Here is a 57,671-nt window from a genome sequence, read left to right on the forward strand (position 1 = left end):
CGCAATTACAAGTGGATCTGGATTCCCTGCGTCTTTGTATTGCTCGGGGTGATGCAGCCGCTGACCAGTCATCTGATGCCACAGATTATAGATGCAGCGGGCGGACTGCCGGAAGGAGCGGTCATCGAGATTCCGCCGCCGGTACCGTCTGTGGTCCTACTGGAAACCTTGAACAACTTTGGACTGATCGGGGTACTCGTGATCGTCCTATCCTCGATGTCGATTGTGTCCGGGGAACGGAACAGCGGCGTGGCGGGGATGGTGCTGGTGAGGCCGGTCCGCTTCCTGTCCTATATTACTGCCAAGTGGGCTGGTGCCATGACCTTGGTAACCTGTTCATTGCTGCTAGGCAGTTTGAGTGCCTGGTATTATACCGAACTGCTTATTGGAGACCTGTCGCTGCTGGATACGTTGTATGGCAGTCTTCTCTACCTGCTTTGGTTTGCGGTCATTTTGGCGCTGGTCGTCTTTTTCAGTGCAACGCTGAAGGGTGCCGGCCCCGCGGCCTTTTTGAGCCTGGCGCTTGTTCTTGCCTTGTCGCTGCTGACAGGCATGCTGCCGGCATGGATGACGTGGAGCCCCGCGCGACTGACCGCGCATGCAGCATCACTTCTGACCGAAGGACAGCTGCTTGACCTGTTCTGGCTGAACATTTTAGTGGGCGTGACGATGATAGTCGTCCTGCTAGTCTCCGCTGCAGCCCTGTTTCGAAACCGGCCATTGGTGGATTAGGCGAGGGGGCCGCAAGGGTAGACACAAGAAAATCTTGTCATGGCTCCAGAACCATGCTATATTTAATGAACGATGTTCATTAAAAGGAGGCGCTATGACACAACCGACCAATGGAGACGACAAAACCGGACGGAAATTCGGCCGTCGGCGCAAGGGTGAGGAGAAGGAGCAGCTCAAGGAACTCATTCTGAAGACGGCGAGTGAGCTGTTTATTGAGCAGGGGTACAGCGCCTTCTCCATGCGCAAGCTGGCGGCGATGCTCGGCTATTCTCCAGCAACGCTATATCTGTATTATAAAGACAAAGATCATCTGCTGTTCAGTGTCGTCGATGATGGGTTTACCCGATTCCGGCAGGAACTGGCGCAAGCGTCCAGCAGCACCTCCGACCCGTGGGAGCGTCTGGATCGAATCGGTGAGGCTTACGTGCAATTCGGGCTCACGTATTCGACGTATTACCAGCTAATGTTCATGTGGAGGGTTGACTACTTGTTCGAGGCCAAGCAAGGGGAAGAGGTACCGCGTCTGGCCGCCTTTCAAGTGTTGTTCGATTCGGTGAAGTACGCGCAAGACCATCAAGCCGTCAAGCCGGGAGATCCTTATGTCTATAGCGATATGCTGTGGGCGTCCTTGCATGGCGTCGTTGCGCTGGCGATTCAGATTCCGATGTTTACCCCCGAGCGGACAGCCAAGCTTGTGAACCACACCAAAGACATGCTCTATATGGCCTTACGGTCATAATTTTTTTAGCCATTTTAATGAACGGTGTTAATTAAAAAGAGGAGGTAAGTTGCGATGAGTTTATGGTTATTCATTCATGTGCTGGGTGTTGTGTTCTTGTTGGGAAATGCGTTTACGGTGACCTTTTGGAAGGTGCGGTCGGATTACAGTGAGGATCTGTCCTTGAAGCTGCAGACAGCCAAGAACATTATGGTGCTGGATTACATTTTCACCCTTCCCTCAATCGTCATGATTCTAGCGTCAGGTCATGTACTTGCCCATAACGCGGGCTACTCCGTATTCTCGTGGAGCTGGCTGGGGATTTCGTACGGATTGTTCATCCTGTCGGGGGTCATCTGGATCGTGGCGCTGCTGCCGCTGCAGATGGCTATGATCAAGCACGGCAAGCAGTCCTGTGAGCAACAGACGCTGACACCGGAATTCGAGCGCGTCTCCCACCGCTGGAATATCTATGGCGTGCTGGCAACCGTAACCCCAATCGCGGCGATGATCCTGATGGTGTGGAAGCCGGAGCTATAGGCGTAGTAGAAACAACTCCATTCAAAAAATTCAATAATTTGGAACTCTCCCTAGTTCCTCTACGTTATTTTAAGTAGGCTTTGAAAAGGTGCCGGAGAGGCACGGAATCGAATCTGGTCAACGCTTTCTGAAAGAAAGCGACTTCGGGAGCATATGCTGCGAAGCGTTCGCCTAAAAGCTTTTCGCAGAAAAGCTAACTCCGGAAGCATACGCTGTCCCCGGATTTCAACCGCTAAAGCGGTTAAAAAATCAAGAAATCTGGGGACAACAGCGATTGGAAGATCGATCCGTGACCATAGGTCCTTTTATTAAAGCCTAAAGAGGCTGATGGGGGCGAGCAGGATTAGGCGTACCCAACGGATAGGGGGATCGAATGAAAACGAACAGATTCACGTTGATTATTCTATGTGTCATATTCGGAGTCTTGCTGCAAGCGTGCACCACAGAAGAGCCCCTTCCAGTAGAAGACGATGCCATAGAGATGCCGACCGCTGAAGACATCCAGTCGATCGCGGTCTTTGACCGTGACCATACACTCGTCATCGAGCATCAGGAGCCGGAGGTGATTCGTTCCCTGCTTCAGGGCATGCAGGAGGCACAGCCGGCAGTAATTGATGACCCGGAACCATCTGGAGAACTGTATGAGCTTGTTTTGTCGGGTGAGGGTATTTCCTTTACACTCACCCTAAATGACTTTAGTCATACTAATGCCCCAGATGTGACAGCCAAGGTGTATGGCACACTGCCCGGAGAAGATCAGCCATGGGTAGGGTCTCTACCCTCAGCCTGGGTGCAATTCCTGCTGTATCCATCTATCGCGGATGATGAACCGGTGCTTCGGGTTACGGTTGATGAGGACAGTGACAATGTTATCCTGACCGCGAATCGAGATATGGACCGGGACATTGTGGCGGATGTCTTTGTCACTGCGCTACGTGCCGGAACAGAGGCAGGGGAGACGCCACCTGCAGTGATGACATGGACGGATGATCGGCGGGCTGTCGTTTCATTTCCTGAACTCACGGAAGGCCAGACGATTCGATTCATGATGGACAATGTCACCGCAGCAGAGGGTGAGACCCTGCGGGTCATTGCAAAACCAGATGGTTACATCACCATCCATGGAGGACGGGCATGGAGCGGGCTCCAGCTCGTGGACGGGACAAACGGCAATGTAATACAGGAGCACGGATTCGATGCAGCTGCAGTGATTCAGCCCGCCGGGTCCCGGGGCACGGAGCCGCAGTACCTGATCTACAATGCCGATAATACGACGTATTTGTATACGCCCGGCACAGGTCAGGTAGTAGATATCACTGTCCAGGAATGGCTGGCGGACGAGGTCGGATACAGCACGGATGACGGCGTACGTGTGCAGTTTGCCCACACAGCAGATGAGAAGGTACTGTACGCAGCACGGGGCCTGGAAACCGTGTATAGCCTTAGTGAGACAGGGAAAGAACACCAGCAACTCTACCATTCGGATCGCGCCATATATGGGATGGCTGCTTCCCCGGATGGCAAGCATGTAGCACTGCTTGTAGATGCGGAGGGGAATTTGGGTCCGTCTGCCGACCTCATTATTCTCAATGCCGAGGGGCAGGTCGTATCGACCTTTGCTAACGCAGCCTACATGAATCATAGTGAAGGCTGGCACTGGATTTATCCAGTGAAGTGGCAAGATGACGAGACGATAATCGTTCCACTCATGGATAGCTCGCAGGAGGACTTCAGAGAGGGAAGGGCCTTCTATCACCTTAAGGACGGACGTCAGTCGGCTGAGCCGAGCTATACTTCCTTGCCAGAAGATGCTGTGACCCTGCTGGCCAATCAGCTTGGGGGCTGGAGTGATTTGTCCTATTCTCGCTCGATTCCCAAGCCGGGGGAGGAAGACCGCTATTATGCCGTCGACGCTTGGGAGTTCGGAACCTATCTGGTAGATCGGGTAGAGGGGACGGCGAATCGGATCGGCTCTGGTCCGTTGATCGGATGGACGCCGCAAGGCGATATTCTGGTATGGCATTCGACGGAGGGCAAGCGAGTTTCCTACCTTAGTGTAAACTAGGAGAATACGGATGGCTTAAACCAACAGCAGAGGAGAATCCGAATGAAGACGCTGGAATCCTTATTTGACCATTATGCCAATGAACATAATTTTGCAGGAGCCGTCCTTATCCAAGGCAGGCAGCAGACGATCTTCGAGCAGGCCTATGGCTATGCGCATCGGGGGTTTAAGGTGCCGAATACAGTGGCGACGAGGTTCGATACGGCATCGGTGACGAAGCTGTTCACAGCAGTGGCGGTCCTGCAGCTCGTCGATCAAGGCAAGCTGCGGCTGGAGGAGCGGATTACGGATATCATCGACTTGTCCGGAACTGCCATTCCAACGGATGTCACGCTTGCTCATCTGCTGACGCACACATCGGGTATCGCCGATGACGCAGACGAGGAGCTGGGCGAGAGTTATGAAGCGCTGTTCGTTGACAAGCCCAATTATTCCATACGAGATTGCGCGGATTTCTTGCCTCAATTTGCGTACAAGGCGCCGAGGTTCAAGGCGGGGTCTAATGTTAGCTACAATAATTGTGCCTTTATCCTGCTTGGTCTTGCCATCGAAAAAGTAACCGGGGTGAGCTACCGCGACTATGTCGTGCAGCATATTTTCCGGGCCTGCGGGATGGAGCACACCGCCTTTATCTCCAAGGATGACGGGGATGCACCAGTGGCCGAAGGGTACGATGGCGTTCAGGACGAGGGCGGCACGATCAGATGGAAGAAGAATATTTACGCGTATCCCCCCATTGGTACATCCGATGGAGGAGCTTTTACAACTGTGGGTGACTTGGATCGATTCATACGAGCATTGGCGGATGGCCAATTGCTGTCTAGCGAGATGACCGCAGCAATAATGAAGCCGCAGACGGCAATCGTCCAGGAGTATGGATGGGGAACCGTCCTCAACGGATATGGATTTCACTTTGCTTATGATCGAGCAGGCAAGCTGATCCGAATGCATAAAGAAGGCTCCAACGCGGGCGTGGCCGTCATGTTTGCTTACTATCCTGAGCCTGCAACAACCTGTACTATTATAGCTAATCAATCCTGCGATGTATGGGAACTGCACGAACAGGCCGAGCAGCTCATCCGTACAGACACAGCAACCTTGGAGAGTGAATCATGAACATCGAACACGCGGCAGCAACGGATTACACCTATCTGAAAGACCGCGACAAGCATCTGCTTACGCATCTCATTTTACCTAAAATCGAACAAAACGAAATATATATCCTCCGCAATGCAGAAGGCACGAACATCGGATGGATGCGATACAGTTACTTCTGGGACAATACCCCGTTCATGAATATGCTCTGGATCGAGGAAGCCTACCGGAATCGCGGTTTTGGCCAGGAAGTGGTGCGGTTCTGGGAGGACGAAATGAAGCGGCAAGGCCGAATCTTGGTGATGACCTCTACGATGGCCAATGAAGGAGCACAGCATTTTTATAGAAAGTTAGGCTATAAGGATGCAGGATGCTTGCTGTTAGAAAACGAGCCGTTGGAAATCTTGATGACGAAGGCCATCTAGCACGAGGAAAAACAACCGGCTATAGTCAAGAGCACGGGCAAACCGGGGTCTCTCCCATACATTATGGGAAAGGGGGACTCGGACGTATGAGGTATCCAAGCACATCGGTGAAAAGCAAATGGGTCAAAACCAAATGGCTGCTCAAAAAGCAACAGACACGAAAATATGTCCCGAATACGGTCCTTTTTAACCGGAGCAATCTAACCCGTATGCTGGGTAAGCATGCCACGGTATTTTTCAAGCCTACCGGGGGGTCAGGTGGCTTCAATATCCATCGGATCAAAAGGCTGGCGGACGGCTATCAACTGCAGCACAATGCGAAGAAAACCCGTTACCCCTCTGTAGAGGCACTCTATGCTCAGTTGAAGAAACGTAGTAAGGGACGCTCGTATTTGTTACAAAAAGGTATTCAGCTGGCGACGGCAGGCGGGAGGCCGTTTGACATCCGGGTCATGGTGCAAAAGCCTAACAGCGGCGGCTGGAAGAGCACGGCGATCTTCACGAAAATTGGCAAGGCCGGCAAAGTCGCAACCAACTACAATCAAGGCGGCAAGATCGGCTATCTCCGGCATACGCTGGCTCAAGCGCACTTCAGCCCGGGTAGGATTACGAGCAAAGAGCAAGAGCTGAAGAAGATGGGCCGAACGGTCGGTCACGTGTTTGACGGCCATAGCAACGGATTTCGGGAGCTGGGTCTGGACGTTGCGCTGGATGGCAAAGGGAGATCGTGGATCCTTGAGGTGAACACAAGGCCCCAATTCTATCCGTTGAAGCAACTGAAGGATAAGCGCATGTACCGGACCATTATCGCTTATGCCAAGCAGTACGGCAGAAAAAAATAGGATGCCAAAAACACCGCCACAGAGGCTCATGCCTGGGCGGTGTTTTTGTGTGAGGAAGTTAAGGAAATGCTCCGCCCGCGAGTAAATGGTTGCTGGCGGGCACAGCGGCAGGAACGAGGTGTGGCCTTGCGCTAGGCTTCGGCAACCAGCGGTGATGCGTCCTTGCCGCACAGCAGTGCCAGTCGGTGCAATGCGCGGGTACACGCAACGTAGAGCAGCTTGGCGTCCTCGGGTGTGTCGGTGTATCGTTTGCTGTCGACGCCGCATACGACAACGGCATCGAATTCGAGGCCTTTTGCCAGGTGCGCCGGGAGAATGGTAATCCCGCCCGCGTACTTGCGCTGGCCTTCACTGATCAGATGCAGCGATAATTCTGCATCCAGCGCCTGTAGCCGCTCGTACAATCCCTCACAGTCCTGCGGCGTTCGGCCGATCAATGCGATACTCTCCATACCGGCCTCCTGAGACTTGCGGATGTAGTCGAGCAGCCAGTCGGCTTCCTTGCCCTCCTCCGGCACTTCCAGACGCACCGGTTCACCGCTACGGAAGACGGGCTCGGCTTCTCGCAGTCCGGTCCCCGTACGGGCAATGAACCGGTTGGCGAACGCAATAATCTCCATCGTTGACCGATAGCTGAGCCGGAGCTCGTGATACGATTGCCGTTCCTGCGGGAAGACATCCTTCAACTCATCCCAGTGCTGCAAGCCGCGATAGGCATGGATGCCCTGGGCCAAGTCGCCGAGAATCGTAAAAGAAGACTCAGCCATGCAGTCGTTCAGCAGCGAGATCTGGAACGGGGAGACGTCCTGTGCCTCATCGATGACGATATGGTCAAACCGTGGACCTCTCCATCCATACAGACTGATATGCAGCAGCGCCAGCGGCGGCAGATCTTCAGGTGCTGCGGATTTCTTCTTCAGCCGTTTTAGCGTGGCCTGGCGTATCTGCTCCGGCATGGCAGCCGTTTGCGAGGCTTCCGCCTGCTCCATCATCCATCGGTAGACGGTCAGGGCATCTGCATTAGGCAGCTTCTTGGCGTAAGCTCGGTGCCGGGCGCGGGCGGTTGTAGCCAGAGCCTTACGCCGTTTGGGGTCGGCAACTTCGTTCAGCGCCATCTCCAGCCAGCGGTTCATACGCGCCAGCAGCCGTTCGCGACGCTGCGCCAGCGGGTCGTAGCGGTATTCTACATTGAACCAGTTGGCGATTTCCCGGTACCGCAGAATCTTACCGTCCCAGGCCTCCCAATCCCCCTCCGGCAGGAACCCTGCCTCATAGGCCTGTAGTTGCTCCTGCAGCCACGCTTTGAAGGCTAGGGAGCCCTTGAACCGGCCAGGCGCCGAATCGTCGGTTGGCGGGCGCTTCCCCGCCAGCGCGAACCATTCGGCGGTCTCGCTCTGGCTACCAGCTGGGTCGACCAGCTTGACGTCTCCGCCCAGCAGCTCCAGCGCCCAATCGGCAAAGGTCGTCTGACGCACGTCTCCAACCCCCAGCTCCGGAAGAACGCCCGAGATGTAGTCGAGGAACATAGCGTTGGGCGCAAAAACAACCATTCGCTCGGCACGGATTTGACTCTGATAACGATAGAGCAGGAAGGCGAGCCGGTGTAGCGCGACTGTTGTTTTCCCTGAACCGGCAGCTCCCTGAATAATCATCGCCAGATTTCGCTCGGCACGAATGATCTGGTCCTGCTCGGACTGAATTGTGGAGACTATGTCGCGCAGCTTGTTGTCCTTGCGCTCTCCCAGCCGGTAGAGCAGGAACTCATCGCTCAGCCCCAGATTGTCGCCGCCCCGCTCATAGCTGTCGACGACGCGCTGCAGCTGCTGGGCGCGAATGGATAGGTTGCGTTTGCGGTGAACCTCGCCGTGGATCTCTCCTTCCGGGGCCTCGTAGGAAACCGGCTGTTCCCCGCCGCTGAAGGCATAGAACAAGCTCGCCACGGGGGCGCGCCAGTCGATGATATACGGCTGCTCACTACCTTCGTGCTCCATACCCCGCTTGCCGATGTAGAGCTTGGCAGGCTCGGCGCTGCCGTCCTCCCGGAAGTCCAGTCTGCCGAAGTAGGGCTCCTGCTGCAGACGCTCCAGCCGGTCCCGCAGCTCCAGCCGCCGCGCATCCAGGATTTGCTCCAGGAAGTCATCTCCGTAATAGCGGCCGTCGATTCCGTTTAGCTGACGATCAATCTCCTCTTGTGTTTCCTCTAGCCTGCCTGCTTCTTCCCGGTAGGCGGGACTGTTCTCCATGCGATTTACCTCCTTAGGCATAGGATAGCCTATGCGCGTGATATCGTACTTTCATAAGACCAGATCTATATTTTGGCACAAATGGCGAAAAAACTGTAGACTTATAATTTCAATTTTGTTATGATGTTGAGTATAGAATTACCTACGGCGACGGGAACTTATGTTCCCGTCTTTTTTATCGTTTATCGGCTGTAACGCACCTTTGTTCCTCTATTTGCTCGGCAACCCGCTGATCGTCTGCAGTAACGCACCTTTGTTCCTCTATTTGCTCGGCAACCCGCCGATCGTCTGCAGTAACGCACCTTTGTTCCTCTATTTACTCGGCAACCCGCCGATCGTCTCCTGTAACGCACCTTTGTTCCTCTATTTGCTGGGCAACCCGCCGATCATCTGCAGTAACGCACCTTTTTTCCTCTATTTGCTCGGCAACCCGCCGATCGTCTGCAGTAACGCACCTTTGTTCCTCTATTTGCTCGGCAACCCGCCGATCGTCTGCAGTAACGCACCTTTTTTCCTCTATTTGCTCGGCAACCCGCTGATCGTCTGCAGTAACGCACCTTTTTTCCTCTATTTGCTCGGCAACCCGCCGATCATCTGCAGTAACGCACCTTTGTTCCTCTATTCGCTCGGCAACCCGCCGATCGTCTGCAGTAACGCACCTTTGTTCCTCTATTTGCTCGGCCACCCGCTGATCGTCTGCCAATATCGGTCCGCTACATTCACGAGGTGAGTGTGTGAGCAGAATGGCCCAACAATCAGGCGCTGGGCAGTCAGTGGCAGTAGCGTTATAATGCGGTGAGGAGTCAACTCACCAAGACATGCAGGGAGAGGAGCATCAACATTGAAGAATTATCTCGTATTTGGGGCCAGCAAGGGACTGGGTGATGCGTTTGTCCGCGGCGTGCCGGAGCCTGGAGATAAGGTGTGGGTGGTTTCCCGCAGCCAGCCGGAAAGTCTGAGCCTGCAGGATGGGGTGGAGCAAGTATGGATCCAGGCCGATCTCGCAAACCTTGCCGCTGCGGGGCAAATCGCAGATAGGTTGGGTGAAGCGCCTCTGGACGTCGTCATCTACAACGTGGGCATTTGGGAAAAGGAAGGGTTCGAGGAGCATTACACGTTCGATAAGGACGAGCCTGAGGATATTAGCCGTCTGATTCACGTGAACATCACCTCGGCGATTGTTGGCTTACAGGCATTGTTACCGCATCTGCGCCGCTCAGCTGCCGGCAAGATCATACTCATTGGCTCAACTGCGGGTCTGCCGAACGCCAACAGCACCCAGGTCGGCTTTGTGGCCTCCAAGTTCGCCATCCGAGGCATTACAGAGGCCCTGCGGGAGCATGTCCGACAGGACGGTATCGCGGTGACCTGCATTAACCCCGGGGAGCTGGCGGCCGAGATTCCATATGCAGAGGGAAGCGAGCGGGCGCTAACCGAGTACAACGGTACACGCATTCCGTTGCAGGATATGGTCGCCATCGTTAAATGCCTAGTCAGTCTCTCCCCGGCGGCTTGTGTCAAGGAGATCAACGTACCGGCAATCACGGATACCAACACCTAATAAACCCACCATTCGCTAATGTTTCACATCAGCCGACAATGTTCCACATGGAACAATTTTGTGCTGTCGAACCTTGAAGACAAGGCTCAGGCTCATCGATCATAGGATTTAGAGCTCCATCAAGACGATGGAGCTCTTTTTTGTGTTTGAGCCAGTAGTAAGCCCTTCAACTCGCCCCCTTTATCCTGTTCTTTTATAAAAACTTTAAATCCGCCCCAAGATTTTTTTTATTTTTCTTTTGTACGATGTGAGCATGGAGGAGAGGAGGAGATACGTGAAATTGGCAAGCTACCAGCATTGGCTGCGCAAGGACTGGGCAGTAGCATGCCTATTCCTGGCTCCCAGCATCATCGGGTTTACTCTTTTTTATTTGCTGCCGTTCCTAATGAGCCTGCTGTATTCCTTGATGGATGGGACGGTGAATGGTCAATTTGTAGGCATGTACAATTACCAAGAGCTGCTGGCAAGCGACTCCTTTAAAAAAGCAACGATGAATACATTTACGTTCAGCCTTGTCAGCGTACCCCTTATTCTATCTCTATCACTTGGCGTTGCGCTATTGCTGAACCAGCCCCTCTTCTTAAGACAATGGCTTCGGACAGCCTATGTGATGCCGCTGGTTGTGCCTGTCGCGTCTACGGTTCTCATGTGGCAGATTCTATTCGATTGGAATGGAACCATGAACGGGCTGCGGGAGCTGCTCGGCTATGAACGAATCGACTGGATGAAATCAGAGGCCGCCCGGTATGTAGTCGTTCTAGTCTATGTATGGAAGAATCTTGGCTATAACGTTCTGCTATTCTTGGCGGGTCTCCAGCAGATTCCAAAAGATTATTACGAAACGGCACAGATTGAAGGGGCAGGTGGGTGGACCCAATTTCGCATTACGCTGATCTATCTGACACCAATGATGTTTTTCGTAACGCTGATGTCCCTGATTCATTCCTTCAAAGTGTTTCGTGAAACCTACTTGATTGCAGGTGATTACCCGCATGACAGTATTTATTTTCTCCAGCATTACATGAACAACAGGTTTGTGTCGTTAGATATCCCTAAACTGACTGCGGCGGCGAGTCTGATGGCTGGTGGCATGCTTATGCTTGTATTTGTTCTATTCACTATTGAACGCAAGCACCGTCAGTACATGGAGCAGTGAGGTGGAATCGCTTGTCTCTGTTGATTTCAATGAAAAAATACCTGCTCACGCTGCTCATGGCTGGGCTGGGTCTTGTCATACTGTTTCCCTTAATCGTTACCGTTGTTAACTCGTTAACAAGCAGGCAAGAAATCGCTCTGAATTATGCTTCAGTGGGTTCTGGTTCGAGCGGGGCAGCATTCACGGAATTTGTTAACCTCAAATTGATTCCTGATCAGGTTTCATATGAACAATACATAACGCTGCTTGTGGAGAGTCCGCGCTTCCTATTGATGTTTTGGAATTCGGTATTCATGGTGGTCCCGATTATTATCGGACAAACGGTCGTTGCCTCCCTGGCCTCGTATGCACTCTCCAAACTTCAATTCCGCGGCCGTGAACCGATCTTTCTTGTTTACCTGTTGACCATGCTGATGCCCTTTCAAGTGACCCTAGTCCCCAACTATCTCATTGCCGATAAGATGGGCCTTTTAAATCATGTTTCAGCTATTATTTGGCCCGGCGTGTTTGCGGCATTTGGCGTATTTTTACTTCGTCAATTCATGATGCAGATCCCCTACGCCTATATTGAGGCCGGGAAGCTGGATGGGGCCGGACATCTGCTGATTTTCTTGAAGATTATCGTCCCGATGATTAAGCCTGGTTTTTCGGCGCTTGTCATTCTACTTTTTGTTGATTATTGGAACATGATTGAACAGCCCCTTATATTTCTGGATGATCCCTTCATGCAGCCGTTATCTATTTATTTGTCCCGCATCAACGAGGGGGAACTAGGCATTGCCTTCGCGGCTTCTGTGCTCTATATGGCGCCGATGGTGCTGCTCTTTCTATATGCGGAGTCCTATCTTGTGCAGGGAGTCCAGTTATCCGGTATCAAGGGGTAGTTTCGAATTGCAATGTAGAGGTTCAGGAGGGTCGGCAATGAAATCGCAGGAGGAAGAAACAAACCTCGGACGCCAACGTTTCGTTCGAATCCTTTTTATTGTTTTTATCCTTACACTCATTCTCTTCACGTTATTCAGCAATACGCTGCAATCTCTAACCTTGCCCAAGGTCAGGACAGACCGTATAGCCGAAGGAGCATTGACCCATAAGCTGGAGGCTCAGGCGATGTTAGAGCCACTGGTCGAAGTGGAATTAATGAATCCCTCTGAGTGGGAAGTGCAGGAAGTCTTGGTAGAAGAGGGACAGCGGGTGAGTAAGGGGCAACCGCTGGTGTCGTACAACGATGACGCGGCCCAGCGAGAAATCCAAGACCAAATGAAGGAGACCAGTGAATTTGATCTTCGCGTGCGCAGTTTGCAGCGAGAACACGAGACGGGCGAACTTAACTTGAAGAGTATGCAAGAGCAGTTTATTCAGGCTAACCATGAAGGGGAGGATGAACAAATACGCAGGGTGGCACGGGAAATGGAAACCCAAAAACTAAGGTTAAGAGAGATCCAGGAACAAATGGAAACGAGTATACAGGAGGAGGGACAGCGTAAAGAGAGGATCCAACGGGATATCCAGACCCATACGTTAGATTTGGACATGCAGGAACGTAAAATTGAAGCGCTGAATGAAAAAATTGCTCATTCATCCGAAATCAAAGCCCCTTTTGACGGTCATATCACCCGCGTGTACGTGCAGGGAAATACATATGCCTCAGGACAACCGGATCTTGTCATTGCTGATTATAGCGAAGGATTCAAGATGGAAGTACCGGTAGATGCCGCCTTGGCCAGTAGTCTGGAACTGGCTCAGGGACAACAATTGCAAGTGGAGATCATAGACAAGGTTCAACAAGTTCGTTCTGTGGAAGGTGAGATTACTCACATCTCGAAGGCCGCGATACTATCGGGCGAGTCGGATTCAGGACCAATGGCTGTTCAACAGAAGCATTTAACCATAAAGGTCAAGGTTGATGAACTGGAAGGAGGTGAACAAGGGACGATTAAACTGGAAAAGCGTTCACGACATCAGGGGCTTGTTCTTCCAAACCAAGCGATTCATCAAGCAAGCGAGAGCAGGTTTATCTATAAGGTGATTGAAGCGAGAGGGCCGTTGGGCAATCGTTTTGTCGCACAGAAGGTCCAACTCAAGATTCTTGAAACCGATGGTGAAATCAGCGTGGTGCACTCCGATCTGCTATACCCGGGGGATCAAGTCATTATGGAAAGCAGTGAGCCCCTGCAGGACGGCAATCGAATTCGGCTGCAATAGCAGGTAAACGCATCATCCCATTTAAAGGAGTAGTGGAAGATGAAAATGAAAATTTTAGGACTGATAGGACTAAGTATATTGATGCTAGCCACGACGGCTTGCAGTATGGATAACACCAACGAAGGCAACGTAAACGTAGCAGGTGGCGAGGATGAGCTGTTAACGTTATTTGTGGCAGAGCCAAGTGATTTTATAGAAATTGTGAAAAACAGGTTCGAAAAGAAACATCCCCACATCAAACTGGACATTCAGTCGTTTCGGACGGGAGAGGAGTGGGGGCCTGGCGAGTTTGAGAAATACCAGAAGACGCTGAATACGGCTTTGTTGTCCGGAAACGGGCCGGATCTTGTCGAAGTTGGCATGCTTCCCATTGAAGAGTATGTGGACAAAGGCATGTTTATGAATATGGCTGAGGCGTTAAATCGTAGCACCGACCTGGACAAAGATGATCTGCACATGAATGTTATGACGGGAATGGGTGCCGGCGGAGACCTCTATACGGTTCCGGTAAGTTTTTACTTATCCGCCTTCATCGGCGACCATGACGTGCTTCGCTCACTGGATGTGAACGATGACACCTGGAGCTGGAAGGAATTCAGGGAAGCCTCACAGACTTTTCAACAAAAGGCAGCACAGCAGGGGGAGAAGTCGCGATACGCGCTCGCCAATCTCCCGCCCAACCGTGTGCTGTATGAAATGGTGAGAGATAATTATGCCGCATTTGTAGACCAGGAAGCAAAAACGGCAAAGTTTAACTCCTCCGATTTTCAAGAAATGATGCAGGATATTAAACAGATGTTTGAAGAGGGCATCATGACAGCAGAGGTGCCTGAAGACGGCGAATCGACTTACTATGCGGATTTTTTAATTTCGGTGGAAGACGTCATCCACACTCCCTTTTCTTATTTCGAACAACCCAGTCTATTACAACGACCGCATGCCGATGGACAAACCGGTGCGATGAAGATTTCTCCGGGCTTCCAGTTCGCGATCCGAGACAGCTCTCCCCTTAAAGAGGAAGCATGGGCATTTGTGAGTTTCCTGTTATCAGAAGAGGTGCAAGAGCTTGAGGAAAGAGACGGTTTTTCTCTTCTGAAGTCTGTAAATGAACAAAAACTGAGTGATATTCAACAACAACTAGAAAATGGAACGTTCCTCTTATCGGATGGGAGCAAGCCTAGCGTAGAGAAGGCGTATTTTACACGCTTCCAAGAGCTATTGGAAAAGGCGGACTATTACGGACCCATGGAAGTGACCGTTTTAAGGATCGTTGAAGAAGAATCCCAGGCGTTCTTCAACGGCCAAAAAACAGCCCAAGCTGTGGCCGAATTAATTCAGAACCGAGCAACCACGTATTTGAATGAGTAGGCACTAAAGTTGGCGAGTAGACAAACGTATCTCGAAGATTGTCCGGATCTCATCGCTAACCGCTGTAAGGGTGCCACCGTGCTGCTCTACAATATTCCGGGCAATAAATAGCCCGATTCCCGATCCGCCGCCTTCTTGCCGGGTACGTGCTTTATCTACCGTGTAGAGCATATCAAAAATGTGAGGCAAGTCCTCCTCGGGGATACGGTTTCCATAGTTTATGACTTGAAGAATCGCCGTGTCCGAAACGATGCGGCATTCAAGGTCAATGAATTTCCCATCCTTCCCATACCGCATGGCATTGGTCAATAAATTCTCTACGACTCTCGCGAGCAGGTCACCATCAGCATGAATAATTACCGGTGATTGTGGGGTGAAGCGTATCAGTATGCCATCTTTCTCCAAGGCGGGATGCAGTTCTTCGGTTAATTGAATCAAGAGCTCGTTAAGGTCAAGCTCTGTTTTGTGAAGCGTCAGTTTGCCATAGTTCATCCGGGCAATCTCGAAGAGCTCCTCCAACAGCTTCTCCAACCGCTGCGACTTCGTATAGGCGATGCTGGCGTAATGCTGTAACTGGGCTTTCGTCAGTTCCTCGTTCCCTTGGATTATATAATCCAGGTATCCCAGGACCGAAGTGAGCGGGGTACGCAAATCATGAGCCAGATTCAAGACAAGCTGTTCCTTGCTATTTTCCGCAAAATCTCCACGCTCAATGGCATCCTGCAGTTTCTCACCAGCAAGGTTCATATCACGAGCAATATCTCCAAATTCATCACGCGTATCAATCGCGATGCGGCTATTGAAGTTACCGTTGGCGAGCTGGTTGATGCCGTGCCGGATTTGTTGGAAGTACAGCGCGTAGCGCTTCGTAAGCAAAAAGAAGAAATAGATGGAGAGCGGAATAAAGAACAACAAGAAAAAATTGAGGTCGCCTATTTCTCGAATAAAATACCGCGGCTTGGTCCAGATATCTTCATATTTTGTTGTACTGTAATACAACTGAAGCAGTCGATAGAGAACAAATACGATTGTTCCGGCAAGCAGCATGCTTAAGCCGAAAAGCAGCACCATATTAAGCCGAAAGCTTCGAAGAATGTTACCCATTAAATGTATACCCCACTCCCCACACGGTCTTAATCAATTTCTCTTTCATCGTGTCCTCACCTAATTTTTTTCGCAACGAGCGAATATGAACCATTACGGTATTGCTACCTTCATAATAATTTTCTTTCCATACCGTCTCGAATAGATCCTCCGAACGAAAAACCTTCTTGGGATGGCTGGCTAACAAAAACAAGATGTCGAATTCTTTGGGTGTCAGATCTACCGGTTGCCCATAGACCGAGACGGTTCGCTGTTCAGCGTTCATAACCAACACCCCGGTATCCAGCACGGCTGCAGGCGGAGGAGGGGCAGCAGGGTTGAACTGCAACGCACGACGCAGCTGTGCATTGACCCGGGCAACCACTTCCATGGGGTTGAATGGCTTCGTGATATAATCATCGGCCCCTCTGACCAAGCCCGTAATTTTGTCGAGGTCGGTCGATTTGGCGCTTAGAAAGATGATGGGAAGATGATGTGTTTCTCTTATCAAACGCGCAGCTTCATAGCCGTCCATAACGGGCATCATAATATCGAGGATAGCCAGGTCAATCGATTTCGACTGAATGGCTCGCACAGCCTCCATTCCGTCTGCTACGATGATGCAGTGGTATCCCTCTTTCTTCAAATGGAGCGCTAACAAATCTGCAATTTCTCGCTCATCATCGGCAATTAATACAGTAATCATTCGGTTTGTTCACCTCTAGTATGACGTTCATAATGAAGACTCACACGTAGTATACCTGAATTTGATGAGATGATCACAAACAACTGATAGAGCAAGTATCCCATGCATCCACCTAACGTATTCAGAAGGATATCATCGACATCAAATGTTCCGATGGAAAAAAAGGCTTGTGTCAGCTCCAGCCCTAGGCTTACAGAGAAGGAGCCAAGCAGTACGGCAACTAGGGCTGTCCCTTTAGGCAAACGCCACTGACAAATCAAAAGACCAAGCGGAATAAACACAAGGATGTTCCCAAACAAATTGTACAGGCTGTGAGGGGTTAAGGTATCCAATATTCTTGAAATTTCTCTCAGCGGTATTAAGTTGCCGGATTGTATGTTGGCTGCAAATCTCTCGGGGGCGAGGAAATGTAAGTGCAACTGCTCGGTCATATAAGACAGATTGAACGGTTTGAATTTAAGCACAATGATTTTGAACAACACGCAGCAATAAAGGAACAAAGAGAGGATCAACACGAGAGGTCTCCAAGTTTTCATTGTTCAGTCCACCTTTTCTGTGATGATGACGCCATCGGTGTTATTGCCTGAGACCGTGTAGGTATTGTCTTGTCCAACATAGATCGTCTGATTCTCTGAGACCGGATAGTAGTAAATATGAAAGGTCTCCTCATCGGTTTTAAAAGATAGGAACGGTTGCTCTTTTAAGTAGGAAAGGTACTCCTCCAGCACGAAGTCTTTCTGCGACATAATGAGACTATGTGGTAAACCGACGTACCGAAAATGCCAGGGTTCATATTGAATTCCTGTAATGTGTGTCTTGTTCTTAGGGTACCTCAAGATAAAACCATACTGTGCCGCGTGTTCTCTAAGCCATTTTCCTTCAGGGGAGTGCTCAATACCGCCTTGACTGGAGCCTACATCTATGGCGGAACCGTGATTATGCTCACTATGACCGCCTGGCATCGCTTGTTCGGGTCCCAAGGACTCGAATAATTCGTTTTGTTTCTCGGCACTCCGATAACCACTGCTAATGAGGAAGCTGCTGATGCCCTCCCCAGCAGCTGCATTAATCATGATGGAGAACTGTTGAGCTACGTGCTCTGATAGTTCCGTGGCTTGATCCAGCAGCACAAATCGGTTTGAAAAATCCGGGTGTTTGGAAAGCTGAATAATATCCGGAGCCTCATTTCCGGGAACAAGCCCGTAGTCCTGGTTAATGAGCAGTAGATGGCCGGAATGCACGTCGTCCTTTGTGATTTCAATGGCTTGTTGATGTTCACGATCTTCAAGAAGCACATCCTCCGGTATCGTAGTGATTTCAGAATTGTCAGTGGCGGGTTCCGTTTGATGTGGTCCCAAGTACATACTGATGCTCAGGACACAACCTATTATGAGCACTATACCAATTGAAACGTACCATTTGTTCATGTGTGAAGCCTCCCTAGCTTGGTGTTAATTCTAGGCTAAGGGAAACTCTTTAAAAGGATCGTAGGGTAAATATAAAATATTAATAAAATGTTGGGCAATGACAAATAGCCCTGCTTCGCCTGGAAACGGCAACGCAGGGCTATTTGATGTTCATGACTATGTTCTTAGTCCGGTGCTCGCAGATCAAAAATCAGCTGACCGCCATCCATCGCGTCCAATCCGTCCTCATGTAGCAGCTCGCTGAACACCAGTGTGAAGTCCTCGCCCCTCTTAACCATCTCCGCAGGGAAGAGGAACACGGCCAGTCGTTCTTCGGCGTTCCCCTGTGCGAGAAGCCCGGCAGGCGTAGGAGCCAGCTCCGCCGTCTCGGCCACATGGCCGTTCTCCAGATCAACGCCGATGATCATACTTGTCAAGTCCAGCTCCGGAGCAGCTGTATTGGCTATCGTGTATTGCACGGTCAATGCGATAATTGGCCCCTCGCCGAACCCCGTAAAAGCCTCCTGGTACGCCTCATCAATCGCCAGCTCCGCCCATTGATAAGCATGGAGCTGGATTTCTGCGGCCCCGCGCTCCTTGGTGCGATCGGGCAGCTCTTCAGCCAGGATAGTTTTCTCAGCATAGCCTTCCGTCACGAGCTTATCCGGCAGGGGGCCGGTGAGAGAGGGCTCCTCCTCCTCCTGCTGCTCCTCGGCGGATTCAACCAGCTCCGATAAGTCAGAGACGACAAAGTCACGCCCCCCGATTTTGTACATCCGGTCATTCAGGTCCGGTCGGAAAAAGAGAAACGTCTCCGTGCTGCCGTCCTCGAATGCCAGATAGATGGTGTAGCCCTCGACACGGTAGGTGCCTGCGGCTTCGGCCTCCGAGAGATGGGAGCTGTCGATGCCCGTACCATCGCCGAATTCCGAACCGTCAGTGAGGACGCCGAGGAATCGGTTATCGAGGAAGGTACCGTCCGGGCGGAAAATCAAGGTGCTGGTGGAGGCAAAGTTGCTTCCAAGTGTATCTTGAATTGAAGTGGAATGATGATACACACCCTCCAGCTCCGGCTCATTCATGGGTTCATGGCGGACGTACAAGTTGCCATCCAAGATCATCCCCGAGTCCGCACTGTCCAGGGAATAAGATTTGCCGTCTATAATCAACTCTTCGTCTTTTACCTCGTAATCCAGACATTTGGTCTCGGAGCAGTTCACAGGCGCACCCTCGAGTGGGGGAGGGTCCTTGATCACCTGCTGGTCGTTAAAGAAATAATAATAATCCCAGCACATGCCGCGGCAATTCCGGGTGCCCAGCAGATCAGCCGAGCCCCGCGCATAGAAACCGCCGCTTACGAGGTTTCCAGGCTTATCAGGGGGAGGAGGGCTTCCATCTCCATCCCCATTCTGTCCATTGTTCCCGCTGCAAGCCCCGATTACCAGCATAGCCATCAAGAGGAGACCCAGCGTGACTCGTCTTCCTGCGGCGGTAACGATCCCTGTTGGCATTCCTATCACATCTCCTTTTGGGGGCACCACTGCCGCAGAGTACCCAGTCCATTATGAGTAAGGGGCATTTAGTCGGAATGAAAGGCTGCCACCGGACCAGGCTTCGGCTCCCGCTGCTGTCTTCAGTCCGATGAAGCCCAGGTCAAACCGCGAATACTTCTTCAGCATGTCAGCAGGGAAGAGCAGGACCGCAAGCCGCTCTGTCTGCTCACCTGCACTCAATCGCTCAGCCGCAGCAGGAGCAAGGGCTGGCGTCTCCGTGACGACGCCGTCTGCTACATCGACCGTGACCTTCAAGCTCGTCAGATCGATCGTCTCTGTGGATTTATTGGTCACGTTATATTTGACGGTCAGCGCGACAATCGGTCCATCCCCGAACCCGGTGAACAGGCTCTGATGCTCTGGCGCAATGGATAGGTCGGCCCATTGGTACCCGGATACCTGGACATCCACGTCGTTCCGCGTCTTCGAGGTACGGGGGTTATGCTGCTTGAAGACGTTCTTGCTGGCGTAGCCCTCCGTTAGCAGTCGGTCCGCAAACGGGGCCGTTACCTGATTGGCGCTTGGCTCTGAAGCCGTAGGGTCCCGATCCGGAACTGTACGCTCGGTATACAGGAAGTCGCGTCCGCCAATTTTGTACATCCGGTCATTGCCATCAGGCCGGAAGAACAGCAGCTTCTCTGTCGGTCCGTCTTCATACTGCAGCAGAATCGTGTGGTTGATCACCGTATACCGGCCAGCCGACTCCGATTCGGTTAAATGCGTGCTGTCGATGCCGGTTCCATCCCCAGAAGGTGAGCCGTCGGTAATAACGCCTAGGAAACGGTCATCCAGAAACGTACCATCCGGACGAAACACAAGTGTGCTTGTCGTTGCGAACCCGCCCCCTGCGGTGCCTCCAGTATACCCGGAAGCCACGTAGGTCCCTTCCAGCCTCGGCCGGAGCAGAGGATCGTGTCGGACAAAGAGGTTGCTGTTCAACGTGATCCCCTGTTCCCGAAAGCCAATCGTATAGGTACGATCGCCTGCAATGATCAGCTGATCCCCCTTGAGCTCATACGAGAGGCAGGTGTGCTCTTCGCAGTCCACCTTGGCCCCTGTGAGCGGGGGAGGGTCCTTGATCACTTGCTGATTATTGAAAAAGTAAAAGTAATCCCAACACATCCCGCGGCAGCCACGGGTGCCCATCAGGTCTGCCGAGCCGCGGGCATAAAAGCCCTGGAGTTTATGCCCGCCGGCTGCCTGCGCAGGGGGAGCCAAGAGCACGGCCTGACCGGCTTCTTCTTTGGATAATCCAAGAATGAGCCGGTATTCGCTGCTGTAGACCTGGATGGTCTGCGAAGGAGCATGCCACCCCACGCTGGCCCCCGTCGCCTCGCCAATGAAGCGCAGCGGCACCAGTGTATGACCATCCCTAATCTGTCCGGGACCGGCCAGCGAGACGGACTGGCCATTCACGGTGGCCGTAGACTGGCCGATCGTTAACTGCACGCGTTCATCGCCCTTGCGGCCGGAGACGGTCTTGGTGGCTGCATTCCAATCGAGCTCGATGCCAAGCGACTCGAACAGGGGACGCAGCTGCACGAGGGTCGTCCCCCGGTCAAGATAGGGATGGATGGAAAAGGGTACCGGTTGCGTATCGACTACGACGCGGATTTCCTCCTTGGCTGAAGCCACCGCGGAGAAGGCCAGGCTGCAAGCGATAGCCAGCATCAGTGCCAGTATGTAACGTTTCATGAGCGATAACGATCCATTCACAGTTGTTTTCCTCCTTGGTTTTAAATGTAATTACCCAATATTGTAAAGTAGAATAACAAATATCAGAACCTGAAAACATAGGTCATTGGGGCGGATTATATCCAACCATTTCCTCAAGACGAGCCGTGCTATAATGAACTCAATGTACTTACTACCTGTAGGAGGGATTCACCATGTCAGAAACGCACGTGTCTTATACGATTCGAACGCAGCACGCGACGTTCATCAATGAAGCGATCGAAGCCTCGGTCATTACCGATATCATCCATGATTTTGTGAGCGATGACAGTGACTTCATCGTGATTGAACCCACGCCAATGATTCAGAACACGCTGTACCTGCAAGCGATCTCCGCACCCAACAACCCCGGTGGCATCGTGGTCGAGCTGCGGGTGCAGCATGACGAGGAGTCCTTCACGCACTACAGTTACGAGACAGAGGATACCGCGGAGGTCATTCGGATGTTCCTCAATTACTGGGGTTCACAGCAATTGCCTGACATGACTAACTGGACGGATATCACAGAGCAGTTCGAATAGGGGACATCATGGCCAAGTGGGATAATATGCTCTCTATTCTGTGGATGCTGCAGGCCAGGGGCAAAATGACGGCGGCGGAAATCGCGGAGTCGCTGGAGATTAGTGTGCGGACGGTTTACCGTTATGTGGACGGTCTCTGCGCGAGCGGCGTACCGATTATGGCGGAAGCGGGGCATGAGGGTGGATTTCAGGTGCTGGAGAGCTTTCGGGAAACGCCGATATTCTTTGACAGCGAGGAGCTGCGGGCTATGGCAGAGGCTGCCAAGTTCGCCGACGGTGCAGGCTACCCCTACACAGCCGAAATGACCCGGGCACTCGCCAAAATTGAACACGGCCTGAAGCCCGAGCAGCTCGAGGAGCTGCAGCGCCGCACCAGCGGGCTTGAGGTGATTTTGCCTCCTCATGGCCCTTCGTTGGCACGTGTCTTGCGCCAGCTGGAGACCGCAGTGACGGAGGGGCACACCGTGAACATTGCTTACCGCAAAGAGGGAGATACCCTCAGCGAGCGGGAGATTGACCCCTATGGCATCGCCTACCGGAGACAGCAGTGGTACGTGGTTGCCCGCTGCCATCAGGCCGAATCGCTGCGCACCTTCCGCGTCGACCGCATCACAGAGATGAGCGAGACAGGGCAAGCCTTTGACAAGCCAGCGGGTTTCTCCGTAGCCGGTTATTTCCGGGATCAATCCGACAGCGGCCGGGAAACGGAGGCGCCGCTCATCCCGCTGCGCATCGCGGGTGAACCGGAGGATTTAAGCGATCTGTGCGGGCATTGGCACCTCCAGCATTATCTGTCGGAGCGTCACGACCGGGAGGTTGTATTTCTGCTCGATGAACAGACCATGCACAAGTATTTGCCCGTCTATCTGCTCACATTCGGCACCCGCTTGTCCATTCTGGAGCCAGAGCAGCTCCGCATACAGATGGCCGAGACGGCACGCCGATTAGCCGCTCATCACCTCAAGCGCCCCGGGCTCTGAACCCGAGGGCGTTTTTGCTGCTGTAGGGACGTGTTATTCAATCGCCTGTAGGGTAATAATGAGGGTTGAATACCAGGAATGAAGAGGGGGCTGTGCGGCGTGTGGATGGCTCTGATGTGGGGCGGGATCTCGGCAGCAGGTGCGCTTCTGGGAGCACTGGTATCGTTGATGGTACATGTGCCTAAGCGAATATTGGGCTGGATCATGGCGTTTGGTACGGGCACCTTGATCGGCGCGGCCGTGTTCGAGCTATTAGCAGAGGCGGTAGAGGGCGGCGGCGTATTAGCAACAGCGATTGGATTCACGGTAGGCGCCCTCGTCTATACCTCGTTCGATGTGCTCGTCTCCAAACAAGGCGGAGCCCACCGCAAGCGGTCAGGGGGCGGTAAGGGTGAGGAGGACCAGCTTGCCCAGAGGTCAAAAGGGATATTTGCAGGTACCGTGATGGATGCAATTCCCGAATCCATCATGCTGGGTGCGAGCGTGCTGGCTGGCGGCAGCGTAAGCATTGTCCTGCTGGTATCCATTTTTATCAGCAACTTTCCAGAGGGACTGTCCAGTACCGCGGGGCTCCGCAAGAGTGGATACAGCCGCCGCGGGATTCTTTTGTTGTGGTCAACAGTGCTGTTGCTCTCCGCGCTAGCAGCTATGGGAGGTTATCTGTTTCTGGAGCGCCTGCCAGAAGAGTTGGTGGCAGGCATTGGAGCTTTCGCGGGAGGCGGTATTATTGCCATGATCTGCTCGACCATGATGCCGGAAGCATTCGAAGAGGGGGGGCCCGTCGTTGGATTCATTGCCTCCATGGGCTTGTTGGTTGCCCTGATTCTCGATTTGGTTTGAGCAAACGGGTGGCAACACCGTCCCAACAAGAGCCTGCTTGCAACTGCAGCAGGTTCTTTGCTGCGGGACAACCATTCGACACCATGTCGAACAGTAATGTTGACTTCTTATAAATCCGATTGAAATCTTCTATGGAGGGTTCAAAGGATGGCTTATATACTTTTTGAAAGCGCTACATTTTCTTAATAAACAGGAGGGGTTAGGTCATGAAGGCTCGCAACTGGTGGGTAATTCTCTGTGTGTTCATTCTGGTATTCACAGCAGCATGCAGCAGCGGAGAAGGGGGAACAGTCGAGGAGAACAATGGCAGCAATCAGGGGGCCGAAACGACGAATGAGGGCAATGAGCAGAACGCAACGGAGGCTGAAGAGACAGCGACCAATCCGAACGCGACACCGGAGATGGATTTTGATCTGGGCGGCAGAACGATCAAGCTGGTGTCATGGTACAACGAGGCCATCCCTACGGACAGCCCTGACAACATTCAACGCAAAGAAAATCTCGACGCGTTGATGGAGAAGCATAATTTCACGGTGGAATATGTCGTTGTAGATTATGGCGAGTACCGGGATAAGATTGCTTCGACGCTGCTGGCTGGCGATCCCTTAGGCGATATTATCCGTGTTGCCAGACCCTGGATGATGCCGTCTCTGGTCCAACAGGACATGTTCTGGCCGCTGGATGAGTACGTCATCAACGACAATGCGTTCGTCCTTCAATACACGACCGACCACTCCCAGTTCGATGGCAAGGGGTATGGATTCCGAATCGGCGTCAGTGGCGCGGCATCGGGCGTGTTCTATAACCGTACGTTGATGAATGAATTCGGCATGAAGCCGCTCCAGGAATACGTCGATGAAGACAATTGGAACTGGGAGACCTTCATTCAAGTGGCCAAAGAAGCCAACAAAGACACGGACAATGACGGGAATCTCGACCGTTGGGGACTGGCCACGGCCTCTATGCTGATTCAAGCGCTGTCCTCGAATGAGACAGGACTGGTTGACGGCAACCAGCAGACCCTGGATGCTCCTCAGACCCAGGAATCCCTAAACTTCATTTCGCGTCTGGCGACCGAGAATGTAGCCCGTCCGACAGAGGGCGGCGACTGGACAGAGCCGAAACAATTCTTCCTGCAGGGCAATACGCTCATGTACCCTGGTATGGATTATGAAGCCAATGATTTTAAAGAGGAAATGGCCGATTTTGAACTGGGCTTCCTGCCGTTCCCTCAAGGCCCTAGCGCATCCAGGTACCATACGCATGTGACGATCCCTAACTACTATACCATTCCACGGGCAGTAGAGAATCCGGAGCAGCTCGTGTACCTATGGGAGAAAATCTATGATATCGAGTCCATTTATGATTATCCCAAGCAAGCTGACCTGGAGAAGTTCTTCAGCAACGAGGATGACATTAACAATGCAAGGGATTCCGCTGAGAGTATTCGGGTGATTGAGCAGGGTGATTACTACCCGTCGATGCCTTATTATGAGCTGGTCGACGAGCTGGTTGACGGCGTATCGGTATCGACCGTGATTGAGAAGTACAAGACGCCGTTCCAAGCAGCTATCGATGAAGTATGGAATTCGCCAGCAGGTGAGTAAATAAGTTGAAATTCAGTCTGGAAGGCATGGGGGTCAATCCCATGCCTTTTTGGTGTCTTCCAGTACTTTTTTGGCCATGGACGGGGGATAGCCTTTGATCTGTTTGAAGAGATTGCTGAAATAATAGATGTCCTGGAAACCGCAGCGCGCAGCCGTTTCCGTTACGGTAAAGTCCCCTGCGAGCAGCATCATTTCGGCACTGTTGATCCGGATGCGGTTGATGTACTCTTTATAAGTAGAGCCTGTATGATGCTTGAACAGCTTGCCCAGATACACCGGATGCAGCTGCACCATCTCAGCCATCTCCCCCAGCTGAATCTGCTCTGCATAATGATCCGTAATATAGTCGACCACCCGTTTGATTCGCGGATCGGTCCGACTCGTGGCTTGCCTGTAGAAGTTGGTTAACAGACGATGCAGGATCATTTCGAATAAGGCACGGGCCCGAATCATATAGAAAGGCTGCTTGTCCATCCAGACCTGCTTGAAGTCGCGGATGTACGTCACAATTTCTTTGGTAATCATCCGCTTAGTCACAATATCGAAGGGCAGCGCCTGATGATTGTGGGGTCCCGCCCAGTGAAAGTTGAAGGGGTAGGCATGCATAGGCGAGCTATCAAATGTATACGCTTCCCTAATGCTCCCACCGGGGACGTAGATAAGGTCTCCTGCTTCGACCAGATGCTCCTTCCCATTAATGACGTAACAGGCTTTGCCGTCCATAACAAAGGTTAGGTCGTGGAAGCCGATTTTCCGCTGCTCAATGGTCCATCCCGGGAAGCATCTGCGATCGACGAATAGGAACACGTTCGGTACAAGGTGGTGAAACATAGTATGATCGATGGCCAGTCACCTCCTATACAGAAAATATAACGATTCCCACGCCAAATTACAACGCAAAAGTGCGGTCCATTCTCCCTGCTTTGACCCGGGTGATTGTGGTAATGATACAATAGCTACATACATACCTATGCGATCAGGAGGAATAATGATGAGTGAAGAAGAGCAAGCACCGGGTTGGGATGCGATCGACGAGGCCATGGCACGTATCTATGGGGATCAGGAGCCGTTGCACTATGCAAGTCCGCTGCCCATGATGCTGGGAGGCAACGATCCGCTGAACGGTATCAGCGCCTACCGATCCGAGCAGCCATCCCCTCACTGGCATCTGGTCACCTACGGCTTCTCCGACTTGTATGAAAAAGAGGGCAACGACCCTGAATATAGCGGATATGGCTTCGAGTTAACCATGCGACTGGCCAGACAACCGGAAGAGGATCAGCCGCCGGCATGGGCGATTAACATGCTGCAGAATATGGCCCGCTATGTCTTCAATAGCGGCAATGTCTTCAACTCCGGCGATCATCTGGATGCCAATGGTCCAATCATGCTGGATTCGGATACCAAACTGACTGCACTGGCCTTCATTACGGACCCCGAGTTGGGCGAAATCAACACGCCGCATGGCAAGGTTGCCTTTGTCCAGGCTGTCGGGATTACTGGTGATGAGCTGCAAGCGACGCAGGAATGGAATACGCTTGGCGTGTTGCGCGTGCTGGCTGGCACTTATCCCGCTTATATCACTGATCTGGAGAGGGACTCCATTCTGAATCTGCCGGAAGCGGCGCAAGCCATTGCTGAAGGTAGTGCCCGTGAGGGCTCCAGTACCGCATTCCTGTATGTGGATCAGCTCGGGTGGGAGAGCAGCGGCGGCGAGTCAGATGGTGGCAAGCTCATGTTGGGAGCCAAGCAAGCGGCAGTCGTGGCCAAACTGCTGCGGGCCCGGCTGCTGCACGGCCAGCCCCTATCCCTGGTTAGTGGAGGACTGCAGGTGGTTCTCGATACAAGCGACACCCCGGCGGTGGAGCAGCGGGAGAGCGGCGTGATGTTCAGGCTGGACCGTGCTGGAGTGGAGGAATTGGGCGCCAAGCTGGTACCGGTGGCCGGTCAGGTCAGCCTGTCGGCGCTTCCCCAAGTGGTAATCGAAGTCATGCAAACACATATAAAAGACAGCGACGGCAATGTCGTCCGTACCATCGGCTGACAAAATCTCTGATTCTTTGGCAGCTTCGGGGTTAAGATATAAGCAGTGAAGCTTAACAGCGAGGAGTGGGTCGATTGGAGCATTATCGGCGCAGTACAGAAGAGACACTGCAAGAGGTGGAGAGCTCTTCGCAAGGCCTGACGGCCGCAGAGGCGACGGCAAGACGGGAAAAGCACGGATATAACGAGCTTCAGGCCAAGGCAGCTACACCTGTATGGAAGCTGCTGGTGGAGAATATCAAGGACCCGATGGTTATCGTGTTGCTGGCGGTTGTTGCTGTTCAGGTGGCACTGGGCCATCTGATTGAGTCGCTTATTATCTTCCTGGTCATCGTGCTGAACGCCGTACTGAGCGTCGTTCAGACCAAGAAGGCTGAGAGCTCGCTCGATGCACTGCGGCAGATGTCTGCTCCCGAGGCCAAGGTTATACGGGATGGAGCCAAGGTGACGGTGCCTGCTCGTGAGCTGGTGCCCGGGGACATTGTGCTGCTGGATGCGGGAGATTTTGTACCGGCAGATGGCCGTATCCTGGATTCTGGCAGTCTGAAGATCAATGAAGGCATGCTCACCGGCGAGTCTGAGGCTGCCGAGAAGCATGCCGATGCCATTGCAGAAGAGGCGCCGCTCGGTGACCGCCGCAATATGGCCTTCAGCGGCTCGCTCGTCGTCTACGGCCGCGGCACGATGGTCGTGACCGCAACCGCGCTGGGAACCGAGATTGGCAAGATTGCCGAGATGATCGAGAGTGCGGAGTCCAAGAGTACCCCGCTGCAGCGCAAGCTGGAGGCGTTCAGCAAGAAGCTGGGCGTCTTCATTCTATGCCTCTGCGTCGTCATCTTCGCAGTCGAAGCGGGCCGGGTCTGGGTGTCGGCGGATGGCGAATTCCTCGGTGAATCGTTGATCAACGCCTTGATGTTCGCGGTTGCGGTTGCTGTCGCTGCGATTCCCGAGGCGCTGTCCTCCATCGTCACCATTGTGCTATCGATCGGCACCAACAAGATGGCGCGTCAGCATGCGATTATTCGCCGTCTGCCAGCTGTTGAAGCGCTGGGCTCGGCCGGAGTCATTTGCACGGATAAGACGGGTACGCTGACGCAAAACAAGATGACGGTTGTCGATTACTACATTCCCCATGGCAAGCGGGACGAGTTTCCGGATGATCCCGAGGCGTGGAGCGAAGCGGAGCGGCGACTGCTGCACATTGCAGTCCTCTGTAACGATGCCAACATTAATGAAGAGGGTCAGGAGATTGGTGATCCGACCGAGGTCGCCCTGATCGCATTCAGTAACAATCGCAACAAGCATTACAGTGAAATCCGTGACCAATTCCCGCGCGAGGCAGAGCTGCCTTTCGACTCTGATCGCAAGCTGATGAGTACCGTGCATCAGTTCGAGGGCGAGTATGCGATGCTCACCAAGGGCGGTCCGGATGTCTTGATCAGCCGCTGCGACCGCGTCTTCATCCATGGCGAGGTACAGCCGCTGACGGAGGAGATTCGCGAACAATTCAAGGAGCAGAATGAGGATTTCTCCAGGCGGGCGCTGCGGGTGCTGGCGTATGCTTACAAGCCTCTGCCAGACAAAAGCCCGCTGCGCCACGAGGATGAACATGATCTCATCCTGGTCGGCCTGAGCGCGATGATTGATCCGCCGCGTGAAGCCGTCTATGAAGCCATCGAGCAGTCGAAGCGGGCTGGTATCCGTACCGTGATGATTACGGGCGACCACAAGACGACGGCGGAGGCGATCGGTCGGGATATCGGCTTGATGGGCGATGAGGATCTGGCTCTCACAGGCGCCGAGCTCGATAAGCTCTCGGATGATGAGCTGGACCGCAAGCTGGAGCGGGTCGCCGTCTATGCCCGCGTCTCACCGGAGAACAAAATCCGAATTGTCCGGGCCTGGCAGCGTAAAGGCAAGGTCGCAGCGATGACTGGCGATGGTGTCAATGATGCGCCGGCGCTCAAGCAGGCCGATATCGGCGTAGCGATGGGTAGCGGCACGGATGTTGCCAAAGATGCTTCGGCGATGATCCTGACCGATGACAACTTTGTCTCCATCGTCCGGGCGGTCAGTGTGGGACGAATGGTCTTCGACAATATCAAGAAGGCGATTGCTTACCTGTTCGCAGGCAACCTGGGAGCCATAACGGCGATCCTGTTCGCCTTGGTGGTCGGCTGGGTCAATCCGTTTACGGCGTTGCAGCTGCTCTTCATCAACCTGGTCAATGACTCGCTCCCTGCCATTGCGCTAGGCACCGAGAAGGCGGAGCCGGATGTAATGGATCGCAAGCCCCGGAATATTAGCGAGGGGATATTCGCTGGCGGAACCCTCCAGGTCGTGATCCTGCGTGGCTTGTTGATCGGCGTAGCCGTCATCGTCTCGCAGTTTATCGGGTTGGGTGAATCGGCGGAGGTCAGTGTGGCTATGGCTTTCACGACGTTGATTCTGGCCCGGACGCTGCAGACCTTTGCTGCACGCTCGAACATCCAGACCATTCTGCAGGTTGGTTTCTTGACCAACAAGTATGTCTTGGGAGCCGTTTTCGTCTGCTTCTGTCTGTACGGTGTAACGCTACTGCCAGGTGTACGAGACATCTTCGCGATCCCGCCGACTTTCGGGACTGACGACTTCCTGGTTGCTGCCGGTCTGGCACTGGCTGCCGTTATCCTGATGGATGTCATCAAGTGGGCACAGCATACGCTCCGCCCATCGCGAGCATAAGAGCAATAGCATATCGAGTGAATGTGACTGCCGTACCGAACAGGTGCGGCAGTTTTTGCGTGGGTTCGTCTAAGCTCCGATCGAGGTGCTGGCTGTTACGAGGATGGGACGATGAGTGGTAGGACGGGTGGCATAGCGGGTGGTTGGGCACGGGGTGCGGCATGAGGAACGACCTGCAAGAACAGGAAAGCATTGTGGTATACTAGGGGCAGTTAACCGGAGGTGGACGATGGATGATTCAGACAGATCAGGATATTTTGCAGCTAGTGGCAGGGGACGCATGGATGATGGACATCCTCCGGCATGCGCAGTCCTTGGAGCTGCCTGACTGGTGGGTATGCGCGGGGTTCGTACGGTCCAAGATGTGGGATACGCTGCACGGATATGAGCGGACGAGTTTGCCTGACATTGACGTGGTGTATTACGACCCATCCTCTCTGGAGGAGAGTAAGGAGAAGGAGCTGGAGCAGCGGCTGCATGAGCGTGCACCGGGGCTTCCCTGGTCGGTGAAAAACCAGGCTCGCATGCACATCGTTAACGGGGAAACGCCTTACGCCTCTTCCACAGACGCCATCAGCAAATTCCCCGAAACCGCCACCGCACTCGGAGTGCGGCTGGACGAGCGGGGTAGGCTCGAGCTAACAGCGCCTTACGGAGTTGAAGATGCATGGGGGCTGAACGTACGGCCGACGCCGCACTTTGCCGCCACGCCGGAGCGTATGGCCGTCTACCGCGAGCGCGTGGCCAAGAAACAATGGCAGACCAAATGGCCCCGGGTGCAGATACTGGACCAGGGCAAGCGTTAGAGGTGAGTTGGGTCCGATTGAACGGCGAGTCGCACCCTCTCCATGGAAGGAGAAACAGATGAAGATTAAATGGTTGGTTCTAATCCTGCTACTACTCGTGCTGACTGCCAGCGCGTGCACACAGGAGGCCTCGGACGAGGTTTCAGACTTGTATGGGACCTATCGTTTGGAGGAGCTATTATACAGGAATCCACTCAGTTCCCAGTTTGGCTTCCAACCGTCCGAGGAAACGTATACCTTGACGGAAGATGCTTTGATTCATACGAAGGAAGATGGGAGTGTGCAGCAGCACACCATTGCGTATCCAAACGAGACGATAGATGGGCAGGCGTTCGCAGAGGATTTTTTAATCGAAGTGACCGGGGGGCTAGACCTCTCCACGTATCCAGCGTATCAACGGTACGTCCTGAAGGAGCCGGGGAGACTTAATGGCTATATCCTATATCAAGCGGATGGGGAGCTCTGGCTGGCTACGACGAATGCGGGGCAGACGCCACCGGACTATTATATTTGGGAGCTCCATAAGCTCGCGAGGCAGGACAGCCCGGAGCGGTCCTGAAGGAGCGATTCCCTAGGTTAGGCTGTTCCGCAAGAACAACAGTACAAATAATAGTCCCACCGACACAGCTAGAAAGACGCTCCCGAGAATAAGAAAGATGAGGCCGCCCTGGGCCACAGAGTCAATCGCAGCACGCTCGGGGCGATACGGATCGTATTTGACAGTTACCCTGCTGCCTGGCGTGAACCCCGGCGTTTGGGAGATCGCCGATGTTTTCCGATATGTCTGGCCGTCGACAACATATTCGAAGGTAGGATGCTTGTCGGGGAGCCCTGGGAACAGTGTGCCGCGTTTGATGATGATGCCTTGCGTGACATCCCAATCCCGCGTGCGTTGCTTCAGGAACATCCCGATGGAGAAGAAGACCGCGCCCAGAATGAATAGGATACCAAAAGCAAGGAGTAGGCCTTGCAGATAAGACGGCATATCCGACATGAGTAATCACCTCAACCACAATTTACACCCTTTACATCTGGCTGAATCAAGGGGGCACAACTATGAAGCTGGATCGGCTGCTGGCCATTACGATGGAGCTCATGATGCGCAAGCGGGTCAAAGCGACGGACCTGGCGGAGCGGTTCGAAGTATCGGTGCGTACCGTCTACAGGGATATTGAGACGATCAACCAGGCGGGAATTCCAGTGGCCTCGTTCACGGGCGCAGAGGGCGGCTTTGAGCTGATGGAGGGCTATTTTCTGACCAAGCAGCACTTCTCGCTGGAGGATTTCAGTATGATTTATCAGCTGTTGCGACAGATGGACGAAGCCGCCGGCGGCAGTCTGGTCACGTTGAGGCATAAGCTGGGCACGCTTCATCCGGCACTCGCCAAGGGAGAAGCTCAGGAGCGGATCGTTTTCGACCTCAGTACGCGGGAGGAGGATCAGGCGGTCATCCGGCCACTGTACCAAGCCATCCGGCAGCGTAAGCGGGTCGCCTTTGCCTATAAGGATGCCGAAGGCACGGAGTCGGACCGCAAGGTGGAGCCGCTGAGACTGTACTGGGAGCGGGGCATCTGGTACATGGAGGCCTACTGCATGACCCGGCAGGCTTTGCGGCTGTTTCGTGTCTCCCGGTTATCCCAAGTGCTGTTGACCGACGAGAGCTATACCCCGCGGGACGAGCTGACGCTCACCCACGCTGAGACCCCGGAAGGACTGGACGTTCACCTGCGGTTCAGTCTGGAAGCCCAGACGCGGGTCCAGGATCAATTCGGCGAAGCCTGCGAGCATCACGAGACGCACATCGATGTCCACACCGTCGTCTACAGCCGCGAATACGCGCTCTCCGTTGCACTTAGCTATGGCACCAAGGTCATCATCATGGAGCCGACAGCGCTCAGAGCAGAGCTATTGGAGCACATGCGTGAGATTGCAGCGTTATATGCTTTGCCGGTAGCCCCCATACAGTAACAGGTTCTTTAGTTGACCGTCTACCGCGTGGGGAGCATATCACGAGTGGAGACGCGGTTTTTACGTTGGGATTAGGCTTTACTGTGCAGCGTAATCAGGTAACCGTCGGGGTCGGCAAAGGTAAAGGTTCTCCCGAAGGGTCCATCTATGGGTGCGGATGTAATCTTGACACCTGCTGTACTAAGCTTGTCGTGGATTTCTTGTGTGTCAGGGGCATGAAACCACAGAGCAACACCAAATCCGGGCTGCGCACCTGAACCGAGTGCTGTTCCTGGCAAGAGGTCACGAAGCGCAAATGCGATAGGCTTGGTCTCAAAGACCACAGCATGCGGGGGTCCAGCCTGGGAGCGAACAAGACCAAGATAGTTTTGATAAAATTCAGCAGAGCTTTCAAGGTTACTTACTTGAAGGGATATGAAGTCGGGTCCAATAACTGACATAATGTCCTCCTTAGTGGATAGGTTTTTTGATGTTGCATGCTTTGAGTATACAAGTGCCCTACTGACAACTGTATGTCAGTAGCGTTCTTTTTTTTTCGAAAATTTCCGCACCGATTGACGTCTCCCGGTAGCGTTCCTGGTCGGATAACGTTTATAATAGAGCAAGGTGAAACCCTTAGAAATCAAGAAATTACACTACAAGAAAAGGTGTCATGCATGAGTATATTGAATGTAGAACGACTGAGTCACGGCTTTGGGGATCGCGCGATTTTCAACGACGTATCGTTTCGCTTGCTGAAGGGCGAGCATATCGGACTGATCGGCGCCAACGGCGAGGGCAAGTCCACCTTCATGAATATTATCACTGGCAAGCTGCAGCCAGACGATGGCAAGGTGGAGTGGTCCAAGCGGATGCGCGTGGGCTATCTTGACCAGCATGCCGTCCTGAGCAAAGGCAACAGTATCCGCGATATCCTCAAAGGGGCATTCCAGTATCTGCTGGACATGGAGCAAGAGATGAACGACATGTATGCCCGGATGGGCGATGTCACGCCGGAGGAGCTGGAGCAGCTGCTTGAGGATGTGGGCACGCTTCAGGATACACTAACGAACCAGGATTTTTACCTGATTGATGCCAAGGTGGAAGAGACCGCCCGTGGTCTGGGTCTGACGGATATCGGGCTGGACAAGGACGTCACCGACCTCAGTGGCGGACAGCGGACCAAGGTGCTGCTGGCCAAGCTGCTGCTGGAGAAGCCGGATATCCTGCTCCTTGACGAGCCCACCAACTACCTGGACGAGCAGCACATCGAGTGGCTGAAGCGGTATTTGCAGGAGTACGAGAATGCCTTTATCCTCATCTCCCATGATATCCCGTTCCTGAATAGTGTCATCAACCTGATCTACCATATGGAGAACCAGCAGTTGACCCGCTACGTGGGCGACTATGATCATTTCCAGCAGGTACATGAGATGAAGAAGCAGCAGCTGGAGTCCGCGTTCAAGCGCCAGCAGCAGGAAATTGCGGACCTCAAGGACTTCGTGGCCCGTAATAAGGCCAGCGTCGCCACACGTAACATGGCGATGTCCCGCCAGAAGAAGCTCGACAAGATGGATGTCATCGAGCTGGCCAAGGAGAAGCCGAAGCCGCAATTCAACTTCAAAGTGGGCCGCACCTCAGGCAAGCTGATCTTCGAGACCAACCAGCTCGTCATCGGCTATGACAGCCCGCTGTCGCGGCCGCTGGACCTGCGTATGGAGCGGGGGCAGAAGATCGCGCTTGTCGGTGCCAACGGGATCGGTAAAACAACGCTTCTGCGCAGCATCCTCGGTGAAATCCAGGCGATCTCGGGCACGGTGCAGCGGGGTGAGCATCTGCAGATCGGCTACTTCGAGCAGGAGTCCAAAGGCGACAACTACAACACCTGTATTGAAGAGATCTGGAGCGAGTTCCCTTCGCTCTCCCAATTCGAAGTGCGGGCGGCTCTGGCCAAGTGCGGCCTGACCACCAAGCATATCGAGAGCAAGATTACGGTACTGAGCGGCGGTGAGAAGGCCAAGGTGCGGCTATGCAAGCTCATTAACAACGAGACCAATCTGCTGGTACTCGATGAGCCGACTAACCATCTCGACGTCGATGCCAAGGACGAGCTGAAGCGCGCGCTTCAGGCGTACAAGGGCAGCATCCTGCTCATCTCCCATGAACCGGAATTCTATCGCGATGTCGTGACCGAGACCTGGAATTGTGAGTCTTGGACGACGAAGGTGTTTTAATAGTGAGAGAGAAGGCACGCATCCTGCGGAAACGCAGGCGGCGTGCCTTTTTTGCTTTGGTTAAGATGTGCCCGCCACTCGCCTGCTGCAACGCACCTTTGTTCCTCTATTTACTCTCGCCCCCGCCATCTGCCCGCTGTAACACACCTTTGTTCCTCTATTTGCCTGCATCCCCGCCATCTGCCTGCTGTAACACACCTTTGTTCCTCTATTTGCTCGCACCCCCGCCATTTGCCCGCTGTAACACACCTTTGTTCCTCTATTTGCTCGTACCCCCGTCATCTGCCCGCTGTAACGCACCTTTGTTCCTCTATTTGCTCGCAACCCCGTCTTCCGTCCGCTGTAACACACCCTTGTTCCTCTATTTATCTGCAGACCTATGCTGTGGGAGAGGGGCACGCGCTGGCATGATACCAACAACCCCGACTCCAGTCCAGTTGACCGGAGGGAGTAATCGAACTACACTTAAGTCATTATTTAGAAAATGACACATTGTCATTTTTTTGATTGAGGTGAGGAGAATTCCCAAGGTTAGCGAAGGGTATGCCGAGCAGAAGCGGCATCACATTCTCGATGCAGCACAGGCGGTCAGCCGGAGCAAGCCGTTGCATAAGATTACAATGAAAGACATTGTCCGAGCGTCTGGTCTAAGCCAGGGCGGGGTATACCTGTATTTTTCTCAAATTGAAGAGGTCTGGCTGGCGCTGGCTACCCGGTTTGATGCCGAAATCGATTTTCAAGAACGCTTCGAGCAGCTTCGTCAAGCCGATCCGGAGCCATCTGAGGGCATGCGTGAGATCTTCCGCTTCATCGCTGAGGAGCTGAACCGGTCGCTGGAGAGCGGGTATAGCAAGCTGGCTTTTGAATTCAATGCGATCTATGCCAGCCAGGCGGCCTGGTTCATCGAGCAGATCGAATCGCAGCAGGAGGTCTCGCCATCCTACGGCTACAACTACATGTTGGGGCAGATGCTGACGATGTGGCAGGACTGGCAGAAGGCGGGACAACTCCAGCCGCTGCGGCCGCTCGAGGAAATATGGATGCTGGTCCAGGTCACCCTGGCGGGCATGATTCGCGAAGCGACGATGGAGCAGTACCTGAACGAAGCCCAAGTCGAGATCCCGTCAGAGCTGGAGATTGGCAGGCACATCGAGCCTTTGCTGGAGGGACTACACCTCTCCGTGATGACGCTGCTGGGGGCGACGAGTACGAACAAACCAAGAAATGAGGGATAATGATGGCGTTTAAACAAGCTGTACGGTCGTGGTTGATGCTGTTGGCCGCTTGCCCCAAAGGGATCGTGACCTTCGTGATTGCGGTAGCGGGTGTGAGTATAGGGATTGCGTTGCTCATTGTGTGGGTAGGCATCCCGATCTTGGTGGGAACGCTGTTAATCTGCCGGGCTTTGATGGAGCGAGAGAGGCAGCTGGGTTCGTCATGGCTGGGTGGGCAGTCCAACTTTTCCGAAGTGTTGAGGTCGGGCTTAAAGCCTGCCGGTTATGCTACGGGCTATCCCCGGGGCGGTGTGAGGGAGTTGATCGCGCTGCTGGGTGAGCGCCGGACGTACACAGGATTGGTGTATTGTCTGGCCCAGCTGCCGATAGGGATTATTTCCTTCACAATTGCAGCCACTGTACCGATTGCTGCGCTTGGCCTGGCACTGGCACCGTTTAGCTACCTGATGAATGCCTGGCTGCCATTCGAACTGAACAGCTTGGATGCAATCGCTATCCCGATGTTGTCTCCGTTCCAGGTCATGTTGGCTGCCAGTGCGGTGGGCCTGGTGACTTTGGCGCTGCAGCCCCTGATGTTCCGTAGTCTGGGACGCGTGTATGCGGGCTGGCTTTCCTGGCTGTCTTCTTCGTCTGGGGTTCCCCCGTTACAGGGATCCTCCGCAAAGCCGGTCATCTAGCACCACATGAAAGCAAAACGCCGCTTGCACAAGGCAAGCGGCGCTAGCTTATTAAAAGATAATCTGAATAATGAGAGTTATCAGGACCAAGTAGCTCGTGACGGAGAGAATGAGATACGAAGCCAGCGCATGGCGTGGTACCGCACCGGCCTCGGCACCGGCTTGGACAGACAGGAGCAGGAGCGACAGCAAGGTAATGCTGAGCAGCAGCATCCCCAGGCCCAGGCTCATCAGCGTGAAGAGTGCAGCCAGCAGGAACCCCGCAGCACCAATGTAGAACGTCCCGCCGATTCGGATGGCGAACAGCTTGAGTTCAGGCTTCGTACCGCTCCGCCACCACGCAGCGAGCCAGATGGCTGCCAGCAGCACAGCGGTGGAGAGCAGGCCGATTAGGAAGAGTCGGCCGAAAATCGGCCAGGTTGCCGAGCGGGTCATGCCGCCAAGGCCACCCATGCCGAGGAATCCGCCGAAGAAGCCGTTGACGCGGCTGGCGATCATCAGGGACCAAATCAGGTACCCGACAAAGGCGCTTGCCACCCCCAGTACACCATAAATCCATTCTCTCTCGGTCAATCGTACGCTTTCCAGCGGATTTTTGAACAATCGCAGGACTTGCTGCTGGTCTACGCCTTTCATTGTTGTTTTTACACCATCCAAGACATTTCTCTTTTCTGTTTCCACTATGGACCCTCCCACAGGTTAATCGTCAATATTCGACATGACGGTATTGGGGTATTTTACCTTATTTCCACGAATTCGTACATAGACATCCAGAATTTATAGATGATTGGCATCGGATGTTGTTCAAAAAAATATATTCCTGCCCATGTGATACGACACGATATGTCGGACCATCCCCTCTATACTGGGTCACAGCACCATTAATCACGACCTGATAGAAATGAGGGAAACTAACGATGGCCAAAACAAAACGCGGACGTGTGCTCTGGAGCCTGCCCTCCCGTGGCAGAGGCACCTGTCCGATCTGCAACAGTACCCGCATCAAGCTGCTCTATTCCAGAGCGAACGCTGGAGGAACGATCATTAAAGTCTGCAAACGCTGCAGTAAAGCCGAACAGGACAAAATAGATGCTGTCATTCCCTAAGAACTTGAGCGGGCATATCGAGAACGGGTACGGGGCAACAGTGTGAGGATCTGAATGGCGAATCCGAGCGTCCAGTACAGGAGATGGACGGCATGAACGGCTTGTAGGAAATACACTTGGGCAGCGATCCAGATGACAAGCGCATAACCGGTGTACAACGAAAAGGTCCATGCCCAGTGCATGTCCCGGTACAGATTGAACCGCTCCGCGATGCGGGAGGGTGTGCGGCGGATAAGGCCTACGGCAACGAGCAACGGCATCACCCCCAGCACCAGGGTCAACAGCAACCCGGGAAGGAGGTAGTTGGAGAACGGACTGTGCGCCAGCAGCTCCAAGCTCAGTCCAATCAGCTGGCCTGAGGGACTGATGAGCATGCCCAATCCCCCAATTACCGCTCCCACGCTGAGGAATAGGTGTAGTACGATCAGAACAATGGCTTTGCTTGCTTTATTTCGTCCTGCAGCCATAGGAAGTCGCTCCTTTTAGGTATCTTTTCCCCAGCTTATCATCCCAGTCGCTTAAGGGCTGTGATGCCCTTAACATGGAAGTGCGCAATGTGCGTAAGCAAGCCGCAACAGGACGAATGTTGAACGTAGAGAAGGGAGAATTAGATGAGCCATTTGCATCGCATCCAATGGTTGGATGAGCAGATTCGTGCGGGAAACTATCCTAGCAGTGCTCAGCTGTCCGAACGCTTCGAGATCCTTACGTCGGGTTCCATTGACATTCATTACGGGACTCGCGAAGAAGTTTAGACGAAAGATTTCAAGACCCCTCTTACTGCTCGAATGAGATCGTGCTATGCTCTGGGGTAGGACAAAGAAAAAGCGGTGGATGTTTTTGGGGTCACGGCGTGACAACTCCCGGAAAGGGGGTGACGCCGATGGCCGTACTTGTGGCGTGGCTGGACGTTCTCCGATGGGTCGCTGCTACACTAAGCCTCGTGTTTGGTGTACGCAGGCTGTACCGTTGGTTACAACGTAAGTTTCGTAAAAAACGCAAGCAAAAACCCACCGCGTAAGGTTGGCGCCTGACGGTGGGTTTTGCATGCGAAGTAAATTCTATGCACGCCGTGGTGAATCCACAGCCTTTCGTGTCATGGAGAGTCTTTGCCGTTGACGCGGCAGAGGCTCTTTTCTTAGTATATACGGCAATTGTCAGCGAAATACGTTTCAGAACATATGAATCAAGTTTGGTGCATTGTTACCTACTAATTTACCTACCATTCTAGCACCTCCGAAGTCCGAAAGCAATTCTTGATCGGCTATATGGACTATGTTTGATGTTTACTACAAACCAATCAATCGGTACAGCATCTGGGCTGCTTCGGCGCGGGTTGCGATGCCCTTGGGCACGAACTGTCCGCTTGCGCGTCCTTGCACGAGACCCATCGATGCTGCCATCCGGACATCGTCCAGTGCCCAAGGAGCAATTGACGATTCATCGGCGAACGTCACGGGCAGTCCCGCAACCGGCTCACCGTGCAGCTCCGGGTAAGCCCGCATCAGCATCGCCGTCATCTCCTCACGGGTGATGGACGCGTGCGGGGCAAAGGTTCCGTCACCGCGGCCATTGACGAGGCCAACTTGGACAGCGGCGGCTACCTCGGCGGCGAACCAGTCGGCTGGCCGGATGTCCGTGAAGTCGGCAGCTGGCGCATCGCTATCCAAGTGCAGGGCCCGCACCAGGAGTGCCGTGAATTGGGCACGTGTAACCTGGCTCGAAGGCTCAAAGGTCCGGTCGGTCACTCCGCTGACAATCTGCCGTGCGGCCAGCTCCTGGATGACACCGTGTGCCCAGTGCGTCTGCGGCACATCGGTGAAGGTCTTAGTCACCTCCAGCACGGTATAGCTGCTGAAGTGATTCACCTGTACCACGAAGGCGCCGTTTGTAAAAGTACCGCCCAGATAGTCCAAGCCACCGCTCTCCGGCACATAGTAAATACCGCTCAAGCGGGGTTGAATGCCAGCAGTCATTTGCAGGCGAAGGGTTACAGGCGCTTGGAAGGATGACAACGAATAGGTCTGTCCTGCTTCCGTCGTAATCGACAGCGACAGGTCGTACATCACACTACCGACCTTCACGTCAGCCGCCAACTGCTGAGCCGCTTGTCGCGTCACGCTTGCTTGCTCAGCCGCTGTTGCAGGCTGCAGGGACACCATAATCGTGCTGCCCTCCCGTTCCTGAGCCGGTACGAGCTCAGCCAGCTGAGCCAGCACGCTGGACGGAAGCTCCAGGCTGCCGCCTTGCGACCGGATGTCCAGTGGAACGCCGTCCAGCAGCGAAGCAGCGTTGGCTGGCAGTTGAACGACTGTCGAGCCGGCTGGCAGGGAGACGGTTACTTTGCCGCCCGTGGAGGCTGTCAGCTGCTCTGATGTAAGGGTGACTGTGCCAGCAGGCGTTGGTGTGGATGGCTCTTGCTCGGTTCCCTCCCCCGGCTGAGGCCCACCGCTTGTTGGTGGAGGACCCGGGTCAACGTATGTCGAGGTAATCCTTACCGTTGCCTTGGCATCTGGCGTATGAACCAGCACGTCCTTCAGCGAGCTTGTACTGGTCTTCACCTGCTTCAGTGCAAGCTCTGTCGTCCCTGGCTGCAGCGCCTTGAACGTCAAGGTGCCGAGCGGAAGCGAGCCATTCAGGCCGGTCAATGCACCGGTCCGCGTATAGACGAGCGACACGTACGCTGTGCCGCCTTCCTGAGTCACCTTCAGGGGCAGTGCATAGCCGCTCTGCTCCGTAAATGGCTTGGAGGTGTCGACCTCCAGACGGGCCGGGTCGTACTGTAGCTGAATCTCATAGGCATACAAGTCAGCGAGCGACGCTCCCTGAATATCTACAGTAAAGGTCTGATTCTGCGAGACACTGCTTGCCGAAGAGGATAGCGTGAAGACCGGTGCTTCCGCAGCCGTGGCTGCGGGCAGGGCCAGGGTTATAGCCAGACATAGGGATAGTATCAATGAAAGCAGCTTTCGCGGCATCGTTCAGATCCGCCCCCTTTCCAAAGTTAGATCTTACGATGCTGCAGCCAGCGGAACTTCTTCGGATTCTCCGGTCTGCGGCTCGGACGGCTCCGGCAGCACTGGCGTCGATGCAGGAGCAATTCGGTGCATCGTGGCTTGCTCATAGGCAAAAGCCAGCTTGATAATCGTGCCCTCATCGTATTCGCGTCCCAGAAACTCCAGTCCGAATGGCAAGCCGGCGCTATTGCCGCTGCTGATGTAGCCGCCAGGGAAGCTGATGGCCGGGAAGCCGGAGTACGGACTCAACCGGTTGGCGCTGCCCGAGGTGGAGGCATACAGGAGAGCATCCAGCTTATTCTCGGTGAATACTTTGTTGAGCGTCTGTTGGGTCAGCTTGGTGCGCTGCCAGAGGTCTCTGTAATAACCGAGGGTTTCCAGCGTCTCTACGTTGTTGCGTGTGACCATGGAGCTCCGCTGGCTTTGCAATACCTCACCATTCGCTAGAATGTCGCTCAACGTCTTGTAAGGAGCCGCGTCTCCCAGTGAAGCCAGGTAATTATTTAAGTCAAATTTGAATTCGGTGCCGCTGAGACTGTTGTAGGCCAAAATCTGAGTCTGGTTGGGCAAGCTCGCAATCTCGATAATCTCTGCACCGAGCTCACGCATCTTGGCCAGTGCAGCTTCCACGGCAGGATCGTTGCCGGTAGAGAGCGAACGTACGAAGCCGATCCGCGCACCCGACAGCCCGTCCACATCGAGGTAATCGGTGTAGGAGGCAGGAATGTGGCCAGTAGCCATGGAAGTCGCCGTATCATTCGGATCGTAGCCCGCCAGAACATCCAGCATAATGGCGGCATCGGCAACGGTCCGGGTCATCGGTCCGCCGACATCCTGTGAGAGCGCCAGCGGGATAATCCCTTCACGGCTCGTCAGGCCAATCGTAGGCCGAATACCAACTAGCGCGTTGCGCGAGGAGGGAATACGGATGGAGCCGCCGGTATCGGTGCCCAGACCAATCACTCCGAAGTTCGCAGCCAATGCTGCGCCCGTGCCCCCACTGGAGCCGCCGGGATGGGTGGAGAGGACATATGGATTTTTTGTTTGTCCGCCAAGCGAGCTGATGGTCGAGGTGCCAAAAGCAAACTCATGCAGATTCGACTTGGCTAGAATAATTGCACCAGCTTCTTTGAGCTTGGTAATCATAAAGGCATCCGTAGGCGTATAGTTGTCTTTCAGACAAATACAGCCAGCAGTGGTCGGCATACCAATGGTATTAAAGTTATCTTTGACGATGACCGGAATGCCGTGCAGGGGCCCGCGTGGTCCCTGGGCTGTACGCTCTTCGTCCAGCGCTGCCGCTTCCTCTAGCGCTTTGGGATTCACAGTAATGATGGATTTTAGCTCGGGACCCTGTTGATCATAGGCCTCGATCCGTGCGAGGTAGGCGGTGACCAGCTCGACGGCAGTGACTTTGCCAGCATTCATCGCACTCTGGATCTCGGTTACCGTGGCTTCCATCAGCTCAAACGGTGCGTCGTCATACAGTACCTTCCTGCCCAAGGTACCGAGGTCGGTCAGATCGATGGTTCCATTCTGGTTGAAATCGGCGTTCGCTACGAGGGGCCAGGCTTCATGACTGGAGTCAATGCCATAATAGGGTGCGAGGATTGCCAAGTCTCCAATGTCCAAGCGATCATTGCCATTGAGGTCGCCGGAGACCAGATTGGACCGTACACTCAGCAGACCTTGCCGGACTTCCTGAATCGCGCCGTTGTCAGCCAGTCCAAGCTCCGCGCCAACCTGGATATCCTGGATGCCGCTGGCGGCTTTGGCCTTGAAGGTGAGGCGGATCAGGGTCTCGCCCGTTACTGCAGTTTCGCCCGTGCTGGTAGCCACAATGGTCGCCTCGCCCAGGGCAGCTTGCTGATCAATGATGCTAACGGAGGCATGAACGGCCTCTGCTCCGACCCACTCTGTTTTGGCAGGATTGAAGGACACGATATACTTCTGGGCAGCCACCTTGCCGGTGACGCCAGAGAGTGCAACGTCGGCATGGAAGGTTGCGCCTTGCTTGGTTGTGGCCGGACCCGTGACAAGGACCGATTCGGAGCCCGCAGGCACAATAACAACGTTGGGCGCAGCCGCTTCCGCGGTGTCCGGCGTATCGGGTAGATCCGATTGTTGTGCAGGGGGAGGAGTCGTTGTTTCCGCTGATGCGCTTAGTGCTGCTGCCGGCAGCGTGCCAACCAGCATCGCCGATATCCATACCTTCATCATGAATGATTTCCAAACCATACGTTTCATAGGTCTCCTCCAAACATCATCCGCAGATTTGACGTGGGTCCATCGCTGGAACAAGAGGCATTGCATGTGAATTATGTACGAATAGACGCCGGTTCTACCCTCCTTCAGTCAGTGTAAATGATAGGTTTTGTGACAATTATGAAGATTTTCCCACAGTCTACTTCCAATTCTATTTCAGATGATGTCACTTATCAAAAGCAAATAAGTCAAAGTAAGCGCAAACATATCTTGTTTTGACGTTTTGTCTTGTATTCTCTTAATCATTCTCTCATTCTTTAAGTTAATATATTTAACATACAAGGTTAATTAATTGTGAGATTTATAGTTTGCTTGAGAACCATAAAGGAATCGGCTGTAACCCAGCTCCGATGCATTTTTCATGAGCTCCACATTCAACCAAGCAGCAAGATCAGCGAAGGACCGGTCTGCAAAAGGCCAGCGGGTACGCGCTGTGTCCAGCCATGCCTCCGGGGAGAGTTTGTGGACAGCTCCTTCCCATTGGTTGCGCAGGTCCAGCAGGCGAGATTTGGCCTCGGCGAAGGAACCGGAGGCGGGAATATCCTCACGCTGCAAGCTGGCCTGGCCGAAAGTGTGGTCGAGCACCATGGACCACCAATAGGTCATGTGCCACATCAGCCATGCGCTGCTGGGTGGACCAATGTCATAGCCCTCCGAGGTGGGCCAGTCTGGCTGCCACACGCCTGAGTGTTCAGCGATATGGAGTCCGGGGGGTGCGGGACGCCAGTGGTATTCGTCCTCCGTCAGGTCGGTCAGATGATAATCACACAGCTGGCAGGCGATGGCATACTGGTACTGTAGGGTTTGTTGAAGGGTAGTGGGAGTTGTCATTAGAACACCGACTTTCAAACTTATTTAAATTTTGATTACTAATATATAGATATATAATATATTTGTCTAGTTTATTCTAATAGCTCGTTCAAGATTCAACACTCATAATGGTCTAATCCGAGCTCAACAACCATAAGGCGCATATATTCCGCTAAACCCCCAAATAACCAGGATATTTGAATATTGTAGCTTCTTTTTTCCGCTATTGCTCAAGTAACCAGTGGTTAGTCACATGTGGAGCAGATATAACGGAACATAAGCGTCATATTGCGTTGAATCACTAAGGAAAACATGAAATAGCGGAAAATAAGTGTCACGTTTGGGGGGGACGAAAAAAAAGACGATCCGCCATTCATTCGCTTCGGGGCTGGTAGGCCAGGAAACGGTGAATGTGGATCGTCTATAAACACCTCACCCCTCAAACCGGAACCAGTCGAAGTCAAAGTTGCTGCCCGGCAGGAAGATGAAGGTGACACGCTGATTGCCGCGAACCGGCTCCAGCTCGAAGCTGCGCTCTTCGTAACCGTCCGATGTCGTGAATTCCACCAGCTGGTTGCTCTCACCGGTTTCATCTGCGAACCGGACATGAATCGTGTTGTTGATCGGTGCTCGGCCGCGAATGACGAGCCGCCGCACACCTGACTCGCCAAAGTCCATGCCACTGAACTCTAGTGAGACGTTGTTACCAATGCCTTCGACCCGGCCCTCGGCCACCGTATAGGTATCCCCATAGATGCGGTCGCCGTCAGCCGCGGCATTGCGAGCCAGAGCACGGTTCTGGGCCTCGAAGGTGAAGCCCTTCAGATGCATTTTCTTGCGGGTGACGAACCATAACGAAGTAATCCCCTGCAGCCGCTTGGTGAGTTGGTACGTCTCTTCTTGGTAAACATTCCACTTGGACGGCTTCTGATAGATTAAATCGGCCACCAGCTCGCTGTCCCTCTCGCCCGGCTGCCCTTCCCAAATCTGCAGCGTGTAGGGCTCACTGGAGAGTGTAAAAATCGGCATCGTTATCTTATCAGAGCCATAACTACCAAAGTCGATATTCGTGAAGCCGACCTGCGTCTCCCCATCCCGGCTGGTGGCAACACCGCGCTCATTGCCGCTCCCCACATCCCCGCGATAGTCATCGTACAGCCCGCCCGAGATGAAGCCATACGGATCCTTGTAAGCCGTGCCCAGTCCATCTGCATGGAATTCCAACTGTGAAATGAGACGCACCTTAGTGCTGCCGTTCTTGCTCATGGCGCGCAACCGAAAGCTGCCGTCCCCAAGTGCTGTGATCGTGGCTTCCGGCCCATCCGACTCGACGCGGGCGATCGCTGAATCGATCCCGGTATCCGTGACGACACGCCATTCGAGATCCTGGTAAGAGGTATCCGCAGGGTGCAACTGGGCGCGGACACGAATTGCCGCCTGTGACGGGTTCAGCTGCTGACCGGATTCGCTAATCAGCTCGATTTTGCGCAGCGGCACTTCCTCCGCGTCACCGAGCTCACAGGGGAGCGCCACGTTGTATGCCTGTGCCGAGACACCTGCCAGTGCTTCCGGGTCCGTCGGCAGTGTCGGCCAGGTGGCGGTGCTGGCTTCCAGCCCTTTTCCGGTGACGGTTACCGTAATCGTACCCGGTTCCAGCGTCGGCGCCACGATCGCCAGCAGCTTACCGCTGAAGAGCCGCCGGCTGACGCCTTTGTATCCGTCATAATCTGTGCTGTCCCCGTTATCCAGACCGATGAGCCGGCCAGCGCCGGTTACTTCGACGTCGACCCGGTTCACCGCATTATCCACCAGGCGGCCTCGCTCGTCCTCCACTGTAATCTCTACATGCAGCAGGTCCACCCCGTCGGCCGTGAGCGAGTCCTTGTCGCCGTGGAGCTGGATTTTTCGCGCATCGCCAAAAGATGTTCGGACATCGGTAGCAATCACCGTACCTTCCTCATCATAGGCAATAGCCTTCAATTCACCCGGCTCGTAGGGCACCTTCCACCAGCCAACCAGTTGGCTGTCCTTCTCGCGGTCAAACGTATGGGTCCCGATGGTCTCCCCATTCAACTGCAGCTCAATCTTCGGCGCATTGGAGCAGACCCGCACATCAATCAGCTGGCCCGGGTTAAAGTCCCAGTACGGAAACAGATGGACCATGGGCTGCTTGCGGTAGTCGGTCCAACCGGCTTGATAGATATAGTAGGAGTCCTTGGGAAAACCCGCCGTATCAATCTGGCCAAAATAGCTGTTCTTCGTATGGTAAGGCGTGGGCTCGCCGATATAGTCAAAGCCGGTCCAGATGAACTGGCCAAGCGAGAAGGGGGTGTCACGCTCCGCGATAATACAAGCTTCGGCCGACTTGGCGCCCCAGCTCGTTGAGCTATTGCCCAGCGCAGAGCATTGCTCATCATCGTCCGCCAGAATCGCCGCCTCCAGCGGAAAATGATAGATGCCGCGGCTCTGCACGACCGATGCCGTCTCGCTGCCGTAAATGATCCAGTCTGGATACGCTTCGTGGTGAGCAGGGTAATATTTCTCTGCATAGTTGTAGCCTGCAACCTTGACGATATCTGCACATGCACGGGCATTAGGCCAAGGCATATAGTTGGAGCCGATGGTCACGCGGGCATTACCCTTGGGATCGTGCTTCTGCACCTCCACCATCAGGAAGCGTGTCACCTCCTGGCCCCGCTCATCCGCATGCGTATCATAGATTTCGTTGCCGATACTCCACATGATGAGACTCGCATGATTGCGGTCGCGTCTCACCCAGCTGCGCACGTCGCGGGCCGCCCACTCGGGGAAGAACCGGGCATAGTCATAGGTGGTTTTGGACCGCTCCCACATATCAAAAGCCTCGGAGGCAACCAGGAAGCCCATCTCATCCGCCAAGTCCATTAGCTCAGGTGCGGGCATATTATGCGCCGTTCGGATGCCGTTGACGCCCATGTCCTTCAGAATCTGTAGGCGCCGTCGCAGGGCAGACGCATTAAAGGCTGCGCCCAGCGCGCCTAGATCATGGTGCTCGCAGACGCCGTTAATCTTGTACTTACCACCGTTCAGCAGCAGACCCTGGTCGGGATCCATTAGAACGTTACGGAACCCGATACGCTGGGTGAGCGTTTCGACAATCTGCTGCTCCCCTTCCTGTGTGAAGCGCATCAGCCGGGTCGTCAGTTCATAAAGATGCGGGTCATCGGGGCTCCATAGCAAAGGATCTCGGACAGTAAACTGCAGCTGACTTAGCGCTGCCCCTGTCTCGTCGGCGGATACCGTACTGAAACCCTCACCAAGTGTCTCCCCGCCGCGGCTGATCGTATGGGTGACGGTCGCCTGACCCGTCAACGTCAGTTCGGTATCGATCTCCACGAGCCAGTCGTCCGCTTGCTCCGTGATGGCTACATAGATGCCGTCCGTATCGATAAATGTGTTCCCGCGCCGTTTGAGCCATATATTGCGGTAAATGCCGGCCCCGGAATACCATCGGCTGTTTGGACTTTGATGAACAACTTTGACAACGATTTCATTTTCGCCAGTGGTTAGAGTCTCGGTGATCTCGCACTCAAAGGAGGAATAGCCGTTTTTCCATTCACCGACCTGCTGTCCATTCACATAGACCGTGCTGTCCTGATACACCCCGTCGAACGCGAGGAACAGCCGCTCTCCCTCTGCTGCTGCGGGCGTCCAGCGTTTGCGATACCAGCCAATACTGTTCTCGTACAAGGCCCTGGTGTTATAAATGAGCCAATCATGCGGCAGATCTACCGGTGCGTAGGAGAGAGCCTGCCCCTTCTCTTCATCCAGTCCGCTCTTGGCGAATTGCCAACCGTCATTGAATCTCAGCTTCGTGTTCTGTGGTTCCTGCTCGTTTCCCGTCATGCGTCATGCCTCCTGTCTGGATTGTCCCCGTCATTGTACCGGACCGGCCGGGCCGGGCTCAATGTACAATAATGCAGGCCGATGTACAATTCTCCGCATTTATCGTCAGGTACCCTTTAATGAAAACCCGTCCTAGCTCTGCCAATTCACATATAATTCTCTGTACTGAGTGGGGGTGCATTGCCGGTACGCCTTGAACGCACGGTTGAAGGTGGCGAGACTGCCGAAGCCTGCGCGCATCGCCACCTCAGTGACAGACAACGCAGGATCAGCCAGCAACAGCTCGGCGCGCATGATGCGCTGGCCGGTCAGATAGTCGTAGTAGGACATACCGATGACTGATTTGAACAGCCGGGTAAAATGAAACTTGCTGTAACCGGCCAGCTCTGCCAGCTCTTCCACCCGTAGCTCACGCGTGCAATGCTCATTCATGTATCGGCACACCTTCAGGAACGTATCGATCTGCTGATGCAGCCGGGTCCCCCGGGCTTGTCTGCTGCGAACGCCCTCCAAGGCGATCTCGCGTCCGACCTGGACGAAGAATTGGATCAACAGGCCATAAGCGGCAGCTTCTTTGAGCGGGGCTTCACCCAGATATTCGTCCCGCAGCTGGAGGAGCAGAGCTTGTAGCCCGGAGCTGGCCGTGCCGGTGCTCTCCCCTGGGACGTGCAGGGCGGGACGCAGCAGATGCAAGGTAGCATCGAAGAGCTTCAGGCTGTGCAGCAGCGACAGATCAAACTGCATAATCAGCCGTTCGCCTGTTTCTGGTGCTGTAATCTCATGGAGCTCACCGGGAGGAATGATTAGGATATCCCCGGGATGAAGCGTATAGGTCGAGTCATTGACCCGCACCGTATAGAGATTGTCCAGCGGCAGGATGACTTCCGCAGCGGTATGCCAGTGCAGCGGGTAGTCCTCCGGCTCACTGTTCCGGTACAGACGAATTCCGAAGCCCTCCCGGAACAGGACGGTTTCCCGGGTTCCGTCCAATTTTTCAATCAAGGACATGTCCTCCTTCTGACTACCGTAAAAATCGCAATATTTGAGGAGCAAATCGCATGGGGTTGGAAGCGAAACGGTCGCCATGGGCTTATAATAACACCAACGAATGGGCGAAACCAGTCATTGTAATCGGATACAGGACCAGAATGGGGAATGGAGAGGGGCAATAAGAGGATGGCAAAATTAGTGGAAAATCGAACGAAAGTTGATGCCTACAAACGCCGCGCGGAGGAACTCGTAGCGCAGCTGACCCTGCAGGAGAAGGTGCGCCAGATGCTGCACGCGGCGCCGGCGATTGACCGGCTTGGCATTAAGGCCTACAACTGGTGGAACGAGGCGCTGCATGGCGTGGCCCGGGCAGGTGTGGCGACGGTGTTCCCGCAGGCGATCGGCTTGGCGGCGACCTTCAATGAGGAGCTGCTGGAGGAGGTTGCCGATGCAACGGCGACGGAGGGACGCGCCAAGTTCAATATGCAGCAGCAATTCGGCGACACAGATATCTATAAGGGGCTGACCTTCTGGGCGCCCAATGTGAATATTTTTCGCGATCCGCGCTGGGGCCGTGGTCACGAGACGTACGGCGAGGACCCGTATCTGTCGGGAAGGCTGGGGGTGCGGTTTATTCAAGGCTTGCAGGGGCACGACGAAGCGTATCTGAAAAGCGCAGCCTGCGCCAAGCACTTTGCCGTACACTCCGGTCCGGAGGATATCCGGCACAGCTTCAACGCTGAGGTATTTGTGCAGGATTTGTATGAGACGTATTTGCCTGCGTTCCAGGCTTGCGTGCAAGAGGCCCAAGTGGAGGCGGTAATGGGTGCCTACAACCGGACGAACGGCGAGCCATGCTGCGGCAGTGAGCTGTTGTTGGAGCAGATTTTGCGTGGAGAGTGGGGCTTTGACGGTCATGTGGTGTCCGACTGCTGGGCGATCCGCGACTTCCATCTGCATCACAAGGTAACGGCCGATGAGGTCGAGTCCGTCGCGCTGGCGGTGAACAAAGGCTGTGACATCAACTGCGGCTCGCTCTTCATTCATCTGACGGAAGCGGTGGAGCGCGGACTGGTCACCGAAGCGACAATCGACCGGGCCGTAACTCGTCTATTCACGACACGTATGAAGCTAGGCATGTTCGATGCACCAGAGGGGGTGCCTTACAGCACCATTGGCTATGAGGCCGTCGATTCGGTACAGATGCAGGCGTTGAACCGCCGGGCCGCTCAGGAGAGTCTGGTTTTGTTGAAAAACGACGGTTTGCTGCCGCTCGATAAGTCCGCTATCCGCACGATTGGGGTCATTGGTCCGAATGCCAATAACCGGCGGGCGCTTGTAGGCAACTACGAAGGCACGGCCTCCCGGTATATTACGGTTGTGGAGGGCATTCAGGATGCTGTGGGCGATGAGGTGCGGGTCTTTTACTCTGAGGGCTGCCACCTGTACAAGGACAAAGTCGAAGGGCTCGGCGCTGCCGGCGACCGGCTGTCCGAAGTAAAAGGCGTTTGCGCGCAGAGTGATGTCGTTGTCGTCTGCCTGGGTCTGGATGCCAGCCTGGAGGGCGAAGAGGGCGATACCGGCAATCAGTACGGTAGTGGCGATAAGCGCGATCTGGCCTTCCCGGGCTTGCAGGAAGAGGTGCTGCGGACGGCGTATGCCAGTGGCAAGCCGGTCATTCTGGTCGTGCTGGCGGGCAGCGCGATGGGTCTGGGCTGGGCCGACGAGCATGTCTCGGCGATCCTCCAGGGCTGGTACCCGGGATCGCAGGGCGGCCGTATTATCGCGGAAGCCATCTTTGGCGAATTCTCGCCGGAGGGCAAGCTGCCGATCACGCTGTATCATTCGGTTGATGAGCTGCCGGAGTTCACCGACTATGCGATGCAGGGACGTACGTACCGCTATATGCAGCAGGAGGCGCTGTACTCATTTGGTTACGGGCTGTCCTATACACAGTTCAGCCTGTCCGATGTGAGAGTGGACGGCGACCAGCTGGGAGAGGGAGGCGTCCGGGTAACGGCCAAGCTGCGCAACGAAGGACACATAGCTGGTGGCGAGGTGCTGCAGGTGTATGTGAAGGCAGAGCGTGAGGGCACGCCGAACCCGCAGCTGAAGGCATTCCGCAAGGTGCATCTGCAGCCGAATGAAGAGCAGGAGCTCGCGCTTACTCTGCCGCTGGAGGCCTTCGGACTCTATGATGACAAAGGCAAGCGAGTGCTGTATGAGGGAGACTATACTGTCTACGTCGGCACCTCCCAGCCGGATACCCGCAGTCAGTCCCTGACCGGGCAGCAGCCCGTCGCGTTCCAGCTTACCTCCCATCGGGAGCGGGAACTTTAGAGGTAGATTCGCCCGAAGCGTGAGAGGAAGCCGCGTAGCCATGGGGCTGCGCGGCTTCTTTGTGGAGTCCGGGGACATGGTCGTCAAAAGAGGGTATCCATGTTACGATTGTAGGAGAGTTACAATATTTAGGAGGGTGCTCGCTGCTTGAGCCAAGCGCTGAAACAACTGCCAAACGGCAGTTGGATTAGCTCTCAGTGCGGCCGAGCACCGAATTAACTGCCATATGGCAGTTGGTTTAGTCCGCACTGTGGCCGACCGCCGAAATAACTGCAAACGGCAGTTGGGTCGGCTGTCACCGTGATCGAGCGCCGACATAACTGCAAACGGCAGTTGGGTCGGCTCGCACTGTGGCGGAGCGCCGAATTAACTGCCAAATGGCAATTGGATTAGCCCGCACTGTGGCCGAGCGCCAACAATGGTAGTTGGCCCAGCCTGTACCTGCACCGGGCACCCAAATGTATATGAAATTTCATACTTATTTGCGCACTTTTACGTAATATGATGCAATAAGCACGAAATTTCGTGTTTATTCTACGATTTCCTCGAGAAACCCCAAAATATATATGAAATTTCGAGTTCATTGGCGGGTACGCGCATTCTACACCAATCCAAGCAGCCCTTCACTCAGCCGGCATCGAATTGAACGCAAATGGCAGCTGGTTGACCCGCAGCGTGACCAAGCGCTGAAACAACTGCCAAACGGCAGTTGGAACAGTTCTCAGTGCGGCCGAGCACCGAATTATCTAGACCAAGGTAAAGCGGCAATCGACATCCTCTGGCGGGGTAGCAAATCAAGTGTACTAAAAAAGATCACCACGTGGGGAGGCAGCGAGTAGATGACAGATGCCAGAAAGCTAGATTTCATGGTTGCAGCCTACATGTTTGTGTTGTTGCTACTTGGTAGGTTAATTTTCATTTATCCTAATCAAAGGTATCTTTACATTTTAAATCATGATGATTTTTATGTTTTAAGCTTTCTATTCATAATCGCAAGTGCGTTAATGATTCATTTCTTTATGGAGGGAAGTAAGAAGAAAAAGTTGCTTTCTTTGTTTGTGGCAACCTGCATTATTTATGCGGGTGTTGGGGCTTACTATTATGCAAATCTGCCAGCCTATACGTATGAAGAGGCGGTCGAGAAAGTGGAGGCATATGAGAGGAAGGCTGGAAAAACAGTGCAAGTGCAACTCCCTGAGGGTAATTATCAAAAGCTGGGCATTGGCGATCACACCTTCTTAAAAATGACAGATCATGTCTACTATATCTATTTGGAGGTCGAGGGGGAGCCTGTGTCGTATCGCTTTTATCCGCTGGATGGCCAGTTCGAACACTCGACTAGGAGCTTGGTGGATTAAAGTGAATCATGGACTGTAGGGAGTGCGTCGAAGCTTATGGATGGCTGAAATGGTGAGCCAAGCAGGCGAATTATCGGTTACCGGTGAAAGATTGCTAGTAGGTGTCCGATCAACGTGCTGCATCTCCGCGGGGATGCGCCACAGTGGAGCATGAATGAGCGTAACGGGTGCGGACCTCGGCTGTAACGGCCACCACGGACGCTATTTCGCGCTAAATTGGTGGTTTGGAATTCTAACGGCCATATGTGCTGTTATTTTGCTTCGGGAAGCTAGTTTCTGAGTGTTTTGGTGAGAATAACTGCGATGGTGGCCGTTAGAGGCGGGAGTATCTAAAAAAGGCCCCAATAAGTGCTTATATGGCCGTTAGAGCAGCAGCGCAATCAAGAGCAGTCACTCCCTATCCAAAAGAGCCATCACCGCGGTGCAACTTGCCGGAATGATGGCTCTGATTGGTATAGTCATTTGCCAGCCGGGTAGTTACCCAGCCCTATGGGTCGTATAGGCACCACACCAGCGTGGTGAGCAACCCAGCCCTATGGGTCGTATAGGCACCACACCAGCGTGGTGAGCAACCCAGCCATATGGGTCGTATAGGCACCACACCAGCGTGGTGAGCAACCTAGCCATAGGGGTCGCATACGCACCACGCCAGCGGGGTGAGTAACCTAGCCATATAGGTCATATAGTCCTCTCCCCAGGCAGATGGAATCCCCCCTGCTATATGGTCGTCGTAGCGTCTCGCCAGCAAGGGGGCAGTCGTCCCGCAATGGGGGCGTACGTCCGCCATCATTCAGCTGGATCCCCGAGCTGAGACTGCCCGCCTTGGGAAAGTGCTGGGATCTCTACCATCATGCTGCCGAATCCTGCGGGTTGAGAACGCCCTTCTTGGGCGTCTTCTGCCAGGCTTACTGGATCTGAATTTGCCGACGGGCATCGGGGCCTGGACGTTTGGGGATCTCCAGCTTCAGAACGCCCTGGTCCAGCTTGGCCTGAATGCCGTCCTCGTCGACCCGGTCGACATAGAAGCGGCGGACGAATTCGCCGGAGCGGCGTTCACGGCGGATCAGCCGATTGTCGTCGTCTTTTTGTTCGGTATAGTCATCGCGCTTGGCGCGTATGGTGAGATAGCCGTTATCCACATCCACGTGGATATTTTCCTTGGCGATGCCGGGCAACTCCGCTTCGACCAGGTACCGGTCTTTTTCTTCCCGGATGTCGGTACGGAAGGTTTGACCGCCAAAAGGAGACAACCAGTGATCATCGGACAGATCCTGGAAGGATTTCAGCATTTGTCCGAACATATCCTCTTGGCGCTTGCGTAATGGAATCAGATCAAACATCAAAATCAGCTCCTTATATAGAATTAGTGGTGCTTACAGTTCTAATTATAGCGCTGGAATCATTCCCTGCTCAACGGCAAAAAAACGCCGAAATCCGCAGTTCTGGCCGGTTTTTGGCGAATTTAAATCTAAAATTTCATGCTTTCTTTAATTTTGACCAATTTTGACCTACTGACTTTATCTGATGAATTACGGGGTCTCAGGCAGCTGTGCGATTACCTCATCCAAGGTCAGATCCGTCATTGTGGTTAGGCGCAGATGACACCCTGGAAACGACAGATGGCACGTCAGAGCATTGGGCACAATCACACAGTACATCCCGGCTGCAAGGGCTGCTGCCGCTCCAGCAGGGGAATCCTCGAATGCAATGGCACGCTCAGGGGATACGCGGAGTGTCGTCGTCACAAGCTGATATAGCTCTGGGTCTGGTTTAACGCAGGCGACATCTTCGTTGCCGCGAATACAGTCAAAATACGAGGTAATGCCCAATTCTTGAAGGTTCGTGAGGATCCAGTTTCTTGGTGAGCTGGAGGCCAGTCCGACGGGCAATCCAAGTTGTTTTGCGCGGTTCAGATATTCCATAACCCCTGGGCGGGTTAACCGGTCTGGCACCAGTTCTGAATAGACTGCTCGCCGGCGTATGCGTAGCATCTCTAGGTCTAACGATTTACTCACGCATTTTTGCAGATATTGATACGGATCGAAGCCGCCATTGTAATCTCCGACCCGCGAGCAGTAGAGGTCCAAAGGCAACTCGACATTATATTCCTGCAAAAGGGTGCAAAAGGATTGATACTCGTACCATTCGGTATCGCGAATCAGACCGTCAAAATCAAACACGACCGCTTCTATTTCAATCATTCATCCCATCATCCTTTATTACGTTATTGAGTTACCTTGTTATTACGTTACCATAATAAAGGAATTATTTATAGTGACAGATTCACCTGAATTGACAACAGACCTGTCCGTGAGTCATACTGGTACCAATAAAACTAATTCAGTACCATATAACAAGGAGGCGGATGGAAATGGAACATCTAACGGTTGTGCAGGCTGAGCCGGAATCCGTTGTAGGCGCGAGGCTCAACATGATAGCGCTGGAGGAAGTCACGCATACCCTTGCGGGCAGCACCGATGAGGCGGTGATGGAGAAAACGATGCTGGGATTGTGGAAGCATCCTCACAACCGGTTTAGTTACAGATTTGCCTATGAAGCGAGACGGGGAGATCAGACGCTGGGGATCGTCACTTGTCTTCCGGTCTCGGAGATGGATAAACTGTCATGGCCTACGCTGAAGGCGCTGGTTGGTCTTCGTGGCTGGCCGCTCCTCACGCATGCTGCCTTGCAGCTTCAGACGATATGGAACCTGATGAACCTGAAGGAAGGACGGCCTGATGAATTTCATATTGCATCACTCGCGGCTTTGCCGGAGAGCCGGGGGCTGGGCGTTGGCACGCAGCTGATTCATCATGCAGAGGAGGCAGCGAGAGAACTGCGTTTTCGCAAGAGCTCGCTTACGGTCAAGCAGTCCAATATTGGCGCCCGGCGCCTGTATGAACGATTGGGGTATACGGTGGTGGACAAAATCAACCGCAAGCCTTTTTTCTTGTATCGGATGGCTAAGCTGTTGTAACCTGAAGGCATAACAATCACTACGCAATTGGATTTTACAGGAGGACATATGCCGCAGGACATTGACAGACAGGTGTATTTGAAGCTGCTGCAGCTGCTTGGCCGGAAGGGTACTCATTTTACAACGGAGGATCTGGCGCGGGAATTAGGCACGAGCAAGCGCACCCTATACACTTATTTTTCGAATAAGCATGACATGATCGACAAGACGATTGATTTTATATTTGCAGATATGGAGCGCTCGGATGCTGCGATATTGGAAAATGACAGCTATTCATTCAAGGAAAAAATTGAGCTGTATATCCGCAACGTCCCCGACAGCTATCATATTGGTGTGCTGCTGCGGTATGCGGATGATTTCCAGCGCCATTACCCCGAGCAGTGGGCGAAGGCCGAGCGCTACATCGACTCCATATGGGATGAATTAATCGAGCTGGTGGAGCAGGGGATTGCGGATGGTCACTTACACAAGTTGGATACGACGATTCTTCGGCTGATGCTGGATCAGACGCTGGTGAAGCTGCTGGATTATGAGTTCACGGCGCGGCAGCAGGTCAGTTTTGAGTCGGGTATGAAGGCCATGTGCAATATTGTGCTGTATGGGCTGGTAGATAAAGACGAAGTATAGGGGACTGTTGCCTATCAAGCATGTTACCCCGCCGCGCCAGTACCATCGTTCCGCACCAGCTAATCATTCAGTAATCTCAGCTATTCTCCAACAACGCTGTGATTTTGTCCTGGACCGCTTGCAGCCGTCCCTGCGCCCATCCAGCTTCGCGCAAGAGATCATTCACAATACTTTGGAGCTTGTAGAGCTTCTTTCGCACCTCATGCTGGGAGGCCTGGATGCGACCCTGAACGACCCAGTCGACAATCAACCCGTCGAAGAAGAAATCGGCAAAGGTAAGGGAACCACCGATGTCAATGCGGGCCTGGATGTCCTGATTGACATTGTCAACTTCCTCAGCGAAGCGTCGCAGCCCGTCCTGGGCCGCATGTGAGCATGCTACACATCCACCCGGTAATTCAGATTTAATTCATCGGCGGGCAAGCCGCGTATCCCCCAATTCGCTCTCGGCGTCTCCGTAATCGTGATCTCCACATCCTGCGGATCGATACCCAGCTGCGACTGAATCGCTTGAAATAGCAAACGATAGAACTGTTTTTTGGTTTCCACCGAGCGCCCCTCGAACATACTGACTTCAATGACAGTGTAGGCGTCGGAACGATCCTCCGGATAATAGAAGTCCTCGCGGTCCATTGGAAAGAACCGCTGGAACCGTTTGTCTGCCGGGAGCTGGAATGCCGTAATGACCGTCGCATGAATAATATCCGAGAGTTCGGCCTTAATCGGATTCAATCTATCCTTGAGGCCATAGATTTTGAACTGAGCCATAAGGCAAGCCACCTTTCCTCTGGCGAGCATGTGACGTATCTAAGCTGGCTCGCGCAATCGTCTGATGCCATTCTCTCACAAAGTAACCGGTCCGTCGATCCAAAAATGACGTTAAAAAACCCGCTTCCTGAAGAAGCGGGGTGGAGGTCCGTACTATTCTTTGACTGAACCGAGTGTAATGCCATGAATGAAGAAACGCTGCAGGAACGGATACACGATGAGAACAGGCAGCATCGCGATGAAGATTTTGGCCGCATCCAGCGTACGGTTAGACAGCTCCGCCAGTCGGCGATACTGATCCTCCGACATTGTCGAAGGGTCGACGGAGACGACGAGTTGCTGGATGTACGTCTGGAGCGGATAGAACTGCTCTCGGGTCATGAACACCAGTCCGTACAAGAATTCATTCCAGTGATAGACGATACTGAACAGCGAGACGGTTGCCAGCACCGGTACAGCCAGGGGGATGTAGATTTTGAACA

Annotated in this window: 56 protein-coding genes (2 of these 56 cut by a window edge); 34 read left to right on the forward strand and 22 right to left on the reverse strand. The window is 53.7% G+C overall.

The window, feature by feature from the left end; translation table 11 throughout:
• The 7 genes from F556_RS0117270 to F556_RS0117300 form a co-directional block, all read left to right on the forward strand.
• On the forward strand, positions 1-732 hold the 3' portion of the coding sequence (locus tag F556_RS0117270; RefSeq protein ID WP_020618235.1) for an ABC transporter permease. The gene continues 48 nt to the left of window position 1, outside the view; the window shows 732 of its 780 coding nt (coding positions 49-780); its start codon lies beyond the left edge, outside the window; the stop codon is at positions 730-732.
• A gap of 94 nt (positions 733-826) precedes the next feature.
• Positions 827-1,471, forward strand: coding sequence for a TetR/AcrR family transcriptional regulator (locus F556_RS34365; protein ID WP_020618236.1), 645 nt, complete (start codon positions 827-829; stop codon positions 1,469-1,471).
• A 54-nt stretch (positions 1,472-1,525) separates the two neighbouring features.
• Positions 1,526-1,990: a DUF2269 family protein gene (locus F556_RS0117280; protein WP_020618237.1), complete on the forward strand. Its 465-nt coding sequence runs from the start codon at positions 1,526-1,528 to the stop codon at positions 1,988-1,990.
• Between the two features lie 373 nt (positions 1,991-2,363).
• On the forward strand, positions 2,364-4,055 hold the full coding sequence (locus F556_RS0117285; RefSeq protein ID WP_020618238.1) for a hypothetical protein: 1,692 nt from the start codon (positions 2,364-2,366) through the stop codon (positions 4,053-4,055).
• Between the two features lie 42 nt (positions 4,056-4,097).
• Positions 4,098-5,171 (forward strand): serine hydrolase domain-containing protein, encoded by a 1,074-nt coding sequence (locus F556_RS34370; protein ID WP_020618239.1) that lies wholly within the window; start codon positions 4,098-4,100, stop codon positions 5,169-5,171.
• Positions 5,168-5,575: a GNAT family N-acetyltransferase gene (locus tag F556_RS0117295; protein WP_020618240.1), complete on the forward strand. Its 408-nt coding sequence runs from the start codon at positions 5,168-5,170 to the stop codon at positions 5,573-5,575. The genes F556_RS34370 and F556_RS0117295 overlap by 4 nt, the downstream gene beginning before the upstream one ends.
• A gap of 107 nt (positions 5,576-5,682) precedes the next feature.
• A complete protein-coding gene (locus F556_RS0117300) occupies positions 5,683-6,417 on the forward strand; it encodes a YheC/YheD family protein (protein WP_245583085.1) in 735 nt (244 codons plus the stop codon).
• Positions 6,418-6,548: 131 nt separating this feature from the next.
• On the opposite strand, the gene F556_RS0117305 is transcribed toward F556_RS0117300, so the two are convergent.
• Positions 6,549-8,660, reverse strand: a complete 2,112-nt coding sequence (locus F556_RS0117305) for a HelD family protein (RefSeq protein WP_020618242.1) — start codon at positions 8,658-8,660, stop codon at positions 6,549-6,551.
• A gap of 160 nt (positions 8,661-8,820) precedes the next feature.
• Here F556_RS0117305 and F556_RS37815 point away from each other — a divergent pair, with 160 nt between their 5' ends.
• The 6 genes from F556_RS37815 (at position 8,821) to F556_RS0117335 (ending at position 14,950) form a co-directional block, all read left to right on the forward strand.
• Positions 8,821-9,390, forward strand: coding sequence for a hypothetical protein (locus F556_RS37815; protein WP_157272800.1), 570 nt, complete (start codon positions 8,821-8,823; stop codon positions 9,388-9,390).
• 111 nt (positions 9,391-9,501) lie between these two features.
• Positions 9,502-10,221: an SDR family NAD(P)-dependent oxidoreductase gene (locus F556_RS0117315; RefSeq protein WP_020618244.1), complete on the forward strand. Its 720-nt coding sequence runs from the start codon at positions 9,502-9,504 to the stop codon at positions 10,219-10,221.
• Between the two features lie 253 nt (positions 10,222-10,474).
• On the forward strand, positions 10,475-11,377 hold the full coding sequence (locus F556_RS0117320) for a carbohydrate ABC transporter permease (RefSeq protein ID WP_051108729.1): 903 nt from the start codon (positions 10,475-10,477) through the stop codon (positions 11,375-11,377).
• 29 nt (positions 11,378-11,406) lie between these two features.
• A complete protein-coding gene (locus tag F556_RS0117325; RefSeq protein WP_020618246.1) occupies positions 11,407-12,261 on the forward strand; it encodes a carbohydrate ABC transporter permease in 855 nt (284 codons plus the stop codon).
• 37 nt (positions 12,262-12,298) lie between these two features.
• Entirely contained in the window at positions 12,299-13,582 is a 1,284-nt protein-coding gene (locus F556_RS0117330; protein ID WP_020618247.1) for an efflux RND transporter periplasmic adaptor subunit, read from the forward strand.
• 39 nt (positions 13,583-13,621) lie between these two features.
• Positions 13,622-14,950, forward strand: coding sequence for an ABC transporter substrate-binding protein (locus tag F556_RS0117335; RefSeq protein ID WP_020618248.1), 1,329 nt, complete (start codon positions 13,622-13,624; stop codon positions 14,948-14,950).
• 3 nt (positions 14,951-14,953) lie between these two features.
• On the opposite strand, the gene F556_RS0117340 is transcribed toward F556_RS0117335, so the two are convergent.
• From F556_RS0117340 to F556_RS0117365, 6 genes are all read right to left on the reverse strand, one after another.
• Positions 14,954-16,054: a sensor histidine kinase gene (locus F556_RS0117340; protein WP_020618249.1), complete on the reverse strand. Its 1,101-nt coding sequence runs from the start codon at positions 16,052-16,054 to the stop codon at positions 14,954-14,956.
• The gene (locus F556_RS0117345; RefSeq protein WP_020618250.1) at positions 16,047-16,739 is read right to left on the reverse strand and encodes a response regulator transcription factor; all 693 of its coding nucleotides are present in this window, start codon (positions 16,737-16,739) and stop codon (positions 16,047-16,049) included. Before F556_RS0117345 ends, F556_RS0117340 begins: the two co-directional genes overlap by 8 nt.
• Positions 16,736-17,275 (reverse strand): VanZ family protein, encoded by a 540-nt coding sequence (locus F556_RS34375; RefSeq protein WP_020618251.1) that lies wholly within the window; start codon positions 17,273-17,275, stop codon positions 16,736-16,738. Before F556_RS34375 ends, F556_RS0117345 begins: the two co-directional genes overlap by 4 nt.
• Before the next feature lie 3 nt (positions 17,276-17,278).
• On the reverse strand, positions 17,279-18,166 hold the full coding sequence (locus F556_RS0117355) for a D-Ala-D-Ala carboxypeptidase VanY (protein WP_020618252.1): 888 nt from the start codon (positions 18,164-18,166) through the stop codon (positions 17,279-17,281).
• Between the two features lie 164 nt (positions 18,167-18,330).
• A complete protein-coding gene (locus tag F556_RS34380; RefSeq protein ID WP_020618253.1) occupies positions 18,331-19,656 on the reverse strand; it encodes a hypothetical protein in 1,326 nt (441 codons plus the stop codon).
• A gap of 51 nt (positions 19,657-19,707) precedes the next feature.
• On the reverse strand, positions 19,708-21,414 hold the full coding sequence (locus tag F556_RS0117365; protein WP_020618254.1) for a copper amine oxidase N-terminal domain-containing protein: 1,707 nt from the start codon (positions 21,412-21,414) through the stop codon (positions 19,708-19,710).
• 173 nt (positions 21,415-21,587) lie between these two features.
• On the opposite strand from F556_RS0117365, the gene F556_RS0117370 reads away from it, so the two are divergent.
• From F556_RS0117370 to F556_RS0117385, 4 genes are all read left to right on the forward strand, one after another.
• On the forward strand, positions 21,588-21,953 hold the full coding sequence (locus F556_RS0117370) for a hypothetical protein (RefSeq protein WP_020618255.1): 366 nt from the start codon (positions 21,588-21,590) through the stop codon (positions 21,951-21,953).
• 8 nt (positions 21,954-21,961) lie between these two features.
• Entirely contained in the window at positions 21,962-22,933 is a 972-nt protein-coding gene (locus tag F556_RS0117375; RefSeq protein ID WP_020618256.1) for a helix-turn-helix transcriptional regulator, read from the forward strand.
• Between the two features lie 99 nt (positions 22,934-23,032).
• Complete coding sequence (locus F556_RS0117380; RefSeq protein ID WP_020618257.1) at positions 23,033-23,773, forward strand: ZIP family metal transporter; 741 nt, start codon at positions 23,033-23,035, stop codon at positions 23,771-23,773.
• 206 nt (positions 23,774-23,979) lie between these two features.
• Entirely contained in the window at positions 23,980-25,380 is a 1,401-nt protein-coding gene (locus F556_RS0117385) for an ABC transporter substrate-binding protein (RefSeq protein WP_020618258.1), read from the forward strand.
• Between the two features lie 33 nt (positions 25,381-25,413).
• Here the strand turns inward: F556_RS0117385 and F556_RS0117390 are convergent, their stop codons facing one another.
• Complete coding sequence (locus tag F556_RS0117390; protein WP_020618259.1) at positions 25,414-26,211, reverse strand: helix-turn-helix domain-containing protein; 798 nt, start codon at positions 26,209-26,211, stop codon at positions 25,414-25,416.
• Positions 26,212-26,371: 160 nt separating this feature from the next.
• On the opposite strand from F556_RS0117390, the gene F556_RS0117395 reads away from it, so the two are divergent.
• The 4 genes from F556_RS0117395 (at position 26,372) to F556_RS0117410 (ending at position 31,512) form a co-directional block, all read left to right on the forward strand.
• Entirely contained in the window at positions 26,372-27,424 is a 1,053-nt protein-coding gene (locus tag F556_RS0117395) for a suppressor of fused domain protein (protein ID WP_020618260.1), read from the forward strand.
• Between the two features lie 74 nt (positions 27,425-27,498).
• The gene (locus F556_RS0117400) at positions 27,499-30,147 is read left to right on the forward strand and encodes a cation-translocating P-type ATPase (protein WP_020618261.1); all 2,649 of its coding nucleotides are present in this window, start codon (positions 27,499-27,501) and stop codon (positions 30,145-30,147) included.
• A 233-nt stretch (positions 30,148-30,380) separates the two neighbouring features.
• Complete coding sequence (locus F556_RS0117405) at positions 30,381-30,953, forward strand: nucleotidyltransferase family protein (protein WP_020618262.1); 573 nt, start codon at positions 30,381-30,383, stop codon at positions 30,951-30,953.
• A gap of 58 nt (positions 30,954-31,011) precedes the next feature.
• Positions 31,012-31,512 (forward strand): hypothetical protein, encoded by a 501-nt coding sequence (locus tag F556_RS0117410; RefSeq protein WP_020618263.1) that lies wholly within the window; start codon positions 31,012-31,014, stop codon positions 31,510-31,512.
• A 12-nt stretch (positions 31,513-31,524) separates the two neighbouring features.
• On the opposite strand, the gene F556_RS0117415 is transcribed toward F556_RS0117410, so the two are convergent.
• Entirely contained in the window at positions 31,525-31,947 is a 423-nt protein-coding gene (locus tag F556_RS0117415; RefSeq protein WP_020618264.1) for a DUF3592 domain-containing protein, read from the reverse strand.
• 62 nt (positions 31,948-32,009) lie between these two features.
• Here F556_RS0117415 and F556_RS0117420 point away from each other — a divergent pair, with 62 nt between their 5' ends.
• Entirely contained in the window at positions 32,010-32,921 is a 912-nt protein-coding gene (locus tag F556_RS0117420) for a helix-turn-helix transcriptional regulator (RefSeq protein ID WP_020618265.1), read from the forward strand.
• 71 nt (positions 32,922-32,992) lie between these two features.
• On the opposite strand, the gene F556_RS0117425 is transcribed toward F556_RS0117420, so the two are convergent.
• Positions 32,993-33,361: a VOC family protein gene (locus tag F556_RS0117425; protein ID WP_020618266.1), complete on the reverse strand. Its 369-nt coding sequence runs from the start codon at positions 33,359-33,361 to the stop codon at positions 32,993-32,995.
• Positions 33,362-33,577: 216 nt separating this feature from the next.
• Between F556_RS0117425 and F556_RS0117430 the strand changes: the two genes are divergently transcribed.
• The 4 genes from F556_RS0117430 to F556_RS0117440 are packed head-to-tail and all read left to right on the forward strand — an operon-like array spanning position 33,578 to position 37,046.
• Positions 33,578-35,134, forward strand: a complete 1,557-nt coding sequence (locus F556_RS0117430) for an ABC-F family ATP-binding cassette domain-containing protein (protein WP_020618267.1) — start codon at positions 33,578-33,580, stop codon at positions 35,132-35,134.
• A gap of 2 nt (positions 35,135-35,136) precedes the next feature.
• Positions 35,137-35,622: a hypothetical protein gene (locus F556_RS37820; RefSeq protein WP_157272801.1), complete on the forward strand. Its 486-nt coding sequence runs from the start codon at positions 35,137-35,139 to the stop codon at positions 35,620-35,622.
• A gap of 24 nt (positions 35,623-35,646) precedes the next feature.
• On the forward strand, positions 35,647-36,369 hold the full coding sequence (locus F556_RS0117435) for a TetR/AcrR family transcriptional regulator (protein WP_169447607.1): 723 nt from the start codon (positions 35,647-35,649) through the stop codon (positions 36,367-36,369).
• A gap of 2 nt (positions 36,370-36,371) precedes the next feature.
• The gene (locus tag F556_RS0117440; protein WP_020618269.1) at positions 36,372-37,046 is read left to right on the forward strand and encodes a sensor domain-containing protein; all 675 of its coding nucleotides are present in this window, start codon (positions 36,372-36,374) and stop codon (positions 37,044-37,046) included.
• 51 nt (positions 37,047-37,097) lie between these two features.
• On the opposite strand, the gene F556_RS0117445 is transcribed toward F556_RS0117440, so the two are convergent.
• Complete coding sequence (locus F556_RS0117445; RefSeq protein WP_020618270.1) at positions 37,098-37,727, reverse strand: hypothetical protein; 630 nt, start codon at positions 37,725-37,727, stop codon at positions 37,098-37,100.
• A 236-nt stretch (positions 37,728-37,963) separates the two neighbouring features.
• Here F556_RS0117445 and F556_RS0117450 point away from each other — a divergent pair, with 236 nt between their 5' ends.
• Positions 37,964-38,152 (forward strand): hypothetical protein, encoded by a 189-nt coding sequence (locus tag F556_RS0117450; RefSeq protein ID WP_020618271.1) that lies wholly within the window; start codon positions 37,964-37,966, stop codon positions 38,150-38,152.
• Here F556_RS0117450 and F556_RS0117455 read toward each other — a convergent pair.
• Positions 38,149-38,619, reverse strand: coding sequence for a hypothetical protein (locus F556_RS0117455; RefSeq protein ID WP_020618272.1), 471 nt, complete (start codon positions 38,617-38,619; stop codon positions 38,149-38,151). The two genes, F556_RS0117450 and F556_RS0117455, sit on opposite strands and share 4 nt — an antisense overlap.
• 144 nt (positions 38,620-38,763) lie before the next feature.
• Here F556_RS0117455 and F556_RS37825 point away from each other — a divergent pair, with 144 nt between their 5' ends.
• Positions 38,764-38,907 (forward strand): hypothetical protein, encoded by a 144-nt coding sequence (locus tag F556_RS37825; protein WP_020618273.1) that lies wholly within the window; start codon positions 38,764-38,766, stop codon positions 38,905-38,907.
• 534 nt (positions 38,908-39,441) lie between these two features.
• Here the strand turns inward: F556_RS37825 and F556_RS0117470 are convergent.
• The 5 genes from F556_RS0117470 to F556_RS0117490 all read right to left on the reverse strand — a co-directional run bounded on the left by F556_RS0117470 (position 39,442) and on the right by F556_RS0117490 (position 49,131).
• Positions 39,442-41,130: an S-layer homology domain-containing protein gene (locus F556_RS0117470; RefSeq protein WP_020618275.1), complete on the reverse strand. Its 1,689-nt coding sequence runs from the start codon at positions 41,128-41,130 to the stop codon at positions 39,442-39,444.
• Between the two features lie 33 nt (positions 41,131-41,163).
• On the reverse strand, positions 41,164-43,416 hold the full coding sequence (locus tag F556_RS36380; protein ID WP_020618276.1) for an amidase family protein: 2,253 nt from the start codon (positions 43,414-43,416) through the stop codon (positions 41,164-41,166).
• Positions 43,417-43,722: 306 nt separating this feature from the next.
• Positions 43,723-44,265 (reverse strand): DinB family protein, encoded by a 543-nt coding sequence (locus tag F556_RS0117480; protein ID WP_020618277.1) that lies wholly within the window; start codon positions 44,263-44,265, stop codon positions 43,723-43,725.
• Positions 44,266-44,676: 411 nt separating this feature from the next.
• Entirely contained in the window at positions 44,677-48,129 is a 3,453-nt protein-coding gene (locus tag F556_RS0117485) for a glycoside hydrolase family 2 TIM barrel-domain containing protein (protein ID WP_020618278.1), read from the reverse strand.
• Positions 48,130-48,261: 132 nt separating this feature from the next.
• Complete coding sequence (locus F556_RS0117490) at positions 48,262-49,131, reverse strand: helix-turn-helix transcriptional regulator (protein WP_020618279.1); 870 nt, start codon at positions 49,129-49,131, stop codon at positions 48,262-48,264.
• Positions 49,132-49,305: 174 nt separating this feature from the next.
• Between F556_RS0117490 and F556_RS0117500 the strand changes: the two genes are divergently transcribed.
• The 3 genes from F556_RS0117500 (at position 49,306) to F556_RS0117505 (ending at position 52,817) form a co-directional block, all read left to right on the forward strand.
• Positions 49,306-51,459: a glycoside hydrolase family 3 C-terminal domain-containing protein gene (locus F556_RS0117500; protein WP_040716934.1), complete on the forward strand. Its 2,154-nt coding sequence runs from the start codon at positions 49,306-49,308 to the stop codon at positions 51,457-51,459.
• Between the two features lie 566 nt (positions 51,460-52,025).
• Positions 52,026-52,298 (forward strand): hypothetical protein, encoded by a 273-nt coding sequence (locus tag F556_RS37830; RefSeq protein WP_157272802.1) that lies wholly within the window; start codon positions 52,026-52,028, stop codon positions 52,296-52,298.
• Positions 52,299-52,817, forward strand: coding sequence for a hypothetical protein (locus F556_RS0117505; RefSeq protein ID WP_020618282.1), 519 nt, complete (start codon positions 52,299-52,301; stop codon positions 52,815-52,817).
• Between the two features lie 619 nt (positions 52,818-53,436).
• Here the strand turns inward: F556_RS0117505 and F556_RS37835 are convergent.
• The 3 genes from F556_RS37835 to F556_RS0117515 all read right to left on the reverse strand — a co-directional run bounded on the left by F556_RS37835 (position 53,437) and on the right by F556_RS0117515 (position 55,018).
• Complete coding sequence (locus F556_RS37835; protein ID WP_157272803.1) at positions 53,437-53,607, reverse strand: hypothetical protein; 171 nt, start codon at positions 53,605-53,607, stop codon at positions 53,437-53,439.
• Positions 53,608-53,722: 115 nt separating this feature from the next.
• Positions 53,723-54,157, reverse strand: a complete 435-nt coding sequence (locus F556_RS0117510; protein ID WP_020618283.1) for an Hsp20/alpha crystallin family protein — start codon at positions 54,155-54,157, stop codon at positions 53,723-53,725.
• A gap of 189 nt (positions 54,158-54,346) precedes the next feature.
• Positions 54,347-55,018, reverse strand: coding sequence for an HAD family hydrolase (locus tag F556_RS0117515; RefSeq protein ID WP_020618284.1), 672 nt, complete (start codon positions 55,016-55,018; stop codon positions 54,347-54,349).
• 170 nt (positions 55,019-55,188) lie between these two features.
• Between F556_RS0117515 and F556_RS0117520 the strand changes: the two genes are divergently transcribed.
• Genes F556_RS0117520 through F556_RS0117530 form a run of 3 tightly spaced genes read left to right on the forward strand, consistent with a single transcriptional unit; the run spans position 55,189 to position 56,794 of the window.
• The gene (locus F556_RS0117520) at positions 55,189-55,794 is read left to right on the forward strand and encodes a GNAT family N-acetyltransferase (RefSeq protein WP_020618285.1); all 606 of its coding nucleotides are present in this window, start codon (positions 55,189-55,191) and stop codon (positions 55,792-55,794) included.
• Between the two features lie 48 nt (positions 55,795-55,842).
• Complete coding sequence (locus tag F556_RS0117525) at positions 55,843-56,421, forward strand: TetR/AcrR family transcriptional regulator (RefSeq protein ID WP_020618286.1); 579 nt, start codon at positions 55,843-55,845, stop codon at positions 56,419-56,421.
• 7 nt (positions 56,422-56,428) lie between these two features.
• On the forward strand, positions 56,429-56,794 hold the full coding sequence (locus F556_RS0117530) for a hypothetical protein (RefSeq protein ID WP_020618287.1): 366 nt from the start codon (positions 56,429-56,431) through the stop codon (positions 56,792-56,794).
• Between the two features lie 5 nt (positions 56,795-56,799).
• On the opposite strand, the gene F556_RS0117535 is transcribed toward F556_RS0117530, so the two are convergent.
• Together F556_RS0117535 and F556_RS0117540 are read right to left on the reverse strand one after the other, a co-directional pair.
• Entirely contained in the window at positions 56,800-57,189 is a 390-nt protein-coding gene (locus F556_RS0117535; protein ID WP_020618288.1) for a tautomerase family protein, read from the reverse strand.
• Positions 57,190-57,342: 153 nt separating this feature from the next.
• Positions 57,343-57,671 carry the 3' end of a carbohydrate ABC transporter permease gene (locus F556_RS0117540; RefSeq protein WP_020618289.1) on the reverse strand. 562 nt of this gene lie beyond the right edge of the window, so the window shows 329 of its 891 coding nt (coding positions 563-891); its start codon lies beyond the right edge, outside the window; its stop codon occupies positions 57,343-57,345.

It is taken from the genome of Paenibacillus daejeonensis DSM 15491 (assembly GCF_000378385.1).
In the GTDB taxonomy this organism is placed as follows: Bacteria; Bacillota; Bacilli; order Paenibacillales; family Paenibacillaceae; genus Paenibacillus_D; species Paenibacillus_D daejeonensis.

What these genes read in the sequence shown, in the direction of transcription:
- F556_RS0117345 (WP_020618250.1), bottom strand. Translation starts at nt 16,739, where the DNA reads ATGATTACTGTATTAATTGCCGATGATGAGCGAGAAATTGCAGATTTG.
- F556_RS0117515 (WP_020618284.1), bottom strand. Translation starts at nt 55,018, where the DNA reads ATGATTGAAATAGAAGCGGTCGTGTTTGATTTTGACGGTCTGATTCGC.
- F556_RS0117420 (WP_020618265.1), top strand. Translation starts at nt 32,010, where the DNA reads ATGAAGCTGGATCGGCTGCTGGCCATTACGATGGAGCTCATGATGCGC.
- F556_RS37815 (WP_157272800.1), top strand. Translation starts at nt 8,821, where the DNA reads ATGTTCCCGTCTTTTTTATCGTTTATCGGCTGTAACGCACCTTTGTTC.
- F556_RS0117395 (WP_020618260.1), top strand. Translation starts at nt 26,372, where the DNA reads ATGAGTGAAGAAGAGCAAGCACCGGGTTGGGATGCGATCGACGAGGCC.
- F556_RS0117390 (WP_020618259.1), bottom strand. Translation starts at nt 26,211, where the DNA reads ATGTTTCACCACCTTGTACCGAACGTGTTCCTATTCGTCGATCGCAGA.
- F556_RS0117410 (WP_020618263.1), top strand. Translation starts at nt 31,012, where the DNA reads ATGAAGATTAAATGGTTGGTTCTAATCCTGCTACTACTCGTGCTGACT.
- F556_RS0117375 (WP_020618256.1), top strand. Translation starts at nt 21,962, where the DNA reads ATGGCCAAGTGGGATAATATGCTCTCTATTCTGTGGATGCTGCAGGCC.
- F556_RS0117480 (WP_020618277.1), bottom strand. Translation starts at nt 44,265, where the DNA reads ATGACAACTCCCACTACCCTTCAACAAACCCTACAGTACCAGTATGCC.
- F556_RS34380 (WP_020618253.1), bottom strand. Translation starts at nt 19,656, where the DNA reads ATGCCAACAGGGATCGTTACCGCCGCAGGAAGACGAGTCACGCTGGGT.
- F556_RS0117450 (WP_020618271.1), top strand. Translation starts at nt 37,964, where the DNA reads ATGGCCAAAACAAAACGCGGACGTGTGCTCTGGAGCCTGCCCTCCCGT.
- F556_RS0117285 (WP_020618238.1), top strand. Translation starts at nt 2,364, where the DNA reads ATGAAAACGAACAGATTCACGTTGATTATTCTATGTGTCATATTCGGA.
- F556_RS0117470 (WP_020618275.1), bottom strand. Translation starts at nt 41,130, where the DNA reads ATGCCGCGAAAGCTGCTTTCATTGATACTATCCCTATGTCTGGCTATA.
- F556_RS0117325 (WP_020618246.1), top strand. Translation starts at nt 11,407, where the DNA reads ATGAAAAAATACCTGCTCACGCTGCTCATGGCTGGGCTGGGTCTTGTC.
- F556_RS34365 (WP_020618236.1), top strand. Translation starts at nt 827, where the DNA reads ATGACACAACCGACCAATGGAGACGACAAAACCGGACGGAAATTCGGC.
- F556_RS0117505 (WP_020618282.1), top strand. Translation starts at nt 52,299, where the DNA reads ATGACAGATGCCAGAAAGCTAGATTTCATGGTTGCAGCCTACATGTTT.
- F556_RS34375 (WP_020618251.1), bottom strand. Translation starts at nt 17,275, where the DNA reads ATGAAAACTTGGAGACCTCTCGTGTTGATCCTCTCTTTGTTCCTTTAT.
- F556_RS0117440 (WP_020618269.1), top strand. Translation starts at nt 36,372, where the DNA reads ATGGCGTTTAAACAAGCTGTACGGTCGTGGTTGATGCTGTTGGCCGCT.
- F556_RS0117535 (WP_020618288.1), bottom strand. Translation starts at nt 57,189, where the DNA reads ATGGCTCAGTTCAAAATCTATGGCCTCAAGGATAGATTGAATCCGATT.
- F556_RS0117405 (WP_020618262.1), top strand. Translation starts at nt 30,381, where the DNA reads ATGATTCAGACAGATCAGGATATTTTGCAGCTAGTGGCAGGGGACGCA.
- F556_RS37835 (WP_157272803.1), bottom strand. Translation starts at nt 53,607, where the DNA reads ATGATGGCGGACGTACGCCCCCATTGCGGGACGACTGCCCCCTTGCTG.
- F556_RS0117305 (WP_020618242.1), bottom strand. Translation starts at nt 8,660, where the DNA reads ATGGAGAACAGTCCCGCCTACCGGGAAGAAGCAGGCAGGCTAGAGGAA.
- F556_RS0117415 (WP_020618264.1), bottom strand. Translation starts at nt 31,947, where the DNA reads ATGTCGGATATGCCGTCTTATCTGCAAGGCCTACTCCTTGCTTTTGGT.
- F556_RS0117370 (WP_020618255.1), top strand. Translation starts at nt 21,588, where the DNA reads ATGTCAGAAACGCACGTGTCTTATACGATTCGAACGCAGCACGCGACG.
- F556_RS0117485 (WP_020618278.1), bottom strand. Translation starts at nt 48,129, where the DNA reads ATGACGGGAAACGAGCAGGAACCACAGAACACGAAGCTGAGATTCAAT.
- F556_RS0117335 (WP_020618248.1), top strand. Translation starts at nt 13,622, where the DNA reads ATGAAAATGAAAATTTTAGGACTGATAGGACTAAGTATATTGATGCTA.
- F556_RS0117340 (WP_020618249.1), bottom strand. Translation starts at nt 16,054, where the DNA reads ATGGGTAACATTCTTCGAAGCTTTCGGCTTAATATGGTGCTGCTTTTC.
- F556_RS0117510 (WP_020618283.1), bottom strand. Translation starts at nt 54,157, where the DNA reads ATGTTTGATCTGATTCCATTACGCAAGCGCCAAGAGGATATGTTCGGA.
- F556_RS0117520 (WP_020618285.1), top strand. Translation starts at nt 55,189, where the DNA reads ATGGAACATCTAACGGTTGTGCAGGCTGAGCCGGAATCCGTTGTAGGC.
- F556_RS0117280 (WP_020618237.1), top strand. Translation starts at nt 1,526, where the DNA reads ATGAGTTTATGGTTATTCATTCATGTGCTGGGTGTTGTGTTCTTGTTG.
- F556_RS37830 (WP_157272802.1), top strand. Translation starts at nt 52,026, where the DNA reads ATGAAATTTCGAGTTCATTGGCGGGTACGCGCATTCTACACCAATCCA.
- F556_RS0117330 (WP_020618247.1), top strand. Translation starts at nt 12,299, where the DNA reads ATGAAATCGCAGGAGGAAGAAACAAACCTCGGACGCCAACGTTTCGTT.
- F556_RS0117525 (WP_020618286.1), top strand. Translation starts at nt 55,843, where the DNA reads ATGCCGCAGGACATTGACAGACAGGTGTATTTGAAGCTGCTGCAGCTG.
- F556_RS0117500 (WP_040716934.1), top strand. Translation starts at nt 49,306, where the DNA reads ATGGCAAAATTAGTGGAAAATCGAACGAAAGTTGATGCCTACAAACGC.
- F556_RS0117425 (WP_020618266.1), bottom strand. Translation starts at nt 33,361, where the DNA reads ATGTCAGTTATTGGACCCGACTTCATATCCCTTCAAGTAAGTAACCTT.
- F556_RS37825 (WP_020618273.1), top strand. Translation starts at nt 38,764, where the DNA reads ATGAGCCATTTGCATCGCATCCAATGGTTGGATGAGCAGATTCGTGCG.
- F556_RS0117430 (WP_020618267.1), top strand. Translation starts at nt 33,578, where the DNA reads ATGAGTATATTGAATGTAGAACGACTGAGTCACGGCTTTGGGGATCGC.
- F556_RS0117320 (WP_051108729.1), top strand. Translation starts at nt 10,475, where the DNA reads ATGGAGGAGAGGAGGAGATACGTGAAATTGGCAAGCTACCAGCATTGG.
- F556_RS34370 (WP_020618239.1), top strand. Translation starts at nt 4,098, where the DNA reads ATGAAGACGCTGGAATCCTTATTTGACCATTATGCCAATGAACATAAT.
- F556_RS0117355 (WP_020618252.1), bottom strand. Translation starts at nt 18,166, where the DNA reads ATGAACAAATGGTACGTTTCAATTGGTATAGTGCTCATAATAGGTTGT.
- F556_RS0117385 (WP_020618258.1), top strand. Translation starts at nt 23,980, where the DNA reads ATGAAGGCTCGCAACTGGTGGGTAATTCTCTGTGTGTTCATTCTGGTA.
- F556_RS0117295 (WP_020618240.1), top strand. Translation starts at nt 5,168, where the DNA reads ATGAACATCGAACACGCGGCAGCAACGGATTACACCTATCTGAAAGAC.
- F556_RS0117455 (WP_020618272.1), bottom strand. Translation starts at nt 38,619, where the DNA reads ATGGCTGCAGGACGAAATAAAGCAAGCAAAGCCATTGTTCTGATCGTA.
- F556_RS36380 (WP_020618276.1), bottom strand. Translation starts at nt 43,416, where the DNA reads ATGAAACGTATGGTTTGGAAATCATTCATGATGAAGGTATGGATATCG.